General features: G+C 62.5%; 53 protein-coding genes and 2 pseudogenes (1 of these 55 only partly in view). 19 read left to right on the top strand and 36 right to left on the bottom strand.

Going from position 1 to position 56409, the window contains the following annotated elements:
* Nucleotides 1-397 carry the 3' portion of a caspase family protein gene (locus AU465_RS25660; protein ID WP_192254474.1) on the top strand. 1220 nt of this gene lie to the left of the window's left edge, so 397 of the gene's 1617 nt are visible here — the last part of the coding sequence; its start codon lies off the left edge, out of view; its stop codon occupies nt 395-397.
* Nucleotides 398-472: 75 nt separating this feature from the next.
* Here AU465_RS25660 and AU465_RS25655 read toward each other — a convergent pair whose 3' ends face one another.
* The gene (locus tag AU465_RS25655) at nt 473-1006 is read right to left on the bottom strand and encodes an OmpA family protein (RefSeq protein WP_192254472.1); all 534 of its coding nucleotides are present in this window, start codon (nt 1004-1006) and stop codon (nt 473-475) included.
* Nucleotides 1007-1362: 356 nt separating this feature from the next.
* Between AU465_RS25655 and AU465_RS25650 the strand changes: the two genes are divergently transcribed.
* Entirely contained in the window at nt 1363-1929 is a 567-nt protein-coding gene (locus tag AU465_RS25650) for a DUF6931 family protein (RefSeq protein WP_192254470.1), read from the top strand.
* Between the two features lie 25 nt (nt 1930-1954).
* Here the strand turns inward: AU465_RS25650 and AU465_RS25645 are convergent, their stop codons facing one another.
* From AU465_RS25645 to AU465_RS25630, 4 genes are all read right to left on the bottom strand, one after another.
* Entirely contained in the window at nt 1955-3193 is a 1239-nt protein-coding gene (locus AU465_RS25645) for a caspase family protein (protein ID WP_312891313.1), read from the bottom strand.
* 8 nt (nt 3194-3201) lie between these two features.
* Complete coding sequence (locus AU465_RS25640; RefSeq protein ID WP_192254468.1) at nt 3202-4305, bottom strand: OmpA family protein; 1104 nt, start codon at nt 4303-4305, stop codon at nt 3202-3204.
* 207 nt (nt 4306-4512) lie between these two features.
* Nucleotides 4513-4803: a hypothetical protein gene (locus tag AU465_RS25635; protein ID WP_312891312.1), complete on the bottom strand. Its 291-nt coding sequence runs from the start codon at nt 4801-4803 to the stop codon at nt 4513-4515.
* A 19-nt stretch (nt 4804-4822) separates the two neighbouring features.
* Nucleotides 4823-7372: a caspase family protein gene (locus AU465_RS25630; RefSeq protein WP_192254464.1), complete on the bottom strand. Its 2550-nt coding sequence runs from the start codon at nt 7370-7372 to the stop codon at nt 4823-4825.
* A 285-nt stretch (nt 7373-7657) separates the two neighbouring features.
* Between AU465_RS25630 and AU465_RS25625 the strand changes: the two genes are divergently transcribed.
* On the top strand, nt 7658-9154 hold the full coding sequence (locus tag AU465_RS25625; RefSeq protein WP_192254462.1) for an HAL/PAL/TAL family ammonia-lyase: 1497 nt from the start codon (nt 7658-7660) through the stop codon (nt 9152-9154).
* A 34-nt stretch (nt 9155-9188) separates the two neighbouring features.
* Here AU465_RS25625 and fghA read toward each other — a convergent pair whose 3' ends face one another.
* Both fghA and AU465_RS25615 read right to left on the bottom strand, forming a co-directional pair.
* Nucleotides 9189-10025 carry an S-formylglutathione hydrolase gene (fghA, locus tag AU465_RS25620; protein ID WP_192254460.1) on the bottom strand — a complete coding sequence of 279 codons (837 nt, stop codon included), beginning with the start codon at nt 10023-10025 and terminating at the stop codon, nt 9189-9191.
* Between the two features lie 107 nt (nt 10026-10132).
* Nucleotides 10133-12202 (bottom strand): oxidoreductase, encoded by a 2070-nt coding sequence (locus AU465_RS25615; RefSeq protein ID WP_192254458.1) that lies wholly within the window; start codon nt 12200-12202, stop codon nt 10133-10135.
* A gap of 307 nt (nt 12203-12509) precedes the next feature.
* On the opposite strand from AU465_RS25615, the gene argE reads away from it, so the two are divergent.
* Nucleotides 12510-13667 carry an acetylornithine deacetylase gene (gene argE, locus AU465_RS25610; protein WP_192254457.1) on the top strand — a complete coding sequence of 386 codons (1158 nt, stop codon included), beginning with the start codon at nt 12510-12512 and terminating at the stop codon, nt 13665-13667.
* A gap of 6 nt (nt 13668-13673) precedes the next feature.
* On the opposite strand, the gene AU465_RS25605 is transcribed toward argE, so the two are convergent.
* From AU465_RS25605 to AU465_RS25585, 5 genes are read right to left on the bottom strand one after another with little or no spacing between them, the layout of a single operon-like run.
* Nucleotides 13674-14609 (bottom strand): LysR family transcriptional regulator, encoded by a 936-nt coding sequence (locus tag AU465_RS25605; RefSeq protein WP_192254455.1) that lies wholly within the window; start codon nt 14607-14609, stop codon nt 13674-13676.
* A gap of 48 nt (nt 14610-14657) precedes the next feature.
* Nucleotides 14658-16148 carry an aldehyde dehydrogenase gene (locus AU465_RS25600; protein WP_192254453.1) on the bottom strand — a complete coding sequence of 497 codons (1491 nt, stop codon included), beginning with the start codon at nt 16146-16148 and terminating at the stop codon, nt 14658-14660.
* Between the two features lie 21 nt (nt 16149-16169).
* Nucleotides 16170-16844 (bottom strand): DUF1028 domain-containing protein, encoded by a 675-nt coding sequence (locus AU465_RS25595; protein ID WP_192254451.1) that lies wholly within the window; start codon nt 16842-16844, stop codon nt 16170-16172.
* A gap of 5 nt (nt 16845-16849) precedes the next feature.
* Nucleotides 16850-17266, bottom strand: coding sequence for a RidA family protein (locus AU465_RS25590; RefSeq protein ID WP_192254449.1), 417 nt, complete (start codon nt 17264-17266; stop codon nt 16850-16852).
* 44 nt (nt 17267-17310) lie between these two features.
* Nucleotides 17311-18585 carry a flavin-containing monooxygenase gene (locus tag AU465_RS25585; protein WP_192254447.1) on the bottom strand — a complete coding sequence of 425 codons (1275 nt, stop codon included), beginning with the start codon at nt 18583-18585 and terminating at the stop codon, nt 17311-17313.
* Nucleotides 18586-18975: 390 nt separating this feature from the next.
* On the opposite strand from AU465_RS25585, the gene AU465_RS25580 reads away from it, so the two are divergent.
* The gene (locus tag AU465_RS25580; protein WP_192254684.1) at nt 18976-20595 is read left to right on the top strand and encodes a GMC family oxidoreductase; all 1620 of its coding nucleotides are present in this window, start codon (nt 18976-18978) and stop codon (nt 20593-20595) included.
* Between the two features lie 72 nt (nt 20596-20667).
* On the opposite strand, the gene AU465_RS25575 is transcribed toward AU465_RS25580, so the two are convergent.
* The 3 genes from AU465_RS25575 to AU465_RS25565 all read right to left on the bottom strand — a co-directional run bounded on the left by AU465_RS25575 (nt 20668) and on the right by AU465_RS25565 (nt 23430).
* Nucleotides 20668-21426, bottom strand: a complete 759-nt coding sequence (locus AU465_RS25575; RefSeq protein ID WP_210325251.1) for an ABC transporter ATP-binding protein — start codon at nt 21424-21426, stop codon at nt 20668-20670.
* A gap of 122 nt (nt 21427-21548) precedes the next feature.
* Nucleotides 21549-22352, bottom strand: a complete 804-nt coding sequence (locus AU465_RS25570; protein WP_192254443.1) for an ABC transporter permease — start codon at nt 22350-22352, stop codon at nt 21549-21551.
* Between the two features lie 94 nt (nt 22353-22446).
* Complete coding sequence (locus AU465_RS25565; RefSeq protein ID WP_192254441.1) at nt 22447-23430, bottom strand: ABC transporter substrate-binding protein; 984 nt, start codon at nt 23428-23430, stop codon at nt 22447-22449.
* A 697-nt stretch (nt 23431-24127) separates the two neighbouring features.
* On the opposite strand from AU465_RS25565, the gene AU465_RS25560 reads away from it, so the two are divergent.
* Entirely contained in the window at nt 24128-24571 is a 444-nt protein-coding gene (locus AU465_RS25560; RefSeq protein ID WP_192254439.1) for a PPC domain-containing DNA-binding protein, read from the top strand.
* A gap of 252 nt (nt 24572-24823) precedes the next feature.
* Here the strand turns inward: AU465_RS25560 and AU465_RS25555 are convergent, their stop codons facing one another.
* Nucleotides 24824-25432, bottom strand: coding sequence for a cysteine hydrolase family protein (locus AU465_RS25555; RefSeq protein ID WP_192254437.1), 609 nt, complete (start codon nt 25430-25432; stop codon nt 24824-24826).
* Between the two features lie 143 nt (nt 25433-25575).
* On the opposite strand from AU465_RS25555, the gene AU465_RS25550 reads away from it, so the two are divergent.
* Entirely contained in the window at nt 25576-26634 is a 1059-nt protein-coding gene (locus AU465_RS25550; RefSeq protein WP_192254435.1) for an ATP-dependent DNA ligase, read from the top strand.
* A gap of 90 nt (nt 26635-26724) precedes the next feature.
* Nucleotides 26725-27084 (top strand): hypothetical protein, encoded by a 360-nt coding sequence (locus AU465_RS25545; RefSeq protein ID WP_246506391.1) that lies wholly within the window; start codon nt 26725-26727, stop codon nt 27082-27084.
* A gap of 9 nt (nt 27085-27093) precedes the next feature.
* Here AU465_RS25545 and AU465_RS37860 read toward each other — a convergent pair whose 3' ends face one another.
* Nucleotides 27094-27216, bottom strand: a complete 123-nt coding sequence (locus AU465_RS37860; protein WP_246506407.1) for a KTSC domain-containing protein — start codon at nt 27214-27216, stop codon at nt 27094-27096.
* A 205-nt stretch (nt 27217-27421) separates the two neighbouring features.
* Here AU465_RS37860 and AU465_RS25535 point away from each other — a divergent pair, with 205 nt between their 5' ends.
* The gene (locus tag AU465_RS25535) at nt 27422-28027 is read left to right on the top strand and encodes an alpha-ketoglutarate-dependent dioxygenase AlkB (protein ID WP_192254433.1); all 606 of its coding nucleotides are present in this window, start codon (nt 27422-27424) and stop codon (nt 28025-28027) included.
* 44 nt (nt 28028-28071) lie between these two features.
* Here AU465_RS25535 and AU465_RS25530 read toward each other — a convergent pair whose 3' ends face one another.
* From AU465_RS25530 to AU465_RS25515, 4 genes are all read right to left on the bottom strand, one after another.
* The gene (locus AU465_RS25530) at nt 28072-28440 is read right to left on the bottom strand and encodes a hypothetical protein (protein WP_192254431.1); all 369 of its coding nucleotides are present in this window, start codon (nt 28438-28440) and stop codon (nt 28072-28074) included.
* Nucleotide 28441: 1 nt separating this feature from the next.
* Nucleotides 28442-29359, bottom strand: a complete 918-nt coding sequence (locus AU465_RS25525) for a dihydrodipicolinate synthase family protein (protein WP_192254429.1) — start codon at nt 29357-29359, stop codon at nt 28442-28444.
* Nucleotides 29356-29874, bottom strand: coding sequence for an MmgE/PrpD family protein (locus AU465_RS25520; protein ID WP_192254427.1), 519 nt, complete (start codon nt 29872-29874; stop codon nt 29356-29358). Before AU465_RS25520 ends, AU465_RS25525 begins: the two co-directional genes overlap by 4 nt.
* Before the next feature lie 225 nt (nt 29875-30099).
* Nucleotides 30100-30264: a hypothetical protein gene (locus AU465_RS25515; protein WP_246506390.1), complete on the bottom strand. Its 165-nt coding sequence runs from the start codon at nt 30262-30264 to the stop codon at nt 30100-30102.
* A gap of 18 nt (nt 30265-30282) precedes the next feature.
* Between AU465_RS25515 and AU465_RS25510 the strand changes: the two are divergent.
* A pseudogene (locus AU465_RS25510) lies at nt 30283-30780 on the top strand (NADPH-dependent F420 reductase); the annotation flags it as partial.
* Nucleotides 30781-31126: 346 nt separating this feature from the next.
* Here AU465_RS25510 and AU465_RS25505 read toward each other — a convergent pair.
* The 8 genes from AU465_RS25505 to AU465_RS25470 form a co-directional block, all read right to left on the bottom strand.
* Nucleotides 31127-31411 carry a hypothetical protein gene (locus tag AU465_RS25505; RefSeq protein WP_192254425.1) on the bottom strand — a complete coding sequence of 95 codons (285 nt, stop codon included), beginning with the start codon at nt 31409-31411 and terminating at the stop codon, nt 31127-31129.
* Nucleotides 31412-31419: 8 nt separating this feature from the next.
* A complete protein-coding gene (locus AU465_RS25500) occupies nt 31420-32118 on the bottom strand; it encodes a hypothetical protein (RefSeq protein ID WP_192254423.1) in 699 nt (232 codons plus the stop codon).
* 53 nt (nt 32119-32171) lie between these two features.
* Nucleotides 32172-33569, bottom strand: coding sequence for an APC family permease (locus AU465_RS25495; RefSeq protein WP_192254421.1), 1398 nt, complete (start codon nt 33567-33569; stop codon nt 32172-32174).
* 10 nt (nt 33570-33579) lie between these two features.
* Nucleotides 33580-33747, bottom strand: coding sequence for a hypothetical protein (locus AU465_RS25490; protein ID WP_168247624.1), 168 nt, complete (start codon nt 33745-33747; stop codon nt 33580-33582).
* Between the two features lie 10 nt (nt 33748-33757).
* Complete coding sequence (locus tag AU465_RS25485; protein ID WP_192254419.1) at nt 33758-34141, bottom strand: hypothetical protein; 384 nt, start codon at nt 34139-34141, stop codon at nt 33758-33760.
* An 11-nt stretch (nt 34142-34152) separates the two neighbouring features.
* The gene (locus AU465_RS25480) at nt 34153-34470 is read right to left on the bottom strand and encodes a hypothetical protein (RefSeq protein ID WP_192254417.1); all 318 of its coding nucleotides are present in this window, start codon (nt 34468-34470) and stop codon (nt 34153-34155) included.
* Between the two features lie 659 nt (nt 34471-35129).
* The gene (glyA, locus tag AU465_RS25475) at nt 35130-36434 is read right to left on the bottom strand and encodes a serine hydroxymethyltransferase (RefSeq protein ID WP_192254415.1); all 1305 of its coding nucleotides are present in this window, start codon (nt 36432-36434) and stop codon (nt 35130-35132) included.
* 44 nt (nt 36435-36478) lie between these two features.
* Nucleotides 36479-39079 (bottom strand): phosphoenolpyruvate carboxylase, encoded by a 2601-nt coding sequence (locus tag AU465_RS25470; protein ID WP_246506389.1) that lies wholly within the window; start codon nt 39077-39079, stop codon nt 36479-36481.
* 467 nt (nt 39080-39546) lie between these two features.
* Between AU465_RS25470 and AU465_RS25465 the strand changes: the two genes are divergently transcribed.
* On the top strand, nt 39547-39891 hold the full coding sequence (locus AU465_RS25465) for a BRA0787 family protein (RefSeq protein ID WP_192254413.1): 345 nt from the start codon (nt 39547-39549) through the stop codon (nt 39889-39891).
* A 176-nt stretch (nt 39892-40067) separates the two neighbouring features.
* On the opposite strand, the gene AU465_RS25460 is transcribed toward AU465_RS25465, so the two are convergent.
* From AU465_RS25460 to AU465_RS25435, 6 genes and pseudogenes are all read right to left on the bottom strand, one after another.
* Complete coding sequence (locus tag AU465_RS25460) at nt 40068-40703, bottom strand: response regulator transcription factor (RefSeq protein WP_192254411.1); 636 nt, start codon at nt 40701-40703, stop codon at nt 40068-40070.
* A gap of 296 nt (nt 40704-40999) precedes the next feature.
* Nucleotides 41000-41197: pseudogene (locus AU465_RS25455) on the bottom strand (NAD(P)-dependent oxidoreductase); the annotation flags it as partial.
* A gap of 291 nt (nt 41198-41488) precedes the next feature.
* Nucleotides 41489-42529, bottom strand: coding sequence for a heme-dependent oxidative N-demethylase family protein (locus tag AU465_RS25450; RefSeq protein WP_192254409.1), 1041 nt, complete (start codon nt 42527-42529; stop codon nt 41489-41491).
* A gap of 16 nt (nt 42530-42545) precedes the next feature.
* A complete protein-coding gene (locus AU465_RS25445; protein WP_192254407.1) occupies nt 42546-43511 on the bottom strand; it encodes a PDR/VanB family oxidoreductase in 966 nt (321 codons plus the stop codon).
* Nucleotides 43508-44107 (bottom strand): dimethylamine monooxygenase subunit DmmA family protein, encoded by a 600-nt coding sequence (locus AU465_RS25440; RefSeq protein ID WP_192254405.1) that lies wholly within the window; start codon nt 44105-44107, stop codon nt 43508-43510. Before AU465_RS25440 ends, AU465_RS25445 begins: the two co-directional genes overlap by 4 nt.
* A gap of 56 nt (nt 44108-44163) precedes the next feature.
* On the bottom strand, nt 44164-45297 hold the full coding sequence (locus AU465_RS25435; protein WP_192254680.1) for an aminomethyl transferase family protein: 1134 nt from the start codon (nt 45295-45297) through the stop codon (nt 44164-44166).
* A gap of 330 nt (nt 45298-45627) precedes the next feature.
* Here AU465_RS25435 and AU465_RS25430 point away from each other — a divergent pair, with 330 nt between their 5' ends.
* Nucleotides 45628-46323: a FadR/GntR family transcriptional regulator gene (locus tag AU465_RS25430; RefSeq protein WP_210325246.1), complete on the top strand. Its 696-nt coding sequence runs from the start codon at nt 45628-45630 to the stop codon at nt 46321-46323.
* 7 nt (nt 46324-46330) lie between these two features.
* On the opposite strand, the gene AU465_RS25425 is transcribed toward AU465_RS25430, so the two are convergent.
* Nucleotides 46331-47626 (bottom strand): ABC transporter substrate-binding protein, encoded by a 1296-nt coding sequence (locus AU465_RS25425; protein WP_192254403.1) that lies wholly within the window; start codon nt 47624-47626, stop codon nt 46331-46333.
* A 163-nt stretch (nt 47627-47789) separates the two neighbouring features.
* Between AU465_RS25425 and AU465_RS25420 the strand changes: the two genes are divergently transcribed.
* From AU465_RS25420 to AU465_RS25390, 7 genes are all read left to right on the top strand, one after another.
* Entirely contained in the window at nt 47790-49133 is a 1344-nt protein-coding gene (locus tag AU465_RS25420; RefSeq protein ID WP_192254676.1) for a trimethylamine monooxygenase, read from the top strand.
* Between the two features lie 142 nt (nt 49134-49275).
* Entirely contained in the window at nt 49276-50343 is a 1068-nt protein-coding gene (locus AU465_RS25415; RefSeq protein WP_192254401.1) for a GlxA family transcriptional regulator, read from the top strand.
* A 42-nt stretch (nt 50344-50385) separates the two neighbouring features.
* On the top strand, nt 50386-52758 hold the full coding sequence (locus AU465_RS25410) for a trimethylamine N-oxide demethylase (protein ID WP_192254399.1): 2373 nt from the start codon (nt 50386-50388) through the stop codon (nt 52756-52758).
* 5 nt (nt 52759-52763) lie between these two features.
* Nucleotides 52764-53186, top strand: a complete 423-nt coding sequence (locus AU465_RS25405; protein WP_192254397.1) for a group II truncated hemoglobin — start codon at nt 52764-52766, stop codon at nt 53184-53186.
* A gap of 127 nt (nt 53187-53313) precedes the next feature.
* Nucleotides 53314-55023 carry a trimethylamine N-oxide permease gene (locus AU465_RS25400; protein ID WP_192254395.1) on the top strand — a complete coding sequence of 570 codons (1710 nt, stop codon included), beginning with the start codon at nt 53314-53316 and terminating at the stop codon, nt 55021-55023.
* A gap of 301 nt (nt 55024-55324) precedes the next feature.
* Entirely contained in the window at nt 55325-56224 is a 900-nt protein-coding gene (folD, locus tag AU465_RS25395; RefSeq protein WP_192254393.1) for a bifunctional methylenetetrahydrofolate dehydrogenase/methenyltetrahydrofolate cyclohydrolase FolD, read from the top strand.
* A 46-nt stretch (nt 56225-56270) separates the two neighbouring features.
* The coding region (locus AU465_RS25390; protein WP_192254392.1) for a formate--tetrahydrofolate ligase at nt 56271-56409 on the top strand (139 nt) is incomplete at its 3' end.

Below are 56409 nucleotides of genomic sequence, written 5' to 3'. Positions count from 1 at the left end.
TGGCCAGGTCGACGGCAATATCGGCCCAAAGACGCGCCAGGCAATCGGCGTCTGGCAGGGCAAGAACGGCCTGCCACAGACCACTTTTCTGACCCGCGAGCAGCTGGCGTTCCTGGCGATCCAGACCGACCCGATGATGGACGCGATCCGCGCCAACCAAGCCGCCGACCAGGCCCGCACGGCGCAGCCCAAGAAGCCGGTGGTGCAGAAGACCCGCACGCTCAAGCCCGTGGCGGAAAAGCCGCGCAGGAAGCAGCAGCAAGTTGTCAGGAGACGCAACACCGACACCATGGTTGGCGAGGAAGCCCCACCGCCCAACGACAACAACGACTTCCTGACCAAGGCGCTGATCTTCGGCACCGGTATCGCGGTGGGTGGCGCGCTCCACAAGCCCTGATAAAAACGGGAGCCGGCCGTTTTGCCGGGCTCCCGTTGATCGCCGTTGCGGCGCGAATGACTTTCTGCCGGCGGCTTATTCCGTCCTGATCCGCATCTCAACCCGGCGGTTGACCGGATCATAAGGGTTGGCAACGCGTGGGTGCGATTTGCCCAGGCCGATCGCTTCGAGCCGGTCGGGGTGAACGCCGTTCGCGGTCAGGAAGGCGGCTACCGACTTCGCCCTGCGCTGCGACAGATTTTGATTGTAGCGATCCGGGCCGGAAGCGTCGGTATGCCCTTCGACCACGAAGCTGAACGTGCTCAGCCGGTTGTCCTTCAGCGCCTTGGCGAACTCGTCGAGTTCGGCGCGCGCGGTCTGATCGAGCTGAGCGGAATCCAGCCCGAAATTGATCATCATATCGAGCCCGGTTTTGTCGGGGGCCGCGTTCTTGTCGTTCTTGCTCTTGCACTCTTCCTCGGTGCCGACGCAGATCCCGCGCGACGCGCCGAGATTGCCCTGGCCGGTGAAGAACTTCACGATGTCTTCGGATTTCTGAAGCGGATCAGCGGAAACGTGCGTCGAGAAAAGCACGGCCGCCAATGCAAAGGCTGAGCTCGCCCACCGCATGACCGTTACTCCTGTTTGAGCGGATCTCGTCAAAGCGCGGCGCCGCGCTTTGAGTCTTCATTTCATGCGTATCGTTTCCCCAAAACCGCTGCACAGTTTTGGGCGACATGCATCAGCCGAACGATACCAAATTTCACGGCGATTGTCTGTGAACAAACACACGCTGCGAGCGGCCGTCATTTGCTAGGCTGAGGCTTGACCAACGCCCCCGCCGGGGTTTCAGTAGCTCTATTCCTAAAGCGCGTCGCGCTGAAACGGATCCAGGCGACGCGCTTTAGGACTTTTGTTTTTGCATGTCGTTTTTCCCAAAACCGCTGCGCACTTTGGGCGACATGCACAAGTGAGGGCGGGCGGCCATGGCCAACGGGCTCCGGTTCAGGACGGCGCGGGATCTGTTCAGCGCTTGCCCTGCCGTCGCCCGGGATATGAAGGCGGCCCCGACCGACCAGCCTTCGATCGAGTTTTGCCGCACGCTGCTGGCCGGGCGCGTGCCCGAGGAGGCAATCACCTTCTGCGCCTATCTGCTGCCCGAGCGGGCCGCGGTCTGGTGGGCGCATGAGTGCCTGAGCAACCTTGCCGAACTCCTCGGCGACAGGGATCTCGAATTGCTGGCGCTCGTCGGCGACTGGGTCGGCGAACCCGGCAATCCCGACCATCGCGCGGCGGTAGCCCAGGCCGTGGAGGTGCCGCCGGTGACGCCCGCTTCGTGGATCGCCCTGGCGGCGGGCTGGCGCGACAGCGGTTCGACCATCGATCAAGCAGCGGCCGGATTTCCGACCGCCCATGCCGTCAGCGCAGGGATTCTGGCAGGCCTTGCGCGGGTGTCGCTCGCGGATCGGTTTGCCGTGCTTTCGGCTTTCGTCGAGATGGGCATCCAGATGGCGGAGATGGAGGCGCAGCAGCAATCGGCCGACGCCTATTAGGCCCGAGGCAGTCAGACACCCGCTCTCACTTGCAGCCGCCTTGCGCCCATCTGGCCAGCGCCACCTTGAAGCGGGTTCCCAGAGGGTGCTGCAGGCGCAGCACCGAGACATCGTTGGCGGCGAAATTCTTCGCCTGATCGCACAGACGGGCCTCGTTCCATTCGTGGCAGCCGTCGCAGTGCTTGTCCTCCCAAACCGACTTGTCGAGACCCTCCACCGGGCTGAACAGCGGCTTGCCCTTGATCAGTTGGGCGATGCTCTTGCCGTCGATGGCCGGATCGCCGAACTTGACCGGGTGATCGAAAAGGATCGGCTCGTCGGTCGCCAGTTTCGGGATCTTCTGACGCAACAGGTTGAGCGCAAGCTGGTCGTCGCCCAGGCCCGATGCTGCTCCGGTGTTGCGCGTGTCGGAGCCCGCTTCGGCCTGCGGAACACTCGCCTCGCCAACGATCAGCGGCGCGTTGAGATCGACCCTGTGCAGGACGACCTCGGTGGTCAGCGAGACATTGATCCAGGGGCGCTGCTTGCCGGCCGTCGCCTTGAAGACGTCGCTGGTGACCCTGTTCATAGCCTCGGTGATGGAGATGTTGGATTCGCCTATGTGCTGGATCAGTGCCGCGGTGAACGGCGAGTGCTCGCCCGATCCATCGAAGGCAAGCTGGTTCGGGCTGGCGGCGAAGGCGACGAGCGTGCCGGCGCCGCCATTCTCGATCGGTATTTCGGCAAGGCCGCTGCTTGCACCCTTGACGCCAGCGGTCCTGGCCAGCACCTCGGCAAGCGGGTTGTCCCGGCAGGCATCGAGGAACACCAGCCTGATGCTGGTCTCGCGCGACATCTGGCGCAGGACGAAATCGACCGACACTGCCTCGAAATCGAGCGAGGTTTCGTCCTCGAGCGCGGCATCGACTGGAAGCAGGTAATTCTTGCCCGCGACCTGCAGGCCGTGGCCGGCGTAGAAGAACAGCGCGATGTCGGCACCGCGCACCTGCTTGGCGAATTGGGCGACCGTGGTCTGCGTCTGCTGCTTGGTGAGATCGAAACCGGAGACCACCTCGAAGCCCAGGTTCTGCAGGCGCTCCGCCATGGCCTCAGCGTCACGCGCCGGGTTGGTAAGCGGCGCCGCATGCTGGTATTGCGAGTTGCCCAGCACGAGCGCGACGCGGCGCTCGGCGCTGGCGGCGGTCAAAGTCAGGAACACGGCAAGCACCGCAAGGCCAGCGGCCCGAAGCAGGCGGCCGCAACGGGCGATCGAGTCGGGGCCCACCCGCGACCTCAGTTCGCAAGCTTGGTGGCGGAGAATTCGATCCGCCGGTTAAGTGCCTTGTTCCTGGGCGTGTCGTTGGCGGCCACCGGCCGTTCCTCGCCATAGCCGGCGGCGCTGACCTGGTTGTGCGGCACGCCGTCGGCGACCAGCGCGTCGGCAACCGCCTGGGCCCGCCGCTCGGACAGCGCCTTGTTCGCCTCGGGCGATCCGTCGGAGTCGGTGTGGCCGGACACCTCGACCTTGAGGGCCGGGCATTTGCCGACGACGCCTTCGACCTCCGCCAGCAGCGGGCGGCTCTTGGCATCTAGCCTTGCGCTCGCCTGCCGGAAGTAGATGGCGCCGGTGCGCGAGAGCACGGCAAACCTGTTGAGACACTCCTCGTCGCTGAAATTCGCTTTCGCCGCATCGGTGGCGACCGGCCCGACGTCGGCAGCACTTGCCGCCACGGTCTGAACAGCGGCCGGCTTGCTGCCATCGGCGGTGAAGACGAAATCGAAGGACACCGAGGCGGTCGGCACGATGTTGGTGACATTGGCCGCCTGCTGCAGCTTGTCGATGTTGGGCAGCAGGCCGAAGTCCTCGACATGGACCGCGACGGGCGCTTCCGAAGCGACGGAGACCTGGGTGTCGCTGATCATGGTGATGACGATGCTGGCCTCGAGGTCCTTGTCGACGCCGTGCAGGCGGAGGCGGAACGGCAGGGTCGCCTTGATCCTGCGTTTTGTCGGCAGGTCGGCGAATGCGGCCGGGTCCACCTTGGCCGTCAATTCGGCCGTCGGGTACTTGAAGGTCTCGAAAAACAGGAAGCGCATGCGGACGTTGCGGAGGTCGACGCCGGTGTCGACAGAATTGAGGTCGAAACTGATCTTTGCGTCACCGGCCGCGCTCAGCGTGCCGGTGATGTTGCGGATCTTGTTGGTCTCGACGATCGTGTTCTTCTTGACCGACTGATAGGTCAGTACCGAGGCGGAAGGATCGAGCGTCCAGTTCGGCGCGGCCTTGGCGGCTTGCGGCTCGAACAGCAGCAAAGCGACCAGCGCGGCGACGATGAGACCCGCGGCCCGCGCGGCGGCGCTCGCCCGCTTCGGCCAGAATGCAACGACTTCGACCATGGAACGCCCCCCAAGGACAACCCGATCTCGATACCGGCACGAGATGGGAGCATAGAGTACCCGCGCTTGCTTGGCGAGCGGCTGCGGCCACGCTCCATGCCTAAAGTCGAGATCGCAGAAATGGTGCCAGGACAGAAGCGGAGTGCGACGATAGCAAGTCAAAGAACGAAGAAAACCCCAGCGACCGACTCGCCTGCTGTCGAACCCTCATCCGCCCCAGCCGCCACCTCCACCGCCGCCACCTCCACCGCTGCCACCTCCCAAAACAGGTTTGACGACGACGGGTGTGGTTTCTTCCTGAACGGGCTTGATCAGTTTCTTAGCGGTGACCTTCTTCTGCTTGACGACCTTTGGCGCGGTAGTCGTGCGAACGACCTTGGTCTTGTGCTTCACCGTCGGGGTCGGCTCGACCCTGGGCATCACGGTCGTGCACCCCGTGACAGCCAGAGCACCGGATAGGATTGTTGCGACGATTGCCTGTTTCGATGCCCAGCCCACCACATTGCCTCCTTGTTGATCAGAACAAGTCCCGGCGCGGATTGGCTTGTTCCCAGACCGCCCTGGCCGTCTTGACCAGTTGGTCGTCCAACGAGCCGTCCGCCGAAATCTTCGATTTGAGTTCCCCACGCAGCTGCTTCAAGGCCACCGTTTTCGCCTTGGCTCCGAACTTCGCCAGCGTGGCTTTTGCGTCGGGAATTTCGTTGTGAAGGTCGAGCGCGGCCGCGAAAGCAAGGTAGCGCACCGCCACCGCCTGGTCGGCCTTGTCGCCCCGCAGCATCTCCAGAGCCGCGCGATCATACGCAGCCGACTGATCGCCGCGATCGGTCGCCAGCTCGAACAGCCTTTGCGCTTCGGCAAGATCCTGCGGCACGCCGACACCGTCCCTGTACATGCGCGCAAGGCTGCCGGGAGCGTAGGGCTGGCCGAGATCCATGGACTTTTGGAAGAGCGAGAGTGCCGTCTTGGGGTCCTTCTCGACCCCGGTGCCGGCGAGATAGTTGCGGCCGAGCAGGTTCATCGAATACATGTCCTGCCGCTCGACGCCAGCCTTGAGGAAGGCCACGGCGCGAGCCGGATCGGCGGGCACGCCGTTACGACCTTCCGTGAAGATTGCGGCGAGATCGTTCATGGCATAGGTGTGCCCCATCGCCGCCGCCTTGAGCAGCAGGTCCAGCCCCTTGGTGGTGTTACGCTCGACGCCATAGCCGTTGAACAAGGCGCGACCCCACGAGGTCATCCCATAGGGATCGCCCTTGTCGGACGCCGCCGCGTAGAAGGTGTTGGCCTGCTTGCGGTTGGCGGGCATCCCCGTTCCCGTCGCGTTTAGGTAGCCGAGCTCGAACACGGCGCGGACGTGCCCCTTGTCGGCGGCCTGCTGGATCGCCTTCTTGGCCTCGTCGACCTTGCCGACCGCAAGCAGCGCCCGTCCGAGCTCGTAGCGGAAGCGAGCGACGTCCGGATAGGCTTTCACCGCCGCCCGGCAGACATCCACGGCGTTGCTGCTGATTTCGTTCGGCAGCAGGCCCGGGACGACGCCCTGCAGGTCGAGAGGCTCGCCGGCCTCCCTGTCGCATGGCTCAACGCTTGGCGACAGCTTCATCGTCGCCGGCTTTGACGACGCGTTGTCGGCCCTGATTTCGAAGCCGACTATCAGTGGCTTGACGGCGCCTATCTGGGGTTCGTAGCGCAAGTGGTCGACTTCATCGGCCATCAGGCTGGAATCGGGAGACAGCGTCCGATCCGGCAAGGACAACGTTCCCGTAGCCGGATAACTCGCGAGCTTCAGGCTGACGGCGGGATCCTTGGTCGGGAAATCGAGCTTCAGCGGCACCGGGCCGACACCGACCGGGACGCTGATGTCGCGGTTCTCGATCGCCTCGGCCGCGCCGGTGATGTGGATGCCGCGCTCCAGCACCTGCTGCTTCTGCTCGGCCTCGAGCGAGGCCACGAGCTGCTTACCTTCGGCGGCGTCCCCGTTCTTGACGCGGAACACCAGGATGCCCTTGGATTCGCCGCCCCAGTTGTCGCGCGTGGCATAGGCCAGCATATCGACCTCTTCCTGCGCGCCGGAACTCTTCGGCACGTCCATCGCAAGGCGCGGCAGGTCCTTGCCGGCGATCGGCTCGCCGGTCGCGACAGGCTTGCCGTCGAGCATCAGACGTCCAAGCGCCGGCGGCCTTTCGATGCTGACGGTGATCGCGCCGCCGTCGACATCGACCGGCTCCGGCAGGTCGAGCGCGACGGGGCCGACGCCCGACGGCACGACTTTCTCCAGCACCGGCGGCAGCGCCGGGCGGCTGGCGCGGCGCATCAGCACCACCTCGTCGATCAGCGAGGAGTTTTCCCAGGGAACCTGCTTGCCGTCGGTGGCTTGAACCACGTCGCGGCGAACGGCGGCCATCACCGTGCGGATCTCCTGGTTCGGCGCCAACGCTCGGCGGGAAAAGGCGGATGAGAAGGGGCTGAGGTCACCGGAGCCGTCGAAAGCGACCGCGCCAGGCTCGGTGGCAAAGGCGATGAGCGTGTTCAGCGAGCTCTTCACCTGCGCAAGGCCGGTGCCGCCCGCGGCGATCAATTGGTCCCTCAGCCAATAGTCCTTGCGCGGAAACGGATTGTTGCGGCAGGCATCGAGGATGATCACCTGGATCTTCGACTTCGAGCGCAATTGCTGCAGCACGTCGTCGAGCTTGATAGCCTGGACCTCGATGTCGGCCGCGGCCTTCAGCGAAGCGTCGACCGGGATCAGGAAGTTCTCGCCGCCGATCTGGAAGCCGTGGCCGGAATAGTAGACAACGGCAAGATCGGCGCCGTCGGCCGCGGCGAGATAGTTGCGGAACTGCTCCTCGAACTGAAGCTTGGTGAGATCCTTGGCGACGAACACGTCGAAGCCGGCCAGGCGGAATGTGTTCGACACATCCTCGGCATCCTTGTCCGGGTTCTTGAGGGCCGGGATGTCGCGGTATTCGGAATTGCCGATCACAAACGCAACCCTGCGATCGGCGTGAGCTTCGAACGCCGTGAAGCCCATGAGGACCAAGGCTGCAAGGAACGCGCAGCATCGCAGCATGGCAAATCCTTAACTGCTATGACCTGTCGGCCACAGGAATGCAGCTAGCGGCGCCGAGGTCTGTTAAAGAGTTCACAATCTGCCGAGACCGGAGCAGACCGCATGCATAACGACAGCGAGCATGCGTCTCATCCAATCAAAAGCTAAACTACTCCAGACGCATGAGCGCTGCAATGATCGGACGTTCGCGGCTGCATCATCTGCCCCGGCCAGCGGACGCTGCGCAGTGCAGAGGGATGGCGTGGCACATTTGCGCGACGCCGATCATGAGATAGATGCAAGGACATGACAGCCAGAGTGATAGTCCTCGACGCCAGGCCGCTCAACGCGGTGGATGTCGCCGAGATCGCGCGGCGCAACGCCCGTCTTGTGCTTGGCGAGGAGGCCATGCGCCGCATCCGCGCCAGCCGCGCGCTCATCGAGCGCCTCACGCAGCTCGGCAAGCCGCTCTACGGCGTGACCACCGGCCTTGGCGCCTGTGTCGACACGCCGCTTGCGGAGGCCGATCTGGTCGCCTTCCAGCACAGCGTGCCGCTCAGCCACAGCATGGGCGCCGGACCGTCCCTGCCGACCGAAGCCGTTCGTGCGCTCTTAACGGCGCGCATTTCCGGCATGGCCGCCGGCGGCACCGGCACCTCCGAGCCTGTGGTTCTCGGCCTGTTGGCGGCGCTGAATGCCGGCGTCCATCCGGTGATCCCTAGCTGGGGTTCGATCGGGGCAGCCGACCTCGCGCCGCTCGGCCACATGGCAAGGGCGCTGCGCGGCGACGGCGAGGCCGAGTTCCAGGGCAGGGTCATGCCGGCGGCCGAGGCGCTCGCCCTTGCCGGGCTCGAGCCGCTCGACCTGCGCGAAAAGGACGGCCACGCCATCATCGTCGCAAACAGCCTTTCGACCGGAACGGCGTGCCTTGCCCTCGAAGACGTCGCTTGCCTCACCGACTGGTCGCTGGCGGCCGTGGCTCTCAACTATGAGGCGTTCCGCTCCTCCCTCAAGGCCATTGACGAGGACGCCTTGGCGGCGCGGCCGGCATTCGGCCAGTGCGAGATCGGCGCGCGGCTCAGGGCGGAGCTAGCCGGAAGCGGGCTTTGGTACGAGAACGCCGCGCGGCGCCTGCAGGACCCACTGAGCTTCCGCTGCGTGCCGCAGGTGTGGGGCGGCCTGCTCAATGCGTTCGAGCAGGCCAGGCTGGCGACGGAGATCGAGCTTGGCCATTCGGGCGACAACCCGGTGATCCTGCCGGCCGCCGAACGCGTCGTCTCAAACGGCAATTTCGACCTCACGGCCTTCACGCTGGCGTGGGAACAGCTCGGCCAGGCGCTCGCGCATTGCGCGGTCGCCACCGCCAACCGCTCGATGAAGCTGATGTCGCCGACAGTGGCGGAAATGCCGCGCTTCCTGTCGGCCAGGGGCGGCAGCCGCCAGGGCTACGCGGAACTGCAGAAGCCGGTGGCGGCACTGGAGGCCGAGATCCGGCACCTCGCCAATCCGATGTCGCTCAGCCCGCTGGCCGTCTCGGACGGCATCGAGGACCAGTCGTCGATGGCGCCGCGGGTGGTGGCAAAGACCGCCGGGATCATCGAGCGGCTGCGCTTTCTCGTCGCCATGGAACTGATCTTTGCGGCGACAGGCGTGGAATTGCGCGGTGTGGTCGACAGCATGGGCGAAGGGCCGCAACGCAGCTATGCCGCCGTGCGCGCGCTGGTCGCCCCGCTCGACGACGATCGCGAAATGAGCGCGGACATGGCGCGGGTCGCGCGGATGGTGGCAGGGCCGCGTCTCTGATCCGAACTTGCCGCCCGTCCCCGCCTCGCTTCCCCTACTTCGCCAGCCGCGCTGCATGCCACTTCAAATGGTCGTCCATGAAGGTCGAGATGAAATTGTAGGAATGATCGTAGCCTTCCTGCATCCGCAGCGTCAGCGCGATGCCTGCCTTCCCGCAGGCATCCTCGAGCAGCCATGGGCGCAGACCATCCTGGAGGAATCCGTCGGCGGTGCCCTGGTCGACGAGCAGTTCGCCGTAACGATGGCCGTCCTCGATCAGCAGCGTGGCGTCATAGGCGCGCCAGCTCTTCTCGTCTGATCCCAGATATTTCTCGAGCGCCGGCCGCGACCAGCCCGCCGTCGTCGGCTGCACGATCGGCGCGAAGGCCGAGCAGCTCTTGAACCTGTCCGGGTTCCTCAGCGCGATCGTCAGCGCGCCATGCCCGCCCATCGAATGACCGAAGATCGACTGGCGTGACATGTCGACCGGAAAATTGGCGGCGACCAGCGCCGGCAGTTCCTCGGTGAGGTAGGAGTACATGCGGTAGTTCCTGACATAAGGCTCTTGCGTGGCGTCGACGTAGAAGCTGGCGCCGCAGCCGAACTGCCAATTGTCCTTTTCGTCAGGCACATCAGGGCCGCGCGGGCTCGTGTCGGGGCAGACGATGACGAGCCCTAGCTCGGAAGCCATGCGGCGGTACTCCCCTTTGTCCATGACATTGGCGTGGGTGCAGGTCAGGCCGGACAGATACCAGAGCACCGGCACATGGCCTTCCGCGGCCTGGGGCGGCGCGAAGACGGCAAAGGTCATGTCACAGGCGCAGACCTCGGAGGCATGCGAGTAGACGCCCTGGACGCCGCCATGCGATTTGGACGTGGAAAGAACTTTCATCGGCTCCGCCTTCCTGTCAGCTATCTCGGGCCCGGCATAGCCGCCGAACCTCGCGCTCGCAACCTTGCGCCTCGCAAAACGCGCAGAAGGGGCGATCGAGTTCCACGTCAATCGACCGCCAGCGCCGTAACTTCCCGCCGGAAAGGCAACGCGTCGCCGATGTCGCGTTCGTCCAGCTCGCGGGCGAAGCGGTGGCCGGCATAGGTTGCCCAGGCGATCGGCCCCGGTGCTTCGGCATCGCCGATGACCTTGACCGAACGGATGCCGTTGCCGGCCCACTCGTTTTCCCGGGTCTTGAGCTCGCGCCAAACGGCGTCGTCCTGATTGCGCGACGTGACCAGGACGACCGCGTCGGCCGTCAGCTCATGGCGCGCGCCGGTATAGACGCAGGCCGTGACGACGCCGCCTGAAGCGATATTCGTGACGATCCTGTTGAGGACGATATCTATTCCCAGCTCCGCCAGGCGGCGGTGGATGGCCCCCTGCTCCAGCGTGTTGCGGGTCCAGTCCGAGACATAGGCCGACGGGGTCACCAAGGTCACCTTTGCACCCTGGCGCGCCATCAGCTCGGCGAGCACGCCGCCCATGTAATAGTGATCGTCGTCGAACAGCACGACATTGCCGCCCGGCACCTGGCCGTCCATCAGATCGTCCGGCGTGTAGACCGGCATGGCGGGATTGATCGGCATCGGCACGACATGGGCGCGCGCGACGCCGTCCCGCCGCCAGGTCGATCCGGTCGCAATCGCGACGTTTTGGAAGCCGAAGGACAGGATGTCGTCCGCCGTCAGCCGGCTTTCGAAATAGATGTCGACATTTGACATCTGGCTGAGCTGGTACCGGCGGTAGTCGCGCACCCGGCCCCAGGCCGACAGGCCCGGAAGCAGGCTTTCGCGCGCCACGCGTCCGCCGAGCTCGGTGCCCGCTTCCGCGATCGCCACCTGATAGCCGCGCAGGCCGAGCGCGCGGGCGGCCTCCAGTCCGGCGGGCCCGGCGCCGACGATCAGCACACTGTCGCTGTTGCCCTTGGGCTGGATGCGCTCGGGATGCCAGCCCTTGCGCCACTCCTCCATGAAGGTCGGGTTCTGCGTGCAGCGCGAGATCGACATGGTCATGTCGCCGGTGATGCAGATGTTGCAGCCGATGCATTCGCGGATGTCCTCGATGCGCCCCTCCTCGACCTTCCTCGGCAGGAAGGGATCGGCGATCGACGGGCGGGCGCAGCCGATGAAGTCGAGCGTGCCCGACCTGATCATCCTGACCATCACGTCGGGCGAGGTGAAGCGGCCGACGCCGACGACCGGCCTTGAGGTCAGCTTCTTGATGCCGGAGACCAGGCTTTCCTGCGCCGCCTCGTCCTTGAAGCGCGATGGCCCCGAGCAATCCTCCCAGGCGCCGTGGGCGAGGTCCCAAAGATCGGGCAGGTCGGCATGCATCTCGATCATGTCGCGAACCTCGGAATTGGCGAAGCCAAGCTCGCCGATCATCTCGTCCAGCGACAGCCTGAGCGTCAGGCCGCACGTGTCGCCGATCGCGTCACGCCCTTCCTCGATCAATTCGCGCATCAACCGCGAGCGGTTTTCCAGCGAGCCGCCATATTCGTCGCTGCGCTGGTTGGTGGCGGTCGACAGGAAATGCTGGATGATGCCGAAGCCATGCGCGCCATAGAGGCACACCAGATCGAAACCCGCCTGCTTGGCGCGTTTGAAGGCGTTGCGATGCCAGCGGCGTAGGTCGCTAATATCCTGCTTGTCCATGGCGCGCGCCTGCACCGGATCGTTGGTGAAGGTGCGGATCGGCAGGGCCGACGGCCCGCGCGGGACTTCCTTGGTGTAAAGGTTGGGACCGTTGATGCCGGAATAGGCAAGCTGTATGCCGGCGAGCGCCCCGTGCTCGTGCATGGCTCTCGCCATCTTGGCCAAGGCCGGAATGTCGGCGTCGTCCCATAGCCTGAGCTCGATGAAGGGCGTGATTTCGGAGGTGTGGTGCATCTCCGTCTGCTCGGTGAAGATGACGCCCCATCCGCCTTCGGATTTTATGCGGCGCATCTCGGCAGCGGCCGATGGATCGCGATAGCCGCCGCCATTGCAATGGGGAACCTGATAGAAGCGGTTCTTGGCGGTCACCGGACCGATCTTCATCGGTTCGAACAGAATGTCGTAGCGTGGGTCGCGCATGTAGCTTCCTTCCTGCCGGCTTGGCGCTGCCCTTGAGCATGATTCCGAAAAGTGGGAACCGGTTTTCGGAATCATGCTCCAACAAAGAGTTAGATCAGGATGACGATTCAACGAAATCCCGATCTAGGGACTACTCATAAGTTGGCGCCGGCGCGGGAAAACTACGGATTTCTTCTGTGCGGATTAGGACGCGCCTAATCGCGCTTGCGTGGATTAGCCTGCGATGAACCGGGGCTGAGCCAAATGCGACTTCAGGACCGCCGCCGCACGATGTTACAGAGCCGGTAACGGCAACGAGGCAAGGGAAATGGACAGCATCAGGATACTCGAACGGCTGATCGCCTTCCCGACGGTGAGCCGCGACTCGAACCTCGATCTCATCGGCTATACTGCGGACCTGCTCGGCGCGAACGGCATTGCCTGCGAGATCCTCCACAGCGCGGACGGCCATAAGGCCAATCTCATTGCCACCATCGGACCGGCCGACAGGCCCGGCATCATGCTGTCCGGCCATACCGACGTCGTTCCGGTCGACGGCCAGAACTGGACGCTGCCGCCATTCGCGATGACCGAGCGCGACGGCAAGCTCTATGGGCGCGGCGCGGCGGACATGAAGGGTTTTGTGGCCTGTGCGCTCGCGACCTGCCTCAAGGCCTCGAAGATGGCGCTTCAGACGCCCTTGCATCTGGCGCTCTCCTACGACGAAGAGGTCGGCTGTCTCGGCGTGCGCGACCTGATCGAAATGCTGGGCACTGCGCCGCAACGCCCGCTGCTGTGCATCATCGGCGAGCCGACCAACATGCAGGTGGCGACGGGACACAAGGGCAAGCTCGCGGCACGCGCCGTCTGCAGGGGACGCGAAGGCCATTCGGCGCTCGCTCCGCTGGCGCTCAATGCCATCCATCTCGGCTGCGATTTCGTGCGCGCCTTACGCGATGAGCAGGACCGGCTGGCCCGCGAAGGCGCTCGCGACGGCGACTACGACATTCCCTACACGACGGTCCATGTAGGCAAGATCAACGCCGGCGTCGCGCTCAACATCGTGCCCAACCTTTGCGAGATCGATTTCGAGATCCGCAACGTCGCCGCCGACGATGCCGCCGGGATCCTCGACAGGCTTCGCGCCGCCGCTGCCCGCATTGCCGCCGACGCCGCTTCGATCGCGGCCGAGGCCGCAATCGACATCGACATCACCAACACCTATCCGGGCCTCGACACGCCGGCCGCTTCGGAAGCAGTCGCTTTCGTCAAATCGCTGACCGGCGCCAACGACACCATGAAAGTCGCGTTCGGCACGGAAGGCGGATTGTTCAGCCGCGATCTCGGCACGCCGGCCGTCGTCTGCGGTCCCGGCTCCATGGCGCAGGGGCACAAGCCGGACGAATTTGTCAGCATCGAACAGTTGCGGCGTTGCGACGAGATGCTGGAGAGGCTGCTGTCGCGGCTCGCCGACGGCTGGCCGTGATATCGCTCATTTGACGATGCGTTCGGTGCCGAAGACGCCTTGCTCGACGACAAAGCGGCGACAGTGGTCGATGAAGGCCTGCACCGTGAGTGTGCGGTGCTCGGCGTTCGGCAGCGCAATTCCCATGGTCAACGGCCTGAGATCGCCCAGCAGGGGCACGAAGACCAGCAGCTTGCCGTCCGGCGACATGGTGTTGAGCGGCCGCATATTGGCGATGCCGTAGCCGAAGCCATTGGCGACCATCGAACGCATCACGGCGATGTCGCCGGTGCGCTCGGCGATTTTGGGACGCAGTCCCCTGGGCTGAAAAGCCGACAGGAAATATTCGCGGCTGTAAGGCAGATCGAGCAGCACCATCGGCTCATCGACCAGTTCCTCGGGCGTGATGCCGGCTCTTGTCGCCAGGCGATGCGCGGCCGGCAGCATCACATAGGCCGGCAACTGCATCAGCGGCTCGAAGGTCATGTCCTGCGACAGCTCGAGATCGTAGGTCAGCGCGGCGTCTATCTCGCCACGCTGCAGCATCTCGAACAATTGCCCCTGGTTGCGCTCGAACTGCCTGACGCGCACATCCGGATAGGCATCCTCGAATTTCCGGCGCAACGCCGGCAGCACGATCTGCGCGAAAGTGAGCAGGCAGCCGATCGCCAGCGGTCCGCGCACCTTTTCCGCGATATCGCCGGCAATGTCGTGCAGCGCGTCCGCATCGTTGAGCAGCCGCGCGGCTTCCTTGAGGAAGAGGCGCCCGCCCGCGGTCAGCGCAAGCGCATGCGAGTGCTTGCGAACGAAAAGCTGGACGCCGAACTCCGCTTCGAGCTGGGCGATCGACGCCGAGATCGACGGCGGCGAGACGTTCACCTGCTCGGCCGCCTTGGCGATCGAACCGGCTTCGCCGACGGCGACGAAGTATTCGAGTTGTCTGAGCGTGAAGCGGAGCGGCATGGTTCTATGTTGCCGGTTTGCACCCGGTGATCAAGTCGCGGTCGCTCCTCAGTACTTGATCCAGGTGGTCTTCAGCGCGGTGTATTTGTCGAGCGCATGCAGCGACAGGTCGCGTCCGAAGCCGGACTGCTTGAAGCCGCCGAAGGGCGTCATCGGACTCAGCGCATCGACGGTGTTCACCGAAACCGTGCCCACGCGCAGTTTCTCCGCGATGCGATGCGCCCGCGACAGGCTGTCGGTCCACAGCGATGCAGCCAGGCCGTAGACGCTGTCGTTGGCAATCCGAAGCGCCTCGTCTTCGGTGTCGAAGGCGATGACCGACAACACCGGACCGAATATCTCGTCGCGGGCAAGCGCGTCGTCGGGCGCGACATTGTCGAAGATCGTGGGCTGCACGAAGCTGCCTCGCCCATCGACGGCGACCCGACCGCCGCCGGTTACCAGCCGGGCCGACTTCTTGCCGGCATCGATGAAACGCATGACGGTCGCGGCGTGGCGCGCGTCCACCATCGCGCCCATCCTGGATGCCGGGTCGAGGGGGTCGCCGGGCTGGGTCGCCGCCGCCCGCTCAGCCAGCTTCTCGACCAGCGCATCCCTGATACAGCGCTCCACCAGAAGCCGGGAATTGGCAGAGCATACCTGGCCCTGGTTGAAGAAGATGCCGAAGGCCGCCATGTCGGCCGCCGCGTCCAGATCGGCGCAATCCGCGAACACCAGGTTGGGGCTCTTGCCGCCGGTCTCCAGCCAGACCTGCTTCATGTTCGACTGGCCGGAATACTGTAGGAACATCTTGCCGACGGCGGTCGAGCCGGTGAAGGCAAGGCAATCGACATCCATATGGCGGCCAAGCGCCTGGCCGGCCGTCTCGCCGAGACCGGGCACGACATTGAGCACGCCGGCGGGCAGGCCCGCCTTCATCGCGAGCTCCGCCAGCCTGAGCGCAGAGAAAGGCGACTGCTCGGCCGGTTTCAGCACCACCGAATTGCCCGCCGCCAGCGCCGGCGCGCATTTCCAGGTCGCCATATCGAGCGGGAAATTCCACGGCACGACGGCGCCCACCACCCCGAGCGGCTCGCGCCGCACCAGCGCGAGGTCGCCCTGGCCCGTCGGCGCCACCTCGTCATAGACCTTGTCGATCGCTTCGCCGTACCATTGGAAGATCGCCGCCGAACCCGGCACGTCGATGGTGGCGGCATCCTTGACCAGCTTGCCCATGTCCAGCGATTCCAAGAGCGCGAGCTCCTGCAGGTTCTCGCGCAGCAACTCCGCCAGCCGCAACAGGACCGCCTTGCGGTGCGCCGGGCTCGTTCGCGACCAGACGCCGGCTTCGAAGCTGCGTCGCGCGACGGCAACGGCAAGGTCGATGTCCTCTTCCCCGCAGGAGGCGACCTCGGCGAGCGTCGCTCCCGTGGCCGGATTGATGCTGGCGAACGTCCGGCCGGAGCGCGCGGGCACCGGCTTGCCGTCGATGAACGCCTTGTCGCGAAAACGGATCGCGGACGCCTTGCCGACCCATTCCTTATGGCTGAGTTCGCTCATGCTGGCTCCGGATTGTCGGGACTACTCGTCACCGGGAACGCCGTAGCTCGGCGCATCGGACGGGTTGAGGGCGCGGATGACGTAGGCATCGAGCTGGGGCTTGTAGATCTCCCACAGCCTCGCCAGTTGCTCGATCGGACAGTCCTCGGTCCAGTCGCAACGCAGGTCGGCGACGGGCCAGGAGACATCGCGCACCAGCCTCATGCCGGCGGAGCGGACAGGTCCCGCCTCCCCGCCGGCCTCGAGCGCGGCCCGCATCGTGACGATCAGCCGGTCGCCGAGATCGCCCTCCGAGGCGAGGAAGGCATCAACCATCGCACGCGGGATGCCGTCGTTTGCCAACAGGTTGCCGCCGCAGGCAACGTCCTCGCCGCGCGCCTCGGCCCAGATGCCGAGCGCTTTCGGCCCCGAATGAATTGCGCTGCCGCCGGCCGCATCGACTGCCAGGACCTGCCGGTATTCGCTGAAGGCGGCCGTGCGCTTCAGGATCGCGACGGCTTCGGCAGCGGAAGCGCCGCGCGCCATCAGCTCCAATGCCCGGGACCCAAGCGTCGGGTCGGTGACGTTCTGGCTGGCGACAGCGCCGACGCCGGCCTGCGCATAGGCGCAACGGGCCGCAACGGCAGGAGACGACGAGGACACCGCCACGCCGAACATGCCCGTGCGCCTGCAGCGCGCGACGATGGAGAAGGTCATGGCGCTCAGTCCGGAATGACGGCCGTGCCGTCGATCTCGACCAGCCACTCCGGCCGCGCCAAGGCCGACACGACCACGCCGGTCGAAACCGGATGGACGCCCTTGATGTATTCGCCCATCGTCCGGTAGACGGCTTCGCGATGGCGGACGTCGGTCAAGTAGACCACCACCTTCACCAGATGCTCCATCGTGCCGCCGCATTCCTCGATGAGCTGCCTGATGTTCTGCATGACCTTGTGGGTCTGCTCGACCGGATCGTGACTGTCGATGTTCCTGGCGGTGTCGAGATCCTGCGGGCATTGCCCGCGCAGATAGACGGTGCGGCCGCCGCGCGTGACGACCGCCTGGCAGAGATCATTGTCGAGCTTCTGCTCGGGATAGGTATCCTTGGTGTTGAAGGTGCGAATTCGCGTATGCGCCATCTTGGTCTCCATCAGGTCGGGCTCGCCGCTGTCGTCAGCTTTGATCAGGCGTCCACGGGCTCGCGCTTCGCGGCGGCATGGTAGGCGATATATTTGCGCTGCGTCGAAATGCGGTCGGCCACGTGTTTGGCGTCATGCCATACGCCCCAGATGAAGCTCGACCCTCTTCGCGACTGCCAAGGCAGCCCCAGGAAATAGATCCCGGGCTCCGTCGAGACGCCGCGGTGGTGCCTTGGCCGGCCCTTTTCGTCGAAGGCGTCGACCTTCAACCAGCTGTAATCGACGGCAAAGCCCGTCGCCCAGATGATCGCCGCTATCCCGGCCTCGGCCAGATCGAGCTCGCGGATCGGGTTGGTCACGCACTCCGGATCCGGGTCGATCCGGCGAGCGGCGAGCTCTTCCGGGAGGTCGAGACCGTTGCGCGCGACATAGGCATCGGCTTCGTCCAGCAGTGCCGTCAGGCTGGCGTCGCCGCGGGCAATGTTTTTGGCAAGATCAGGCGCGAAGATCATCACACCGTCCTGATACGACTTGGTCATGCCGACCAAGGTAAGCCCCTGCGCGGCCAGCCGGCGGAAATCGATCGTCTCGCCGCCGCGCGCGCCGCTCACCGCGATCGTGACATGCTCCGTGCCGGGTCCTGGGGTTTCGGCGTCCCATTTGCCGAGGACTCCCAGCCACCAGCAGAAGTCGCGCCCGCGATAGGCCCGCGGCGGGCGGTCGTGCGGGCCGACCGAGAGGTAGACGCGCTTGCCGGCGCGCTGGAGCTCGTCGGCAATCTGCACGCCCGAGGACCCCGCTCCGACCACCAGCACAGCGCCTTTTGGCAGCTGCTCAGGGTTTCGGTAGGCGCTGGAATGGATTTGCAGGATGCCCGCATCCGCGGGAACGACGGGCGGAATGACGGGCACCTGGAAAGGTCCGGTCGCGGCGACGACGCTGTTGGCTTCGATCACGCCGGCCGACGTCTCGACGCGGAATCCGGGCCGGCCGACATTTCTTTGTACGAGCTTGACCTCCACGCCGCAGCGGATCGGTGCATTGATCTGCTTTGCGTAGGCGACGAAATAGTCGGCGACCTCCTCCTTGGAGGGAAAGCCGTCGCGACCCGTAACAGGAAACTCCATGCCCGGGAACCGGTCATGCCAGGCCGGGCCATTGGCAACCAGGGAATCCCACCGTTGCGAGCGCCAGCGCTCGGCAATCCGGTCGCGTTCGAGAACGAGATGGGGCACCCCGCATTTGGCGAGGTGCTCGCTCATAGCCACCCCCGCCTGGCCGCCGCCAACGACAAGCGTGTCTATCGTCTCAACCGACATGCTCAGTCCCTTTTCTGACCATCCGGCGGCTTTCGCCGCGCGGCATGACAACCGATCCCGGGCAGGTGGTGGATGCAGCCAGGAGCGACCCATTTCGCCGTGTCCCGGACAAGCCGTTGCGCCATCCGACCGCCTCTCTACTGGCGCTCACAAGTAGCAGCACGTGCCGGTGGGCGCCCATAACGAATCTCCGAAGTCACGCGTAACCATTTCCGAATTTCTCGCACCGATAGAAGCACCTAGAGTTCCAGCGATCGGATCGGGGCCGCCGCATGAGGCGGCGGTGAAGCGGACACATGTCGGCACGGAACTGGTTCCGGAACAGGGATGCGCTTGCACGGCGACCCGTTCCGCCCTGCCTCGAGCGCCGGCATTCTCGAGGGGCTGGGCATGAAGCCAGAAAGCTATGACTACATCGTCGTCGGCGCTGGTTCGGCCGGCTGCGTGGTGGCCAATCGGCTAAGCGCCGATCCGTCGGTCAGAGTGTGCCTGATCGAGGCTGGCGGCAGCGACAACAGCCTGCGGGTCAAGGTGCCGGCAGGCATCCTGTCGCTCTATGGCAACCCGAACTACGACTATTGCTTTGTCGGCGTGCCGCAGCCCCATCTCAACAACCGCAGCATTCCGGTCAACCGCGGCAAGGCGCTGGGCGGATCGAGCTCGATCAACTCGATGGTCTATATTCGCGGCGCCGCCGAAGACTACGACGAGTGGGCCGGGCTCGGCTGCGCCGGCTGGGCCTACAGCGACGTGCTGCCCGTGTTCAGAAAGCTGGAGCGCAATCTGATCGGCCAGGACCCGCGCTACCACGGCACCGACGGCGAGCTGCTGGTCGACAATCCGCGCGATCCGAACGTGCTCTCCGCCATGTTCGTCAGGGCCGGGACAAGCGCCGGCCTGCCCGCCAATACGGACTTCAACGCCGAAAGCCAGTTCGGCGTCGGGATCTACAACGTCACGCAGAACCGGGGCCAGCGCTTCAGCAGCTTCAGCGCCTTCATGCGTCCCGTGCTCGATCGCAAGAACCTGACGCTGCTCAGCGAATGCGAGGTGATCGACCTTGTCATTGCCGAAGGACGTGCGGCGGGAATGCGCGTGCGGCATGAGCGCCAGCAAAAGCTGCTCGCCGCAAACCGCGAAATCGTGCTTTCGGCCGGCGCCATCAACTCGCCCAAGATCCTGATGGCCTCCGGCATCGGACCGGCAGCCGAGCTCAAGCAGATCGGCATCACGCCGGTTTTCGACTTGCCGGGCGTCGGCAAGAACCTGCAAGACCATGTCGACGGCATGATCACCGTGCGCTCCAGGAGCACCAGGACGCTCGGCCTGTCGCTTGCCAACCTGCCTCGTATCGCCGCCGCCCCCTTCCAGTATTTCGCGCGCCGCAAGGGCATGCTCACCACCAACTATGTCGAGGCCGGCGGTTTTGCGAAGACCAGGCACGCGAACGGCCTTCCCGACATTCAGTTCCACTTCGTGCCGGGCTATCGCAGCCATCGCGGCAAGCTGATCGAATATGGCCATGGCTACGCCGTTCACACCTGCGTGCTCCGACCGAAGAGCGTGGGGGAGATCATGCTGTCACGGGACAGTTCCCGCCGCGACGTCCTCATCGACCATCGCTTCTTTGCAAATGAAGACGATGCAATGGTGCTTGTCGAAGGTATCAAGATCGCACGCAAGATCCTTGCCGCATCCGAGTTCGACGAGGTTCGAGGCAAGGAGATGCTGCCGGGCAAGGGTGTCCGCAGCGACGACGAGATCCTCGCCTATCTGCGCGCCGAAGCGCTGACGGTCTATCATCCGGTCGGAACCTGCAAGATGGGAACGGACGCAATGGCGGTCGTCGATCCGGCGACGCTGAAGGTGCGCGGCGTGGAGGGGCTCCGGGTCGCGGATGCCTCGGTCATGCCGAAGCTGATCGGCGGCAACACGAACGCGCCCAGCATGATGATCGGGCAGAAGGCTTCGGAGATGATCCTTGGCTCGGCGCGCTATGGCGACAAGTAAAGATCGCTCCCGCCTTTCGAGATTGAGGCAGTTCAGCATTTGGTATCGCTGAATTGCCCCGACTATCTGTTCTTAGTGATCCTCGTCGATCTCGTCGTGCAAAAGGCCGAGGATGCGGCGCTTGAGCGCGATGAAATCAGGCTCGAGGATCACGTCCATCGAGCGCGGGCGGGGAATGTCCACCTCGATCTCGGCCTTGATCTTGCCGGGCCTGGCCGTCATCACCAGGACGCGATCGCCCAGGACGAGCGCCTCGTCGATGTCGTGGGTGACGAAGAGCACCGTCTTCTGCTGCCGCTCCCAGACGCGCAAGAGCAGCTTCTGCATGGTGCCGCGCGTCTGACTGTCGAGGGCGCCGAAAGGCTCGTCCATCAACAGGACGGCCGGGTCGTTGGCGAGGGCGCGCGCGATCGCCACGCGCTGCTTCATGCCGCCCGAGAGCTGGGCGGGGTAATGGTCGGCAAAGGGCGTGAGGCCGACCTCGTTGAGATACTGGTTGACGATCTGCCTGCGCCGCTCCGCGGGCAGACCCTTGCGCTTCGGTCCATACTCGATGTTGGCGCGCACCGTCAGCCAGGGAAACAAGGTGTAGCTCTGGAACACCATGCCCCTGTCGGGGCCGGGTTCGATCACTTCCCGGCCATCGACCTTGATGCTGCCAGAGGTCGCGTCGTTGAGGCCGGCGGCGAGGTAGAGCAGGCTGGATTTGCCGCATCCCGAAGGGCCGACGATGACGCAGAATTCGTTCCTGGCCACCTTCAGCGACACATCGTCCAGCGCCAGCACGCCGTTGGCGTCGCCGTAACGCAATGTCACGTCTTCGATGGCCATCGTGGTGCCGGCCGAACGCGGATCGCCGCTTGCATAGGCCGCGCCGGCCAGGTTGTTCGCCTTGATGGATTCGGTCATTGCTACCCTTGATCCGACTGCGGTTTGCGAGGATGCCTTCAAAATCAAGGTGCCCATGGCGCGACCCTTGCCCGGATGATGCGGAATGCCGTGTCGGTGATGAGGCCCAGAAGCCCGATCGCGGCGATCGCCATGAAGATCACATCGACCTGGAAGCCGCGCATCGCCTTCAGGCTGATGTAGCCAAGCCCGCTTGATGCTGCGACGAGTTCCGCCACCACCAGATAGGTCCAGGCCCAGCCCATGGTGACGCGTAGCGTATCGAGGATCGCGGGAAGAGCGGCCGGGAAAATCACGTGCCACACCGCTTCGCTGCGCTTGGTGCCCAGAGTGTAGGAGGCGTTGACCAGGTCCCTGGATACGCTGCGCGCGCAATCGGAAATCATCACGAGCTGCTGGAAGAAGGTGCCGAAGAAGATGACCGCTATGCGCTGCTCGATGCCGATGCCGATCCAAAGGATGAACAGGGGCACGAAGGAGGTCACCGGCAGATAGCGGATGAAATTGACCAGCGGCTCCAGCGGCGCCTGGACAGCCCGGTAAGTGCCCATCCACAGCCCCAGCGGCACCGCGATCAGCGAGGATACGATGAAGCCCAGAAGCACCACCTTGGCGCTGGTCAAGGTATGGTAGAAAAGGCTGCCGTCCAGAGACATGCGATAGGTCGTCTGCAGCACCGTTCCGGGCGTCGGCAGGAACATGTTCGGCACGACGCGGCCATAGGACAGTAAAGCCCAGCCGCCGATCACGACCACCCACATCGCCAGCGCCAGCGTTGTTGCGGTGCCGGCGGGAATGTTGGCGAATGGGGTCGTCAGGCGTGTCCACGCCGTCCGCCTCTGTGCCATAAGATGGCCTCCGTTGATCTTCTGAAGCGCGAAACTCTGGTCTTTCGAGAAACGGGGTCGGCCCGGGCGGGCCGACCCCGGCGGTCTCGAAGGCTCACTCGTCCTTGATGAAATCGGTGTCGAGGATGGTTTTCGCGTCGATCGTCATCTTGAGCTTGCCGGCCTTGCCCCAGATGTCCTGCGCGAAGTTCACCAGATCGGACGCCTCGCTCTTTTCCGGAGTGCCGAAGAATTCCAGGTTGCGGGCATGGTCGTAATAGCGCACGCCCTTGGCGCCGGCGGCGAAATCCTCGGGCTTTTCGAGATAGCCGCCAATGCCCTTGGCCATGATCTCATAAGCCTTTTCCGGGTTGGCCTTGATGTACTCGACCGCCTTGTAATAGCCCTTGACCAGGGCCTTCACGTCCTCGGGATGCTTTTCAATCAGATCGCATTTGAGGGCGATCACATCGACGATCAGGCCGGGGGTCGTCGTGGAATCGATCAGCACCTTTCCCTTTCCGCCCTTGCGGACCTCGGTGAGGTGCGGCTCCCAGGTCACGGCGGCGGGAACCTGACCGGCGATGAAGGCGGTCGCCGCGTCATCGGCGGTCATGTTGGTGATGGTGACGTCGTCCTCGGTCATGCCCTCCTTCTTCAGGAGCACGTTGAACCAGAACTCCGAAATCGAGCCCTCGTTCAAGGCCACCTGCTGGCCCTTCAGATCCTTCAGCGATTTGGCGTCGGCCTGCGTGACGACGCCGTCGCCGCCGTGGCTGTCGTCGATCGCCAGGACGTATTTGAAGCAAAGCTCGTCCGAGCGATATTTCATCAGTTCGTCGACCGTCGAGGCGGCGCCGTCGAGGTCGCCGCCAGCGACTGCCGCCATGTAAAGCGCTGATTCCTCGATGATCTTCAGGTCCACATCGACGCCGGCTTCCTTGAAGTAGCCGAGGTCTCGGGCAAGAAACAGCGGCCCGTAGCCCACCCAGGTGGTCATGCCGAGACGAATGGCGCCGGCGTCAGCGGGAGCGGAAAGCCCCAGGCTAAGCAGGCCCGCGCCGACCGCGGTCATCAGGCGATTTCGGTATGTCTTCATTGTCGTGGTTCCCCTATGGCAGTTGCCGGCACCGGCCTCATTCAAGTGGCGTATGCCAAGCTGTGTTTCGGCAGCCGCTCTCTTGTTATGCGTCGCCTCCCAGGCGGGCCTAGCGTGTTCTAGGCTCAGCAAGAGAGCATCCGGGCCGGATCGCAAAAAGAAGTCTTTTTCTGTCCTTTGCTTCGTCGAAACCGAAGCAGAGGCTGGCAAGCGAGGCAGGGAAACCTCTCAAGCACTCAAGGTCGCCGCCCTCGCCTTGCCCGCGATCGGGGCTCCCCGCATTGCAACGGCGACTCGGCAATCGGATTGGCGGCTTAGACCAGGGGCAGGTAGCAGCGAGCTGTCCGTTGCTGCGGCTAGAAAAGGGCTTCTTGCCGATCGGTTCCACCTTCGGCTCATTGATCCGGCGGAACTGGACCGGGTCCATGCCGAGCCTGTTTCACCGCCCAAGGCTCCCCTGCCGTCGAGGCCAAGGCGCAAGCAATCAGCTGGGTGGCGCAGCTCATCGGCCGCCAGGCGACGCTGCTCGCCTATGTCGACGTCTTCCGCTACTCGGCGATCGCCACGGCGTTGCTGGTGCCGCTGGCGCTTCTGTTGCGGTCGCCCAAGCCGTCCCGGCCGGCGAATAGCACGCTCCTGAGGGAACATGCGTGGCAGGTTGCGAGTTGCACCCAAGGCAATGACCGGTGCGAACGACATGAAATCGAAGCTGGTCTCAGAAACTTCCGGACAAAGAACCTTCGTGGTCGTGCTGGACCCAGGCGAGGAAGCGGTCGCCGCGTTGACGAATTTTGCCGGGCAGAAAGGGATCAGCGGCGCTTCGTTGACGGCAATCGGCGCATTCGAGAAGGCGACAGTCGGCTGGTTCGACATCAAGTCGAAATCCTACCGCAAGATACCTGTCGACGAGCAGTGCGAAGTGCTGAGCGCTATCGGGGACATCGCCGTCGACGACAATGGCAAGCAAAGTCTGCACATTCATGCGGTGCTCGGCCTGAGCGACGGAAGGACACGCGGCGGACATCTGCTGGAAGGCACTGTACAGCCCACACTCGAAATCACGGTTGTGGAGTCACCTGGCCATCTGCGCCGCACCAAGCGCCCTAGGCTCGGCATCGCCTTGATCGACCTGGATGCCTGAGCACTGACGACCCAGCTGCGCCCTTTCGAGTTCTGCCAGGCGCTGACGCGCCTCGATCCGAATTTCGTGGTCTTCTGCACGTCCGGCACCTCGAAGCGAGAGGTCTGCGGGTTACGCCATACTCCATTCCAACCGGCAATTGCGCCGGCTATTATCCCGAGCTCAACTCTTTGATATCGCTCTGGCATCGCGCCCGTAACGCGCACATGCTGGCGGCGAAATCGGTGCCCGTGAGGGATCGTCGCATAACGTTCAGGTCCAGGCCGAGAGAACCGTCTCCATCTCGACGGTCTCGACCTGTTGCGCGAAGCGCTGATGATAGACGGTCATCAGCGCGTCATGCGTGGCGTCTGAGGAACTGCAAAGCGCGTCGGTGACCAGCACGACGCGATAGCCGATGTCGATCGCTCCCAACACGGTGGCAAGCACACAGACATCGGTCTCTCCGCCGGTGACGACGAGCGTATCGATCCGGCGAGCGGCAAGGGTTGTCTGCAGTCTGCCTTCCGGCCAGGGCGAATAGACATGCTTGTCGATTACCTGCGCCGGCGGACAGAACGACGACAGCGGCGGCAGCAATTCGATCATCTCCGGACCGGCATTCTCGATCGTCATCGAGGCCCAGCGCTCATAGTAGCGTCTCCAGGTACCGACCCCCCTTCCAGGCCTTTCGGCCGGCAAGAAGCGCGTGAAAATCGTCTGCTCGGCTTTCCTCTCGACGAGGTTCACGATCCTGGGAAGGACACGGGTAATCCAGGGCGTTGCCCATTCCGAAGGTTCGGCGAATAATCTCTGCATGTCCACGCAGACATGCGCGCAACGATCGCCGAGAGGACCATAACTCAAGCCGGAAACCGACATCAGGATTCCTGACGGGAGTTCATGTTGATGCGATGGCGCAAAGTGGCCGGACTGGATGGTCGAAGCTCAACATTTCGTTCCTGATTTGTGGTGAAGCAACGCCCCGCCGTGCAACTCGTTCCTGTTGGCCGGAAACCACAGCTATGGTCGAAAGTTTAAGTGGGATGGAGACTTCCCAGATTTCCGTCCAAACTGCGTCGAACAAGGAGTTTCCCCTGCCCCTGGACACGCAGCCGATGGAGGCGCGCGCCGCCGAAGAGCTGCCCGAGGATCGCGGTGCCTGGGAATACGAGCCGAAATGGGATGGGTTTCGCTGTCTCGCCTTCAAGGGCCATGACACCGTTGACCTCAGGGCGAAATCCGGGAAGCCGCTCGGCCGTTATTTCCCCGAGCTTACGGCCATGCTGCGCGGTCTCGATGCGAAAGATTTCGTTGTCGACGGAGAGATCGTAATCGAGATCGAGGGCCGCGCCTCCTTCGACGCGCTGCAGATGCGACTTCACCCGGCCGAGAGCCGGATCCAAAAACTGAGCGTGACGACGCCGGCGCAATTGATCCTGTTCGACATGCTCGTCGCGCCGGGTGGCAAGTTGCTCCTCGAAAAGGCCCTGCAAGAGCGGCGAGCAGCAGTCGAGAATTTCGTGGCGAAGGCCGATACGGCTTCCTTGCGGCTCTCGCCCTCCACCACGAGCCTCGCCACCGCCAGACAATGGCTGCAAGGCGCAGGTCATGGCTCGACCGACGGGGTTGTCGCCAAGGCGCTGGGCGGATCCTACCGGCCGGGCGAGCGCGCGATGATCAAGATCAAGCGGCTGCGCACAGCCGATTGCGTGGTCGGTGGATTCCGCTACCTGAATGGCAAGCCTCAGGTCGGGTCGTTGCTGCTCGGGCTATATAACGAGCAGGGCCAACTCGACCATGTCGGCTTCACATCGACCATCGGCAATGAGGAGCGGGCGGGGCTCACCAAGAAGCTCGAGAGTTTGCGCGGCGGGCCCGGCTTCACCGGCAAAGCGCCGGGCGGCCCGAGCCGCTGGAGCACCGAGCGCAGCGGAAAATGGGAGCCGGTACAGCCGGAACTGGTCGTAGAGGTTCGCTTCGACCACGTCACCGCTGGCCGCTTCCGGCACGGAACAAGATTGGTGCGCTGGCGGCCCGACAAGGCTCCGCGTCAATGCACATTCGAGCAGATCGAACGTTGAGCCGCGTGCCGCGCCAGCGGAACAACCGGTCACTCCAGCGGTTCTTCAATGGAGCGAACCGGACGCCGGTTCACAATATTGGAGAGCGACATGGACCCCCGCAACAAGCAGCGATCCAAACAGCAAGACGAGGCCGAGGCCCCAGCCATCGAGCAGCAGGACTGGGAGTCCTTTGAGGGCGACAAGGTGCTTCCGGACAGCGTGGTCGTGGAAGAAGGCGTTCCCGACGCCGGGGAGACGGAAGAAACGCCCTCCGAAGAGGACGATGACAACCCCAGCCAGAACAGCGACGAGGCCTTGCCCGACGACGAGGAGGAGGAGGTTTGTCGAAGGATCCTTCCAAGGAGGGCAGCCGGTTCGACGAGGTCTAGCGGACCACGCGCTTGCCGAGCCGATGAAGGGTGGAATGGTCCGATCGGCGCCGGTTGCGAAGGAACACCCGTCCTGTAATCGGTGCGTTCAATGCCGCGGTCCGCGCTTCACCAAGCGGAAGCTGTATCGGTCGCGTACGAATTCGTTGAAAAACCGACCCTTGGAGGGAGCGGCCGCGAACGCAGCGTAGGTTTCAGTCAACCTCCTCATAGTCATAGCGGTCGCCTCTCGGGACGAACCATACCGAAAGGATCTTCGTCGCCGGATCGTAATGCTGTTCCGGATGGCAGTGGAGGGCATGACGGACGTCCTGTTTGCCATGCGTAATTCCTGCAGCTGTCGTGAGGTTCCGCCGTACCGTGCGTTGGCAGGACAAGGTCTTGCGAGGCCAGCCGAATTGCCTATCTGAGGGCTTATGCCATCAGCGAAATCCAGGACCGCGGCTCAGGTCCGTCAGGGCGATCTTTTCGGCGCCCCAAACAGCTTACCGCAAGGATTACACTACCGGCCGGGGCTGATCACGCGCGATGAAGAAAGCGAGTTGGTCCGCCACATCAAAGGCCTGCCGTTCAAGCCCTTCGACTTTCATGGCCATCTTGCCAACAGGCAGGTTGTCGGCTTCGGACTGCGTTACGACTACGACCGCCGCGAGGTCGTGGAAGCACCGGCCATACCCGACTTCCTGCTGCCGCTTCGCGACAAGGTCGCCGGCTTCGCCGGCCGGCCCACGTCCGAGTTCACGCAGGTGCTGATCAACGAATACCGGCCAGGCGCCGGCATCGGCTGGCATCGCGACAAGCCCCATTTCGAGCTCGTCGCGGGTGTCTCCCTGCTGGCGTCCTGCAGCTTCCGGCTACGCCGCAGGAACGGCGCGACATGGGACCGGGAGACGATCGAGGTCGAGCCAAGATCCGTCTATCTCATGGCCGGTCCGGCGCGCAACGAATGGGAGCATAGCATTCCGCCGCTCGCGGAACACCGCTACTCCGTCACATTTCGGACGTTGCGGCCAAAGCTGTAGGTGGCGACGTGCCCGGAGCCGATTTCCGATACGCCCCCGCGGTCTCACCGGTTCTGGTGGAGGACCGTCTCGGCGGCGATGAAGCCCCAGGTCATGTTGGGGCCGAGGGTCGTTCCGGCGCACTCGGCGCGCGTGCCGATCGGATTGGACATGGCAAGCCCGGCGGCGTAAAGCCCGCCGACCGAGACCCAGCGCACGGTCGGACTCTCGACCAGCGCCGCGCGCGGATAGCGCAATCCCCGGTCGAACTTGATGGTGAACACCACCTCGGCGCCGGTGTCCGAGATCATCCCGGGAAGCGCCTTATAGCTGTCGCAGCCGAGCACCGTGAGGTCGGGATGGGTTTCCGCCAGCACGGCCATCGGCCCGTCCGGCGCATCGGTGGTTACGATGATTGTTGGCCGCGCGGACATTTCAGCCTCGCCTCGGACCGGGGATGTGATCGGCGAGAGGACCCAGCGCCTCAAGCAAGGCCTTGCCTGCCTGCGTGGTGGTGTTCTCATGCGGCGCGCGCAGATTGAGCCAGCGATGATCGCCGGAACGCACGGCAAGTGCCGCCTTCATGCCGCCGATCAGCCCGGCGTCCTGCACCGCCTTGCGAAACGCCTTGATGGCGGCATCGGCGGTGGACACGTCGCGGCCTGCGCGCGCGCCGTCATACACCGCCCGGATCGCCTTGGCATTGAGGTTGACGGAGGCGGAAATGCAGCCGGCCGCGCCTGCGGCCAGGCCTTGCGTGAGCTGGCCCTCGGAACTCGGAAAGACGGAGACGTTGGGCGCGGCTGCGATCACGGCGGCGGTGTTGTCCCAGCTTCCGGCGCTGTCCTTGTAGGCGACGACCGTCTCCGGGAAGGCCGTATTGAGCCGCGCCGTCAGCGCCGGCGACACCGGCACGCCGGAGTTCTGCGGAATGTGATAGAGGATCAGCTTGAGCTTCGGGCTGGCGACTTTCTCGATCAGCTCCGAATAGTAGCGCGCCTGCCCGTTATCGCCCGCCGCCGTGTAGAAAAATGACGGCAGCACCATGACGCCGACGCAGCCGAGCTCCAGGGCATGCCTGCTGAGCTCAATTGTGTCCGGCAGCGCGGTGACGCCCGTGCCGGGCATCATCTTGTCCGCCGGGATGCCGGCCTCGGCCAGCCACTGCAGCGCCTGCATGCGCTCGCGCGGCGACAGCGACAACGCCTCGCCGGTCGTTCCAAAAGGCGAAAGGTAATGAGCCCCTTGGGCAAGCACCCATTTCGCATGGCTCACCCACAGGTCGCGGGCGACGCTGCCGTCTTTTTCGAAGGGCGTCAGGATAGGCGCGATGACGCCTTGCACACTGTTCATCGATGGTTCTCCCGGATCGTCGCGTCGCCGGCGGCAAGAGTCGCTGCCGCGGCGACTGTTCTGATGAAGAAGGCGGTCGAGGCGATGTCGAAGAAGACGTCGAAGCCTCCCTCGCTCCGCACCAGCACGGCTTCGACGCGCGTCTGCGCGACCAGAAGCGCCGGCACGACCGCCACGCCGATGTGCTCGTTGGTCGGCGGATAGCCGTCGTGACCGTCGAGATTGTCGGTCTGGGTCGCCGCGGCGAAGGCGGCACCTGCCACGCTGACGCGCCCACCGTCGAAGATCATCCTTGCCGCGTGCCGGTCCGCGCCGGAACCGTAGAGCAGGACGGCGGCGGCGCGCGCGATGCGTCCCGCCTGCATCGGCCCGCCGGTGATGGCAATGCCCATCGTGTCGAGGAACCGCAGCGCTGACGACTTCAGAACTTCGCGCGGGAACGCGTTGGCCGACCTGCGCAACACGAAGTCGGCGACACGGGCAAATACGGTGGAAGCAGACTCACCTTCCGCCATCCGCCGGTCCATGCCGCCACCTTTCGCGTTCCTGATCGGTCCAAGATAACTACGAATAATTTGGTCTCATGGGCCAGGCACGTGATTAGTTTGGCGCCATCGCACAAAAAAATCGGGGGTCAAGGCGATTGCTGAGCCCGACGGCGCCGGTCTAACTTTTCGCTTTGCCACGGAGCGGCGGCTCAAGCCAGCGACGCGAGCGGATTGTAGCCGCACTTCACCGACCTACGATCCCGCCGCGCTCTGCGTAATGCGTTCCAGTCCGAGCAAAAGGACCAGGGTCGCTACCAGCAGGATCATGGTGAGCGCCGCGCCCGCGAAGATGTCGCCGCGATCGGTCAGCGAGAAGATCGAAACCGGAAGCGTGACCCAGCCCGGTGGATAGACCATCACTGTCGCGCCGAGTTCGAGGCGTTGGCGCCGCAGGCTCGGGCGATTGGACCCACGGTCGTCGCCAAGTCGCTGCGGGATGCACTCGAGGCCGACACAATCATCTTGGCGGTCCCGTTCGGGGAGCATCGCGAGGTTGCGAAGGCCCTGCCGAGCTGGAAAGGCAAGACAGTCATCGACGCGATGAACGCGTTAGTTCCCGTTGAGGAGCTGGACGGTCTCCCGTCCTCCGCCTTCGTTGCGAATTCGTTCACCAGCGCCAAGTTCGTGAAAGGTTTCAATCACCTGGTTGCGGCCACCCTGGCTGCCGATCCGGTCGTCGAGGGCGGCCACCGGGTCGTCTTTCTGTCGAGCGACGACGAGGACGCGATCGCTCCCGTGGCGGCCTTGGCCAAACAACTCGGGTTCGCACCCGTCAAGCTGGGAAAGCTCAACGAGGGTGGCGCGCTGGTGCACGCACGCGGCCGCACTTGGGGCCAGCTCATCTTCCAGGATTTGTTCAAGAAGGAGCAGTAATCGATCTACGACCGCGTGATTTGGCCCGAGAAGTGCGATCCCAAAACGTCGGCCATCTATGCGCTCAACGACATCGACGTGAAGGTAATCGCCGCAAAAATATTTTGAGGTCTCAGGACCTATCGGTATCGGCCGGGACGAATTTCGGTTATTCGGCCGAGCAATAACGCTTCGGAGGCGTCGCCGAAAAGTACCGTCGCCAATGCACAACAAGCATCGCTGGGCGGCCCCACCCGGCAGCACGCCGCCGAGAAATACTGACAAGAAGAAGCATCGTTGCGGCTTGGGGTTGCCCGGCGACCGCCGGCGCGAGCACGAGCCGGCAAGAATCTCGCAGTCTCTTCGCTCAAGCGAGACGGCTTTGATGCCTCCCGCTTGCTGCCGCCGTCACCAGGATCCGGGCGCGACGATAGGCATCCGGGATCGATAGTGCCCACACGAACAACCCGAACGCATGTCGCCCGACGAACGATTGGTCCGGGGTTGTCGTCATGTAGCTGATCACCGAAAAGAAAAGCACGAAGAAAGCAAACGCCAGCCCGCGCTTTGGGTCGCGTACGGCAAAATGACCGGCCCCAGGGCAGAGGGCCGCCATAGCGAGGACCAGGTAAGGATTGATTGGCTTGGCCATCGGCGACCTCAGGCGGCTTCGTGGACAGCGGTGATAGCGCCGCCCGCGCTCAGCGCCTCGCTCAGGGACTCCGCCTCCGCGACTGCCTTGCTGACGAGATCGGCGGAAATCGTCGTGACGGCAAAGCGGATCTGCCGCAGCAATAGATGTGCTCCGCGCTCGCCCTGAGCGGCCTGACGGATCACCCGGGTACCGCGCGGCGAAATGACGGCTTCCTTAACGGCGGGATCGGAAAAGAGTTTTTGGAAGATCGCTACGGCGCGCTCAACCTGCCACGCAGAGGCGTGACCATCGCCCCGCATCAATAGTGAAGTTTCCATCTCCGGCGGCGCCATCCATTCAGGCAAGTCATGGACGAGCGAATAATATTCAGCACCGGTCGGGCGGGCGAGAGCGCCAATCGCTGGCCGGCCACGTTCGCTAACTTCGCTGAGTGTCACCCGGAGCCAGAGCTGCGGCAGTCGACGCGTCACCATCGTATCGGCAAGGAGTTCGATCCGGACCTGCCTGCCGTCCTCAAGGCGACTGACGAGAATGGGGAAATGGTCGGGGGCGAAGCTCATCCGCGCGTCGGGAAAGAGCCTCGCCGCCTCATCCAGAAGCCCCCTGCGTTTCGCGAGGGAGGCACGATGGTCGCTGATCGCGCGCTTGCCTATCCAAGCGCAGGAGGCGACGACAAAGGCCGAAAACGCAAGTGTGGTGATCATTGAGATCGCCTTGCAAGGACGGGCGGCACAGCAGCGCCGCCCGTCTGGTTGACTTAATAACCGAGCGGCTTCGGCCAGGGCATGGTGAACTGGTCACCACGGCGGACGAACCGGTAGCGCCGGAAGTGGAACCAAAGCGATGCCACGATGTAGAAGCACATCATCGCGCTAAGCTGCGTGCCGTAGCCCAGGAACACGGCGAAGTAGGCAGCAGCGCACAGCGTCAAAAGGACGATCACCGGCAGTGGGTGAAGGGGATGCACATAGCCACGCTTGATCGTGTCGAGCGGCCATTTGCGCCGGAACATGACCATGTTGAACGTCATGAAGGTGTACCCGAGCAAGCCTGAGAGGATCGAGAAGGTCACGACCTGATCGAGCGGTGCACCAAGCGCGAAAATGAGCGCGATGGGTACCAGAAATACGATCGACCGGTACGGCGTGCGGTAGACCGGGTGCACTGCGCCGAACCAACTCGGCAGGTAGCGGTCGCGGCCCATCGAGAACCAAGCTCGCGAGGCATCGTTGATGCATCCGTTAGCCGAAGCGAGAGTCGAAAACATCGTGCCGACGAAGAGAAGCACCATCAATCCGGTGTTGCCCGTGACGCGCGCAGCGTCGAAGAGCGGTGTTCCGGCTTGGCCGAGATATTCCCAAGGCAGGAGGCCAGAGCAGACATACCAGGTCATGGTCGCGGCGATCAGCAGCGTCATGATGCCGGCCATGGTGCCATAGGGCAGCGAACGCGCTGGCGATCGCACTTCTTCGGCGGCCTGGCAGGTTCCCTCGATGCCGAGATAATACCACAAGCCGAAGTGCAGGGCCGCGACGATGCCGATCCAGCCATAGGGCAGCGGAGACGTCGTGATCGCCGAAAAGTCCATCGGCACGGCAGAGGCGCCGAGTTGCACCGAGACAAACAGGGCAATGATCGCCAGGAAGGCAATGGCCGTGATGACCAGATTGAAGGTCAGTGTAGCCAAAACGCCGCGGAAATTGAGCCACGCCAGGAACATGATGGAAAGGATGATGAACGGCTTCTGGTTGAGGCCGGTATGGCCCATCATCCCCGCGACCGTGTCGAGCAGATAGCCGACGGTAATCGCGTTGGCCGCCTCGAGCATGGTGTAGGCCATGACAAGAAACAGGCCGACATTGAAGGCCATCAACGGCCCGACGATGTGCTTGGCCTGAGCGTACTGGCCGCCAGCGGCGGCGATGGTCGACGTCACTTCGGAGTCGATCATCGCCACGCAGGTGTAGAGCAGACCAGCCACCCAGCAGGCGGCGAGCCCGGCGATCATGCCGCCTTTGCCGACAGAGAAGTTCCAGCCCATATACTCGCCGACGAGCACGATGCCGACGCCGAGAGCCCAGATATGGGCGGGGCCGAGCACGCGCAGGAGCTGAAGTCGCTCGGTTGCGGGTGCGGTTGCAGTCACATTTGCCATGTCCGTCCCCTCAGATTTGGTGGCGCTCGGCCGTCACCTCGATCTCGCCTTCGCGTGATGAGGTCAGCAGCTCGTTATCGTAGGTGGTGTCTATGCGAATGAGGTTGATGAGCATCAGCGCACCGAACATGGCTGACAGGGCCCAGGCCACGTATTCGAGAATGTTCCAGATATCCATGGTCGCCTCCCTATCGCCGCTTTGGATCGAAGCGTTCTTCGATCACTTCGCGGTATTCCCTGTCGGAAAGCCGCACAACCAGGACAAAATAGCCAATCACCAGCACCGCCATGACGATCAGCGGGGCCCAGCTGAAACTGTAATCGAAGCGGGCGGTGATGATGTCGTTCGCGGCAGCCGGGTCGGTAATTCCAATCGCCGCCCATTGCTTGGCCTCGGTCGCGTTCTGACCGAGCGCTTCCCAGGTCGGGTTGGCGATCGGGTTAGGCGTTTTAGCGGCGCCGGCAAAGCCCAGGTAAAGCGGCAAATAGAGGGCGCCCACTGTCAGGACGAGCAGGGTAATAACGTCGAAGACCTGACCGGCGAGGCCCTGTTTGGGAGGTTGATATGCCATTTGCTAGCTCCTTAGCCCCGGCGCCCGCGCATCTCGTCGAGATGCTTGATGTCAAGGCCGTAGATGAAATGCTTGTCTTCAGCGTAGTGGCGCAGCATGGCGACTATGGCCGCCGTGTTGAAGGCCAACACCAACGCGCATGCGACCGACAGGATAATGCGCATGGCGGGGATCGAGATGTAAGGCCAGACGCTGAACAGCGCGAACAGAAGTGTGCCCCACAGCACGACAACGAAGGCCAACAGGCCTGCGCGATCGCGAGCGTGCATTTTGTCGATGCGCTGGTTGAGGTCGAGTTCGCCAGTTCGACTACTGATTGTTGCTTCCATTTGTTCTCCTCCAGACGGCCATTTTCGGCTTCGTTGCGCTTTTGCGGTAGGGAAAATTAATTTCCCAACAGGAATATCCGGCAAAGTTAATTTCCTGTCAAGTGACGCGATGCAGATAGTGGATGGCGTCGGTAAGGCAGAGATGCTCCTAAACAGATTTGAACTTGGATAAGGATTTGCCTTCGCGCGCCACGGGTTCGTAACGCCTCAAACCAGGTGGCTGGCGAGCGCATCTTTGGATTGCGGAGCGCGACCACCGGAAGCCTTGCCACACGGGTTGCCTGGGTGGAAATTCAAGCCGTCGTCACGATCGATGATCGCTCGCTAGCCGGCATCTCCGGCGAACTTGCACGCCTGACAATCAGTCTTTCCTACGCGTTCCGCCAATCAGGAGCGATCGAACGTTTGGCAATTCCATGAAATTGTTTGACGACTTCCGTCCGGAATTGCGCAAAATAAATAGTTGGGGCGAATCAGCGATTCTACCAAACACTTTAACTTCACTAGGCTAGGCTAAATCCGGACCGTCTTGCGGGATTACTTCTTGTGCAAAGAAATACCGCTTCACCCGGCTAGGAAAGGGGAGCGGCTTTCGCCTGGAATTACTTTGCAGCAATTTCTTTACTACCAGTTCTATCAAAGCTGAATCGTTCCAGGGATCAGTCGTAGATCGGGAATTGGCTAACCAAATCGTGCACCTCCTCGCGCACCGCCGCCTCGATTGCTGCGTTGCCGGCCTCGTCATTGGCAGCCAACCCATCGATCACGCTCATCGTCAGGCGTCCGACCTGACGGAATTCTTCCACGAGCAAGCCGCGTGTGGTGCAGGCCGGGCTGCCTAGGCGGATGCCCGACGTCACCATCGGGCCCTGCGGGTCGAATGGGATGCCATTCTTGTTGCAGGTGATGTGGGCGCGACCGAGTGCGGCCTCAACAGACTTGCCAGTCAGTCGTTTGCGCCGCAAGTCGACCAACATCAAATGCGTGTCGGTACCGCCCGAGACGATATCAACGCCCCCCTCGGCGAGGGTCTCGGAAAGGACCTTGGCATTGGCCACAACGTTTGCCGCATAAACCTTGAATTCGGGCGCCAGCGCCTCGCCGAAAGCGACTGCTTTTGCGGCGATTACGTGCATTAGCGGTCCCCCTTGGAGGCCGGGGAACACTGCCGAGTTGATCTTCTTGCCGATCTCGTCATCGTTGGACAGCACCATGCCGCCACGCGGGCCGCGCAGGGTCTTATGGGTGGTTGTAGTCACCACGTGGGCGTGCTCAAGGGGGTTGGGGTGGACGCCACCAGCAACCAGGCCGGCAAAATGCGCCATGTCCACGAACAGCTTGGCGCCGACCTCGTCGGCTATCGCGCGAAAGGCCTTGAAATCGATAATGCGCGGATAGGCGGAACCGCCGGCGAGGATCACCTTGGGCCGGTGCTTGCGTGCCAGATCGCGCACCTCATCGAGGTCGATGCGATGAGTATCGGGGCGAACTCCGTAGGAAACGACATTGAACCACTTGCCGGATTGGTTGACCGGCGCGCCGTGGGTGAGATGTCCGCCGGCGGCGAGGTTGAGACCCAGAAAGGTATCCCCCGGCTGCATCAGCGCCATGAAAACCGATTGGTTGGCCTGGCTGCCGGAGTTCGGCTGGACGTTGGCGAACGAGCAGCCAAACAATGTCTTGGCGCGCTCGCGCGCCAGATCTTCGACCTCGTCCACGAATTGGCAGCCGCCATAGTACCGGCGGCCCGGATAGCCCTCTGCATATTTGTTGGTCAGCACCGAACCTTGTGCCTCGAGCACCGCCTTGGAGACGATATTTTCGGAAGCGATCAGCTCGATCTCGTCGCGCTGGCGTGTGAGTTCGCGCTTCATGGCGTCGCTGACGGCATGATCTGTAATGGCCACGCCGGCGCGGAAGAAACGATCTGCGGCACCGGTACCAAGCTTGGTCGATATGTTCATTAGGCTCCTCCCTTGCGACGCGACGCTTGCGTCAAGATTGCCAATCACCCAGTCCAGCCAAGACCGGTTGAAATGCAGTTGATCGAAAGCAAAAGCGCGTTGACCGCCCGCTTGGGTTTTGCGGTGGAGCCGTCCTGTGCGCGGACCTCGCGCAAGAGCTGCACCTGCAGTCGGTGTATGCTGTCCATCTGCGGCCTAATGCGATCGAAGTGCTGCTTGAAGGTGGGGAAGCGCTGCGAGACTTTCAGGCCGCCATTGACCTCGGCGATCATCTTTCGGGTCAGCAGATATTCGGCGGCGATCTTGCGGTAGATCCGTTCACCCACCTCGCTATCTTGCACCAGACCGGCATAGAGCCGGCCGATTTCCATGTCGGTCTGGTAAATTCCCTTGTCGACCTCGTCGACGATGAGACGGAAGAAGCGCGAGCGCTCGAACATCTGTCTGAGCAGATCCAATCCGGCGTTGCCGCGAACATTGAGGAAGGAATTGAGCGCGCTGCCGATGCCATACCAATTGGTCAGCAGATGCCGGTTTTGGCTCCAGGCGAAAACCCAAGGAATGGCGCGCAGGTCGGATATGTCGCGGGCCCCGAAGCGGCGTGCCGGACGCGATCCGATCTTGAGCAGCGACAGCTCCTCCACAGGACTCGCCTGATGGAAATAGTCGATAAAACCCGGCTCGTTGATAAGGCTCGAATAGGACGCCTGCGACATGCCGGTCAACGCCTCCAGAGCCTCGTTGAACTCGGGAATGTCCCTCAGTTCGGGCTCGTTGGCCGACTTGACGCTGTGGGCGAAAACGCTCGCGGCGAAGATTTCGAGCTGGTAACGCCCTGTGCCACGGTTGGCGAATTTCGACGACACCACCTCGCCCTGCTCCGTCACGCGCATGGCTCCGCCGACTGTGCCGGCGGGCTGGGCGGCGATCGCACGGCCCGTTGGCGCACCGCCCCGGCTGACCGAACCGCCACGGCCATGGAAAAAGCTGATCTTGATCTTCCGCTTCTGGCCAAGGGCGTGGATACGTCTTTGCGTCTTGTTCAACTCCCAGTTCGAAGCGAGGAACCCGCCATCCTTGTTCGAGTCGGAATATCCCAGCATGACTTCCTGCCGGTTGGAGAAGTCGCTCAACGAGCGGCGCACGATCGAGACGGCCAGCAGCCGATCTAAAATGTCGGGGGCGGCACGCAGATCGGCAATGGTCTCGAAAAGTGGCACGACACGCAGTCCGATTGTGCCGCTGCCGTCGAGCGCGGTGGCCATGCCGCAAAACTGGCCGAGCAGGTAGACGGCAAGCAAGTCATCGCAAGAGCGTGTCATACTCAGGATGAAGGCGCCCACAGCACCGCCGTTCAGTCCAGACGCGGCCCCGCGAATGACGTCGAACAGGTCAAGGAGCTCGCGCGCCTCCGCGGAGAGAGCGCCTCGGTCGATCCCAAGCTGCTCGCCAGTACTGAGCGCTTTACGAATGCGCAGGCTCCATTGTGGCGTATCGGGCGCGGGCGCCTGATCCCCGTCAGTAAGTCTGAAAAGCTCGGCCAGCACTCGATTGACGACCGTCGAGTTCTGGCGAATGTCCAATGCGACGGTGCGGAAGCCGAAGGTTTCGACCTGCCGGCGCAAGGGGCGAACGAAGCGCCGCGCGACGAGATTGCCACCCAGGTTGGCAAGCACCGTTTCGAGGTGGCGCAGGTCGGTCTTGAACAACTCCGAGCGGGCATACGGCTTGGCCGCGGTCTCACCGAGCATGGCCCGCAAGCGATCCAGCATCGCAGCCGCGAACTGCCGCAGCGGCTCTCCCGGATTGCGCGCCGCAATCTCCCGGGCCGCACCGCTCCGATGCAGCGCCTGGGCCAGCGCCTTGTTGAAGTCTTCCGGGATGTCGACGACATTGGCGCTGACGCTAAGCACCGTGACCAGTCGGCGAACCTGCTGGATGTACCAGCCGATAATCGCCTGGCGCGATTCCTTGAGTGCACAAGCGGTAATGCTTGCAGTCACATTCGGATTGCCGTCACGGTCCCCGCCGATCCACGACGCGTAGCGCATGAAGGATGGCACTTTGAGATCGTATTTCGGGTAGTGACAGGCGAGCGCTTCCTCGACGGCATCATAGATCTTCGGAGTCGCCTCGAAGATCACCTCGCGGAAAAAATGCAGTCCCCAGGCAATCTCACTTTCAACCGAGGGGCGTTCAAGCCGCAACTCACCCGACATCCACAGCAACTCGATCTCGCTCCTGAGATCGTCGATCAATTGCTGATGCTCGCGCGGCGCCCAGCGCTGCTGTTCGAGCTCCGTGAGCTTGCGGTAGATGCGCCGGTGGATTTCGAGAACCGTGACTCGCTTTGCCTCGGTCGGGTGGGCGGTCATGGTTGGACCGACACTCAGTGTGTCGAGGGCGGTCTGGATCTCCTCGGCCGGGTAACCGGCGGCTTTTATTTCACCTATGACATTGGCGAAGGAACCGATCACCTCGTCTGCGCCGCCCATCTGCTCAAGCTCGCGGCGTGAACGCATTGCCAGTAATTCGTTCGCGATCGCGACAAGCTGGAACCATATCCCTGTCGCCTGCAGGGCCGGAATGCGCTGGGCGTCGGTGAGGGTGTCGAGGCTTGCGCGCCCGGTCAGAACATCCCCCATCCCGGGTTCCCGTTCGCTGACGACGGACGTCAGGAGCCTGAAAAGCAGGCCCCTGACGTCCTCATGACAGCTGAGTGGTCTGCTGTCGTTCAAAGCGGCACCCATTCTTCCAATGTTGTCCCGAACTTGCCCAACGAAGCGGACATCCCGGGATTCTCCATCTGGAAGCAGATAGACTTTCCGCCTCCTTGAAAACGCCCGGACGGGTAGATTTACCATTCGTTCGGGTGGGTTGGGACACCAACCGAGTGATGATCGGCAAGGCCAAACCGGGACTGCCGAACCAGGCATGAATCACGATCTTGCCAACATTGGTCCAGCGCGTTTTGGAGCTGGACGCCAGTTAACTGTTATGCAAACATGTTGCCTTATAGGAAAAAGGAAGCGAGATAATTTAGACTGAGGTTGATATTCCATAACCCGCTAGCTCAGCGCGTTTCATAGGGGACCTCGGGAGGGACTTGGACATGGATATGCACAAGGTGTTTCCAGATCTTTTTGAAGGGCATGCGCCGATCACCCTCCAGAACGCTTTTCACGAAGCGCTCGAGGCGCTCGAGGAATGGGGCGAGAAAGACGAAGAGCCACTCGTTCCGATCCACGGCGTTGCCATACCGATCAGCAGCGTTTTCGTCAGAATGAGCGACTGCACCGATCTGATGCCGCTCAGAACACAAGGTGTTCTGGAAGCGATCATCGGCAGGGATCTGGTTCGCGCCTCGGAACGGATGCTTTACGCTGACGCAGCAAGGCTTGCGATGCCCCTATTCGCTGCGCGGGTAGTCCCTGTCGCCCTTCCCGCTTATCCCTGACATGAACGGACGAACCGCAGTACCCGGACTTTCCTTGGAGAGGGCCAAGCTGTCACGGATTGCTTCAAAGCCACCCGGACAGCTGTGAGACCGAGCCACCAGGCCGTGACGACTGTCCCTCACGGAGGATTGCCAAGAGCAGCGATGCAGGCCATGGCAAAACTCTCACGGTGAGTTCAAACGCGCCCTCGGTTTTTCTCGCCGGCGTAGAGCGCCACAGCCATCGCCCGGTTGCGGACGTCAAGTTTGTCGTAGAGGTTCCTGAGGTGGTATTTGACTGTATTCTCGGAAATACCGGTGCGGGTCGCGATCTGCAGATTGGTCCAGCCGTCGGCCAGCACCGAAAGCAGTTCGCGTTCCCGTGTCGTCAGCCGCGACATCGGCGTGTCGTTGATTTTCGAGACGTCCAGGTAGGGAACGCAAATCCGGCCATGGGCGACCGCGACCAGGGTGTCGAAAAGGATCGCCGGGTCGTCGAACTGATAGCAGAACCCCTGAACGCCAAGGCGCACGCACTGCTTGAGGATAGCGATGTCGTGATCATTGGAAAAGATCACGAGGCGCGCATGCAGGCTGCGCCGCTGCATCTCTGTCATGACACCGCCGGCGTCCATATCCGACAATTTCCACCCGAGCACGGCGAGGTCGAACTGAGGAGTTGAGGCTGACGCCGCCCGGAGAAAAGCCTCCCCGGCCTGGACGCTACCAACGAGATCGAAGCGGTCATCTCGCGAGATCATATCCCCAAGGGCAGCGACCACGAGCGGATTGCGCTCTCCAATCAAGATCCTGAATCTGCTCTTTTCGGGCATTGACTCCACCTAAGTCCCGACACATTGGCGCTGATCCTAGACTCGGCGGCATTCATGCGCGTTCCCGGCCTTTGACTTTCCGCCTTCTCCCTTTGCAGTCCCCTACGCTGGCCGACCACTTTCCCGCTTCGACCACCTTTCGGCATTGATCCCAGATCGACGAGATCCGCCACGATCTCCATTCATAGCATGAATTTAATTTTCCTTCTAGTACAATCGGTCAGGTCGACGCACTGTTAGATTGGGGCCTTCGCGAGGCATGCCTTGCACGCGCTACGGCCGGCGCCGGCTCCGGCGTAGACGTCGAGCCCCGCTCCAGCAATCATCCCCTTGCCGAGCGCGTGGATAAGGGCGGTCTCGTCGATCACATCTCCGCGCGCCGTATTGATGAGGAAGGCGGTCGGCTTCGTGATTGAGAGCCTTGCTCCGTCAATCAGATGCTTGTTTTCGGCTCCGCCTGGGCAATGCGGCGAGACGAGGTCGGAATCCGCCAGCCTCGATGGATGGAAGTTGCCGCGCAGACATCGGCGCGAACAAAGTTGGCTGAGCGGTAGCCTCGCATCGTTCAAGTGATGGCGAAGGCCGGCGCACGCCACCGATCGGAAGCAACGTCCTGCAAGTCTTCGTCCCGGAGAGGCCGAAGCCGGCTCTGCCTAGCGTGACGCCCCACAGGGCCGGCCATTTCTAAGCAGCCATGGGACAACCAGAAGCCTGGGTGCCTGCGGTCGTCACGCGACCGGGCAATCACTCCCATGCCGCTGGCGCCGCCAGTGGACACGGCTTGCTCAGTCCGGCCAAATGCCCGGCGACGTCGCAGCGCCGTCGTCATATCGCGACAGCCATTCCACGATCTTGGGTCGATTGGTGATGAAGCCCTTGTAGGTCGCCAGTTCCGCCGGCAAGTCGCGGATGACACGATGGAAGCGCCTGGCCCATTTCGGCACCGTCACCAGTTCGTCTAGCTTGATGAGATAGCAGCGGATCGGAAACACCAGGGCATTCGAGCGAGGCAGACGGAAGAAGGTCTGAAGCTCGACGCGCAAATGCATCATTTGCCCCATGTTCTCCAGCGTCAGGTCTTTCTTCATCACGCCCCATTTGTGATAGTTTTCGGGGCTTGTATCGAGCAGGGGATTGACGGTCATCGTCCAGTTTAGACGGCGCGCCGGCGAGCCCTGCTGCACGTTCAGGAGGAATTTCAAGGCGCGCTGGAAGATACCCATCTCGTGCGCTTTCGGCACCGGGGCGTGCCATTCGAAGAAGTTCATGCCGATGTCGAAATCAAGGCTCCAATCGGCCTGTGTCGTCACCATGCCGGCGTCCATCCACAGGTTGTCGTCGCGTTGGTCAAGTACCGCAAAGTCGCCCTGGGTCTGCCGCGTGATGTACTCCATCGGGCCATAGGGCAGTGTGGTCTCATCGAGGAAGGTGAACTTCTGCTCGATGCCGAGCGGGCGGTTGATCCAGTGCCATTTGGCGCCGTCGCGGCGCAGCTCGAAAAGCTCTGGATACTCTTCTGCCTTCGAGGTCATGATCAGCTCGAGCAGATCCCAGCCGGCCAAGGTCATGTGCGGCAGCGACTGGCAGCGCAACGGGTCTTCGGCAAGGACGCGGGCACGGTCGCGCATCTCCGAGACGTAGTGCTCATCGACGTCGAAAGTCCGCTCGTAGACGCTGCCTGGACGGTATGATTTGTGCGGCTCCAGGTTCACTGAGTACATGTAGCTGTCCTCGGGGAACGGGAAAGGGAAGCGCTTGACCGCCTCCGGCGAGTTGCGGAAGGTGAAATCGTCGTGGAAGGTTTCTTCCTTGAAGATGATAGTCATCGCAGCGTCCTCCTCGCTATCGATCCAACACCAACGTTTTGCCTTCGAAGCGTGATACGCAAGGCATGATCTTGGTGCCGCTGGCGCATTGCGTCGGCGTCAGCCAATGGTCCTTGTGCAGGAACGTTCCCTCATACTCCAAAACGTCGGTCTCGCACTGACCGCAGGCTCCGCCGCGGCACAGATAGGGCGCCTCCACGCCGGCGGCTTCGATCGCTTCGAGCAGGCTTTGGTGTTCGCCGACCTGGATCATCTTGTTCGACTGCGCCAGCATAACCTCGAAGGGCTTGCCCGAGGCAGGTGCAAGGAATTCTTCGTGATGCACCGCCTCTCGCGGCCATCCGAGCGCGGTCGCGGTCTTGCGCACCCAGCCGATCATACCTTTGGGCCCGCAGACATAGACATGGGTGCCGAGCGGCTGCCCGTCGAGCAGCGCCGGCAGGTCAATCTGCTCGCTCCGGTCGTCATGGTAGAGATGGACGCGCGAGCGATAGTTGGCCACCAGCTCGCCCGCGTAGGAGCCAAGGGATGCCGTCCGCACGGAGTAGTGCAGCTCGAAGTTTCCATTCATGGCGGCGAGTTGCTTGATCTGCGCGAGGAACGGCGTGATGCCGATGCCTCCGGCAAGCAACAGGTGCTTTCTCGCCCGCAAATCCAGCGCGAAAAGATTGACTGGGTTGGAGATGATCATTTCCATCCCCGGCCTCACCTGCCGGTGCATGAACAACGAACCGCCTCTTCCATTGTCGTCGCGGCGGATCGAGATGGAATAGCCTTCCCGGTCGGCGGGATCGCTCATGATCGAGTAGGGATTACGGCGTACGCGATCCTTGTCGTTCATCTCCACGACCGTGTGCGCACCTCCCGAGAAAGTTGGCATCGGACCGCCGTCACGGCGTACGAACCTGAACCGGGTGACGAGCTCGTTGACTGGCGTGACCTCGGCCACAGTCACAGGTATTTTTGCGGCTCCTGCACTCATCTGAACCGCTCCACGGATTCGGGTATATTGCCGGGATCTTCCGCATCGATGCGCACGCCCTGGAAGGCCGCAATGCGGCGCGAGTAGTGATCGCGCACGAACAGATGCAACCCGCAATGGGCGCATCGGAAGGGATCGTGTGTCACATCTTCAGTGATACCCTTGCAATGCACGCACTGCACGCGGCGCACGGTGGAGCCGCGGTGCTCCGTCTGGATCGCGGAATGCGGGATGCCGGCCTGCGTAGCCTCGAACATCGCCTGCCCCATTAGCCCTTCGGTTCCCGCCAGATAGACCTGCAGGCCCATGTGCGCTCCTGCCAGGACCCGCCTTAGCCGTGGAAGCGCGGCCTCGTAGCTCGGCCCAACATAGAGTTGGGCAGGGGCAAGTCGCTCCAGCCTGGCGACGAACTTGTCTCCAGACTTCTTGGGGAGATAAATGATGTGGGCCCCGGCGAAGAAATCGGAGGGCGCAGAGGCGGCCAAATCGAGGATCGCCTGCGCACCTTCGGCGTCGGCGACCATCAAATGCAGTCGCCCCGGCCGTATCTCCAGCACGCCATAGACAGGGCGGCTTGGAATCGAGCCTTCTAACACTGACTTTGACCCTCGGCTCCGTTTTGGTTGATTTGCGGGCTTGAATCCACAGCGACCTATCCCTTGGCGGTGCGACGCTTCTTTTCCGCATCAAAGAATGGCATCGAATGGGCGACGCAACGGATTTCACCGGTCGAATTCTGAACGGTCATCTCAACACCGTCGACCGCGCAATCCACCGGCATACGGGTAATGCCGATATTGTGCTTGTTGAGGCCGGAGTACATGCCGATCGTCACCACGCCGACTTTCTTGCCGTCCTTGAGCAAAGGCGCGCCCTCCTCGGCCGGCGTCGTGCCCTCGAGCTTGACGCCGTAGATCTTGAAGCGCTCCTTGCCCTTCAGCCGATAGTGCTCCTCGGCGCCGCGGAAGCCCACCTTCCCAGGCGAGACGGTGAAGTCAAGTCCGAGCTCCCACAGCGTGTCGCCGGGGCCCTCGTTCTCAAAAGGATACTTCTCCGAGTTGTCGTACGGGAAGAACAGCAGATAGCTTTCGGCCCTCAGCAGATCGAGCGTCGTGAACCGACAGGGGATGATGCCCATACCCGCGCCCTCTTCGAGGATCCGGTCCCAGATCGCAGGAGCATCCTGGCCGCGGCAGAAAATCTCGTAGCCGCGCTCGCCCGTGTAGCCAGTGCGCGAGATCGTCACCGGCAGACCGAAAAGCGAGGTGTGCATATGGCTGAAGTAGTTCAGGTTCCGGATGCCTTCCACGTGCTTTTGCAGGTAGTCGACGGCAAGCGGCCCCTGCAGCGACAAGTCGTGGAGATTGTCATCAAATCGGATGGCGACGTCGCGCCCGGTAGCCGCCATGGTGAGCTGTTCGTGGGCGCCGCCCGAGCCGTGCACGACCATCCAGCTGTTCGGTCCCATCCGGTAGATCACGCAGTCGTCGATGAACTTGCCGGCGTCGTTCAGCATGGTCGCGTATACCGAACGACCGGGCATGATCTTCTCGGCATTGCGGGTCGTGGCGCGGTCGATGATGTGGCTCGCCGCGGGGCCGTTCAAATGGACCTTCTTCAAGCCGGAGACGTCCATTAGGCCGGCTTTGGTGCGGATTGCCAGATATTCGCGCTCCGGGTCGCCCGAATACTGCCAGGCGGTGCCCATACCGCTCCAGTCTTCAAGCTTCGAACCGAGCGCACGATGGCGATCGGCGAGCGTGGAGAATCTCCAGGAATTGGTCATTGCATTCCCCTTTTTTATACCAATTATTGGACCAGTTTGTGAGAACTGGTTCCCGAAATCAATACTCCTGTTAAAATTTTTTCCCTGAGAGCAAAAATGACTGATCGGAAATCCCGGCACGGAAGAGCCGAAGGCCAACCGAAATCGAGAGCGAGGCACGTGCGCGAAACAGACCGCGAAACGCCAAATTGGCGATCAGGATCAGCTGAACGCCCAAAGGGCGCGGTCATCGGTTCCGGCTTGCGCGGCCAACCAGAACCATCGCAAATGGATGCGAACTTTCGGATATCGAAAGGAACATCGTTGATGTCATCGAACCATGAGGCTGCCTTGGCACTCATCGCGGATCATTCAATCACTGCCACGGTTCGTGTCGTGGTGGACACGCTGCTGGCGCGAATAACCTCTCAGCAATACACCACCGACGAACGACTGCCCTCGGAACGAACATTGGCCGGTGAACTTGGCGTCGCCCGGAACACGGTTCGCGAAGCGCTGGACATACTTGAGAAACATGGCTTCATACGCCGGCGTGCCGGGAGCGGGAGCTTCGTGAAGGGTCAGGCAGCCCCGGATGACGCAACCGGAGGTGTTGCTGCCGAGACGAGCCCGCTCGACCTCTTGGTGATGCGCGGAATAATCGAACCCGACATGATGAGGCTCGCCATCATCAACATGTCGCCGCGTGCCATTGAAGGACTGAGCGAGACGTTGTCCGCCATGGAAGGGGTTCAAACCGACGCGGCGGAATTCGCCCGGCTCGAGGAAGAATTCCACCGTCAGGTAGCCCGCGGCGCGGGAAATCCGCTGCTGACATCATGCTACGATCTGTTGATCCAGGCTCGCCGCCAGAGCTTCCGCGCCGCCCTCAACCGGCGGCATCTGACACCCAGGCGAATACAGGACTACCAGCGCCGTTACAACACGCTGCTCAACGCGATCATCGCCCGGGATATCGAGAGTGCGGTCGAATTCACCAAGCTGCTGCTGATTGAGGAGCAAAAGCTGCTTCTACAAGAAGATTGAGCCTCGGTCAGTCCGATCCGGCGGCGATGCGCAGCTCTCCGGACACACTGGAATGGCGCTGGTCCCACATCAGCCCAAGCGCGCGCATTTCGTCGCGCAACCGGGCGCCGTGCCTCTGCAGCCAAGTCGGGACTGACCCAAAGGCTACGATACGCGCGTGGCCATTCGTAATGCGTACGACGGGCCAGTCGCCGATCAGAGCGTTGTCATTCCCGAACAGTTCCGAGCCCGCCCATTTCGCCATTCCGAACGCATGTTCGCCGAGCCCGCCATGCTTCATCGCTGCGAGAACGGAGACAGGCGCTGCCGTTCCAGCTTTCTCGACCGCCGCATGCCAAAGGTCGAGCGTGGCAACGTATTCCCAGGAAACCGCGCTCCAGCTGTCCGGGAAACGCCGATTGTACTCCGCGAAGAACTCGGCCGGGCGATTGAAGAAGAAGGCCTTGTCGCGGAGCTCTGGATCGTCGAAGTCCGGGAACTGGAACAAAAAGCCCTCCATGAAATCGATCGATGTCCGGTCGACCAGCCGCCGATAATAGTCGGCAGTACATGAAATGATCTGGCCCCGAAATCCCGACCGGAAAGCAGCCTCAGTCAGCGCGTGAACCATTGGCTCATAGCTCGTGCACCAACACAAAATGTCGGGACTGCCGGCCAGCATTGCGCGCAGTATTTCGTCGGCGTTCGTAGCCTCCGGCGCGTAGCGGATCTCGCCCACCGACGCGATCCCCTCGGCTGCAAAGGCAGCCCGATAGGTAGCCAGCGAAGGCAGGCCTAGCGCATCCGTCTGGCTGCACATCGCCACGCGGCGCAGGTCGGGGCGGTTGCGTGCAAGCCATTCGACTGCCGTGACGTTGTAGAGGGGATGGATCTCGCTCGGCGCGATCAGGTACGGTGTGTCGGGCGAAAGATCGCTCGGCAGCAGCGTCGAGGTCAGGATCTTGCGCGACATGAGATAGTCCTGGATCGGACGGAACGTGTCGCCTCCGTGCATCATCAGCAGCCCTACCCCGTGATCCTGCACGAGGCGCCGAGCCCCTTCCGCCGCCCGATCGGGAATATAGCCGCAGTCCTCGGCCAATAGTTGGACGTTGTGCCGCGTCCCTCCGATGAGCATTCCGCCCGTGCGATTAATCCAGTCCACCCAGATGCGGCAGCCGTTCAATCCCGGCAGCCCCCAAGAGCGGACAGGCCCGCTGAGCGGCCCTAGAAAGCCTACTTTGACCACACGTTGTGCACCGACTCCCAGCCGTTTGACCTGGGCGTTCACTGCAAGTCGTTGCACTAGGCTGGTGGCGTTCATGGCGGCTCCTTACCGACCGTTCATAAAGCGAGGCCGATTCTGGCGCAAATTGATTTTCCTTCCATGAATATTAGTTGACATGTTTGCCGTTTCGATCATAACTGGTTTGAACCAAAAGAACCAATCTATCACAAACCGGTTCAGACCAAATGGGAGAATCATGATGAAGAAACGGATTGCCGTCATCGGTGCCGGTCCGTCCGGCTTGGCTCAGCTGCGCGCCTTTGCGTCCGCGGCGCAGAAAGGCGCGGAGATCCCCGAAATCGTCTGCTTTGAAAAGCAAAGGAACTGGGGAGGGTTGTGGAATTACACATGGCGCACGGGCCTGGACGAATTTGGCGAGCCGGTGCATGGCTCGATGTATCGCTACCTATGGTCCAACGGCCCCAAGGAGGGTCTCGAATTCGCGGACTATTCCTTCGAGGAGCACTTCGGCAAGCAGATTGCCTCCTATCCGCCCCGGGCCGTGTTGTTTGATTACATCGAAGGTCGCGTGAAGAAGGCCGGCGTCCGCCCGTGGATCCGTTTTTCAACCGTTGTCAGGCATGTGACCTGGAGCGCTGAGACCCGCAAGTTCACCGTGCGTGTGCACGATCTTCCCAATGACCGATCCTACTCGGAAGAGTTCGACCACGTGATCGTCGCGTCGGGCCATTTCTCGACCCCAAACGTTCCGGAATTCCCCGGATTCGAGACATTCAATGGCCGTATCCTCCATGCTCACGACTTCCGCGACGCACGAGAATTTGTCGGTCAGGACATACTGATCATCGGAACCAGCTACTCGGCCGAGGATATCGGTTCTCAGTGCTGGAAGTACGGTTGCAAGTCGGTCACGGTCAGCCACCGCACGGAGGCCATGGGCTTCAAATGGCCGGCCAACTGGAAAGAGGTGCCTCTGCTGACCAAGGTCGAGGGTAACGTCGCAACCTTCAAGGATGGCTCGACGGCGACCGTCAACGCGATCATCCTCTGCACCGGCTACAAGCACCATTTCCCGTTCATGTCCGACGACTTGCGGCTTCGCACAGCGAACAGGTTGGCCACGGCTGACCTCTACAAGGGCGTCGTCTACGTCCACAATCCGGCGCTGTTTTATCTCGGCATGCAGGACCAGTGGTATACCTTCAACATGTTCGATGCGCAGGCTTGGTGGGCGCGCGATGTTGTCCTCGGCAGGATTAAGCTGCCTGCGTCCAAGAACGAGCTGATCGCCGACGTGGAAAAGCGGGTGGCGGCCGAGGATGCAGGAGACGACAGCTATGACGCGATCCGCTACCAGGGCAGCTATATCAAGGAGCTGATCGCCGAGACCGACTATCCAAGCTTCGACGTGGACGGCGCCGACGAGGCTTTCTTCCAATGGAAGAAGCACAAGATCAAGGACATCATGGGCTTCCGCGACAACAGCTACAAATCGGTTATGACCGGTACCATGGCGCCGCAGCATCACACGCCGTGGAAAGATGCGCTGGACGATACGATGCAGAGTTATCTGCGCAACTGAGCTTGCGTTGCCCAGCGACTTTTCCGGGAGCCCTACGGACCGTTCACTCCCCCTTGCCGCGTTCAGAACAGTTCCGGGCAGATGACGAGACTGGCCTTGTTCAGCCGTACGCTGAGCAGGGCAAAAATGAGGAGGAGCCAGGATGCCGACTGCACAGACCGCGCATAGGTCGTTTAGTTTCTACCTCTTGCCTGGCTTCTCGCTTCAGGCGTTCTCTTGCGCGGTGGAAGTACTGCGGTTAGCCAACGAAGCAATCGGGGAAAACGTCTACAGCTGGCGAGTCATATCTGAAGACGGGCAACCCGTGATGTCGAGTTGCCGAATGACGGTCGGCATCGACTCCACGTTGAGAGATGAACGCGAGAGAACCCAAAAATCAAATTTGACGTCGGCCGCGGTGATTTGCGGCGGCAGCGCCATCCCGCGCCAAAACAGGCAACTCGATGCCTGGCTAAGGGAATGCCGCATGCGCCGCATCCCCCTCGTTTGCATCGGCAGTGGCACCCTCGTTGTCGCGCGGGCTGGGTTGGCCGACGGGCGCCGGTGCGCCGTTCACTGGGAGCAGCTTCCGCTATTTTGCGAGCAGTTTCCGGGGATAGAGTCTACCCAGACGGCCTTTGAACATGATGGAGATCTGCATACCTGCTCGGGCGGGGATGCACCTTTCGACATGTTCCTGAACTTGGTTGAACGTGACCATGGTTCAGTCATCGTCAACCGCGTCTGCGAAAAAGCCATTGCATACCGTATGCGTTCAGCCGGGGAGCGACAGCGCCTGCCCCTCCATTCTCGTGTCAAGCTCAACCACAAGGCAGTGATGAAGGTCATCGGCCTGATGGAGGCAAGCTTGGATGATCCTATGCCGGTCGACGATCTTGTGGCGTTAAGCGGAATATCGCGCCGGCAGATCGAAAGGCTTTTCGACAGAGAGTTGGGGCGCTCACCGAACCGATACTACATGGAACTGCGTCTGGAGCGTGCCCAGCTGCTTCTTGTGAGCACAAACTTGCCGGTCGTGGAAGTTGCGGTGGCTTGCGGTTTCATCTCGCCATCGCACTTCTCCAAAGTCTATCGCGAAGCCTACGGATGCGCTCCGCATCAGACCCGATTGGCCGCCCGTGCGCACGGGCACGCCGACCTGATGGACCCGGCGCTGCTGGGACTGAACTGCACCGAGGTACCCCAACACAGGTTGTCGATGACGGCGTAGCCGCCGAAGCAGCTGAGCCCCAGCCTCAGCGAGGAGGTAACGATGCTGAACACGATCTACCCTCCCGTCCGCGGTGGACCGCCGCAGGCGAGCCGCATCGTCCGCCCCGCAGGATTGACCTTGCCGGCCGGCACCGAGCGCTACATCGTTGGCGGCGCCGGAGCGATGTTGATCGACATTGCGGCAGGCGACAGCATCACCGTAACGAATGATGAGGGCGGCCAAAGCTGCGAGGTCGTCGTGGCCGACGCGTCGGGCAGCATTGACGCCCGCATCGTCGGCCATGGTCCGAACTCGGATGCTGCGGGTTTGAAGGCGCTGCTGACCAGTCAGGACGGCAGCCTGCAACGGCTGCGCAAGGCGCTGGAGATCCGTGGTATCGACCTCGCCGCGGCGGGCGGGGTGCGCTTCTTCGACGGGACAACGCCACCGAAGACCAAAGTCGAGCTGACCGTCCAGCGCGGCGGCTGGCTCGTCATCGCCGCGCCAGGAACCGACATGGCGCCGGACGACCAGAAGACTGCGACGCCGCTGACCGTCCTTGTGCGGCGCGCGACGGTGCGCTTGCGTGAGACCTCCCGGGATTTGCCAGATCCGCTTGCCGATCCGGTTCTCGATCTTCGCGTGCACTCGTCGACGGCAGAGGCCTATTTCGTCAAAGCCGGGGACTACATTCAGATCATCGATGTCGACGGACGCCAATGCACCGATTTCCAGTGCTTCTCGGCGCGCAAATTGGACAATGGAAAGGAGCATGCGCTCGACGTCACCGCCACGCGCAGCGCGATGGGGCATGCCTATCCGTTGCCCGGCCTGCATTCGAAGTACTATGATCAGGACTTCTTGCCGCTGGTCGAGGTCGTGCAGGACACTTGCGGTCGCCACGACGCCTTCTCGCTGGCGTGCTATGCGAAATATTATGACGACATCGGCTATCCCGGCCACATCAACTGCACGGAAAACTTCAACAAGGCGCTCGGCTCATACGGCGTCGGTCCGCGCGGCGGCTGGATGGCGGCCAACTTCTTCTTCAATACCGGGGTCGACGCGCATGGCGTCATGTATGCCGACGAGCCGTGGTCGCGGCCGGGCGACTACGTGCTCTTGCGGGCGCTGACCGACCTCGTCTGCGTCAACTCCGCCTGCCCTGACGACACGACGGCGGCCAATGGCTGGAATCCGACCGACATCCATGTGCGCACCTATTCAGGAGCCGAGAAATTCCAACGCGCCGTGGCGATCCGCGCCACTCCCGATTCGGAGCCAAAGATGACCAAGGAAACTGGGTTTCACGACCGCCTGTCCAAGCTGACCCGCAACTTCGTGGAGTATCGCGGCTACTGGCTGGCCAACAGCTACGCAGAAGCCGGGCCGATCGACGAGTACTGGGCTTGCCGGCAGAAGTCGGTGCTGATGGACCTTTCCGCCCTGCGCAAGTTCGAGGTGACGGGACCGGACTCGGAAGCGCTGCTCCAGTACACGCTGACGCGCGACGTGAAGAAGCTGGCGGTCGGCCAGATCGTTTATACCGCCATGTGCTACGAGCATGGCGGAATGATTGACGACGGCACGTTGTTCCGTCTCGGTCAGGACAATTTCCGGTGGGTCGGCGGCGACGAGTATTCGGGCATATGGCTGCGCGAACAGGCGGAAAAGCTCGGCCTCAACGTCTTGGTCCGCAGTTCCACCGACCAATTGCACAACATTGCCGTGCAAGGGCCGGAGAGCCGCGAGCTACTGAAGAAGGTAATCTGGACGCCGCCGCATCAGCCATCGATCGCCGAACTCGGCTGGTTCCGTTTCACCGTTGGCCGCATCGGTGATGACCAGGGCCTACCTGTCGTGCTGTCGCGTACCGGCTACACGGGCGAGTTGGGCTACGAGGTCTGGTGCCACCCCAAGCACGCGGGCGAGGTCTTCGACGCGATCTGGGCCGAGGGGCCGGCACACGGATTGACGCCCATGGGCCTGGCCGCCCTCGACATGGTTCGTATCGAGGCCGGATTGATCTTCGCCGGCTATGACTTCTCTGATCAGACCGATCCGTTCGAGGCGGGCATCGGCTTCACCGTGCCGCTCAAGTCCAAGGCCGACGATTTCATCGGGCGCGACGCGCTGATCCGGCGCAAGGAGCATCCATCGCGCAAGATGGTCGGGCTTGACATCGAAGGAGCCGTCGCGGTCGGCCATGGCGACTGCATCCATCTCGGGCGCGCGCAGATCGGCGAGGTCACATCGTCAACGCGTTCGCCGATCCTCGGCAAGAATATTGCGTTGGCGCGCATCGACGTGGCCCATGCCGATGTCGGCACGCAGGTCGAGATCGGCAAGCTCGACGGCCACCAGAAGCGGCTGCCGGCCACGATCGTCCCGCTATCGCACTATGATCCCAAGAAAACCCGTCCGCAGTCCTGACGCATATGGAACCAATAGTAGCCAAGGAAACTCTTCTTGCGCAGATCGGCGGCGAAACGGTTTTGCGCGGTCTGGTCGACTGCTTCTACGACCTGATCGAGGCCGATCCTCGCGGAGAGCCGTTGCTGCGACTGCATTTTCGCGGACACGGCGTCGACCATGCCCGCGAGGAACAGTTCAACTTTCTGTGCGGCTTTCTCGGCGGGCGTCGTCACTATCTGGAAAAGCACGGGCACATGGACGTCCGTCTCATGCACGCGCATGTGCCGATCTCGGCGGGCGACGCCGAGGACTGGCTGGCTCTCATGGATCGTGCCATCGCCGAAATGCGGCTTTCAGGCCCGCAGGTAGACAAGATGCGCCAGGCATTCCGCCGTGTCGCACTGACGCTGGTCAACGATCTTGGGAAAGGGGTAGGAAGCGCTTGACGACATCGAGGATCGTTAACAATCTTTATTGAAGTGAAAAAAACAAGCCTGGTAGGAAACAAAATAACCGGCAAAGGGAAGCCGGATCGCAGGAACACTCAACCTCAAACAATGGGATGAAAAAGCCATGAGCGCTTTATCGGACACTTACGCGGAGGGAACCGCGGGGCAGTTGCATAGAAGCATTGACTGGCGAGGCGCCTTCTGGGTGGCAAGCGGCGTCCCCGCCCTCGTTCTGTTCTCGATCGGCGGCATTGCTGGAACGACTGGCAAGCTGGCCTTCCTGATCTGGACCGTGTCCATGATCATGGGTTTCCTGCAGTCGTTCACATACGCTGAAATCGCCGGTCTTTTTCCCAACAAATCTGGCGGCGCTTCGGTCTATGGCGCAACCGCCTGGCTGCGTTATTCGAAGTTCATCGCGCCATTGTCGGTGTGGTGCAACTGGTTCGCCTGGTCGCCGGTTCTGTCGCTCGGCTGTTCCATCGCCGCCGCCTACATCCTCAATGCGCTGGCGCCGATTCCGGTCTTCACAGAGACTTCTCCGCAGGTGGTCGCCTACATCGGGACGCACGCCGGCACGAGTGCGGCCGACGCTATCGCAGCGGTGACGGCCGCCGCAACGCCTGCTATCCGCAACTGGTCGCTCTTCAGCCACACGCTTGGGCCTGTCAGTTTCTCACTGAACGCGACCTTCTTCATCGGCGCGTTGCTGATGCTGATCATCTTCGCCATCCAGCATCGCGGCATCCTGGGCACCGCCAGCGTGCAGAAGTATATCGGCCTGCTCGTCATCATCCCGATGCTGATCGTCGGCGTCGTGCCGATCTTCACCGGCCAGATCGACTGGGCGAATTTCTCGCCTCTGGTCCCGCTGGCCACCGCCTACGCGCCCGACCCAGGCTCATGGAACATCGCCGGATGGACGCTGGCGCTCGGCGGCATGTTCATCGCGGCATGGTCGACTTATGGCTTCGAGACCGCCGTCTGCTACACGTCGGAGTTTAAGAACCCCGGCACCGACACCTTCAAGGCGATCTTCTATTCTGGCCTGCTCTGCATGCTTTTGTTCATTCTGGTGCCCTTCACCTTCCAGGGCGTGCTTGGCCTCAACGGCATGCTGGCAACACCAATCGTGGATGGCTCGGGCGTCGCCGACGCGTTGGCCGGCATGGTCGGCGGCGGCAATCTGATCCACAGCCTGCTGGTGATGCTGATGATCCTGGCGCTGGTGCTCTGCATCATGACGGCAATGGCCGGCTCCTCACGCACGCTCTACCAGGGCTCCGTCGATGGCTGGCTGCCGCGCTATCTGAGCCACGTCAACGAGCACGGCGCGCCTACCCGGGCGATGTGGACCGACCTTTGCTTCAACCTGATCGTGCTGGCCATCGCCTCGGCCGACGCGACCAGCTTCTTCTTCATCCTCGCGGTGTCGAACTGCGGCTATATCATCTTCAACTTCCTCAACCTCAACGCCGGCTGGATCCACCGGATCGACAACGGCCATATCGAGCGGCCCTGGAAGGCGCCGACCTGGCTGCTGGGGATCGGGGCGATATTCGCCTATGTCAACGCCATCTTCATGGGTGCCGGTGCCAAGGTTTGGAATCCGATGGCGCTGTGGGCCGGCCTGATAACCGCGGCACTGATCCTCCCGGTATTCTGCTTCCGGCACTACATTCAAGACGGCGGCAAGTTCCCCGATCACATGCTGGACGATCTCGGCATGAAATCCACCGATCTCAGAGCCAAGAAGGCCGGACTCTTGCCCTACGCGACGCTGGTGGCTGGCGTGATCGTGGTGCTGATCGCCAACCGGATCTTCGTACTGTGATCGGCGACAGCCTGACCATCTTTGAACCGGGAAACGTTCCCTCCTCCCGGCCGCGTTGAACCGCGGTTGCTTGGTCACCGCCTGCAAGGCCGGGCGGTGGCTTCTTTTTGGATCCGTGAAAGGCCTGGCGTAGCTGCCCGCCAACTGATTGAGCCAGACGAGGTCAAATCTTTTTCTTTATATGAATTTTTTTTTCCTGGTAGTTGACTTTTAGTCCAAATAATTGCAAGGTTTTGCAACTTGATTTTCGAAGTTCGACGGCAAAGCGACGCCGTATTCTTCTCAGGAGCGGAGAAAGGCAATGGCTGAAGTGATCGACGGCAAGGCGGTTGCCGCCGATGTGATCGCAAAGGTCACAAGCGCGAGCAGCGACCTGGCTGCTTCCAAGAATGTAACGCCTGGTCTTGCGGTCATCATCGTCGGGGAGGATCCGGCAAGCCAGGTTTATGTGGCCGCGAAGTCGCGTACGGCGAAGGAATGCGGTTTCAATTCGCTGCAACATACGTTGCCCGCCGATACCAGCGAAGCCTACCTTATCGATCTTATCGATATCTTGAATCGTGATCGTACGATCCATGGCATTCTGGTGCAGTTGCCACTTCCAAATCACATCGATGCGGGCAAGGTCATCCAGGCGATTGCGCCGGAGAAGGACGTCGACGGCTTCCACTTTGTCAATGTCGGCAAGCTTGGCACCGGTGAGCTCGAAACGGCTTTCGTACCCTGCACGCCTGCCGGCTCGATGCTGCTGATCGAGCGCGTGCATGGCAAGGATCTTTCCGGTCTCAATGCAGTCGTCGTCGGCCGCTCTAACATCGTTGGCAAGCCGATGGCCAACCTTCTGCTTGCCGCGAACGCCACCGTCACCGTTGCCCATAGCCGGACGAAGAATCTGCCCGAGCTTTGTCGTGGCGCTGACATCCTCGTGGCGGCGGTGGGCCGGCCGGAAATGATCAGGGGTGAGTGGGTGAAGCCAGGCACCACTGTGATCGACGTGGGCATCAACCGCATCGCCGCGCCGGAGAAGGGCAATGGCAAGAACCGCCTGGTAGGCGACGTCGCCTACGCAGAGGCGGCGGACCACGCCGGCGCGATAACACCCGTACCCGGCGGCGTAGGCCCGATGACGATCGCGTTGTTGATGGCCAACACGCTGACCTCAGCCTATCTCGCCAGCAACCTGCCGAGGCCTCAGTTCTAGCACCGCAGCATACATTCCCGACAACCCAATCTTCGAGGCAATACCCATGGCCGAATTCAAGACCGATATTGAAATAGCTCGAGCAGCCAAGAAGAAACCGATCCAGGAGATCGGCGCCAAGATCGGCATCCCGTACGAGCACCTTTTGCCCTATGGCCACGACAAGGCAAAGGTCTCGGCCGAGT

Source organism: Mesorhizobium silamurunense (assembly GCF_014843905.1).
In the GTDB taxonomy this organism is placed as follows: Bacteria; Pseudomonadota; Alphaproteobacteria; order Rhizobiales; family Rhizobiaceae; genus Mesorhizobium; species Mesorhizobium silamurunense.
This window is presented reverse-complemented; position numbering and strand designations above follow the sequence as displayed.

Excerpts from the sequence above, each read along its gene's own strand:
- AU465_RS25465 (WP_192254413.1), top strand. The coding sequence starts at position 39,547 with ATGGATATGCACAAGGTGTTTCCAGATCTTTTTGAAGGGCATGCGCCG.
- AU465_RS25525 (WP_192254429.1), bottom strand. The coding sequence starts at position 29,359 with ATGAACAGTGTGCAAGGCGTCATCGCGCCTATCCTGACGCCCTTCGAA.
- AU465_RS25575 (WP_210325251.1), bottom strand. The coding sequence starts at position 21,426 with ATGGCCATCGAAGACGTGACATTGCGTTACGGCGACGCCAACGGCGTG.
- AU465_RS25425 (WP_192254403.1), bottom strand. The coding sequence starts at position 47,626 with ATGAACGCCACCAGCCTAGTGCAACGACTTGCAGTGAACGCCCAGGTC.
- AU465_RS25535 (WP_192254433.1), top strand. The coding sequence starts at position 27,422 with ATGCCATCAGCGAAATCCAGGACCGCGGCTCAGGTCCGTCAGGGCGAT.
- glyA (WP_192254415.1), bottom strand. The coding sequence starts at position 36,434 with ATGAACATATCGACCAAGCTTGGTACCGGTGCCGCAGATCGTTTCTTC.
- argE (WP_192254457.1), top strand. The coding sequence starts at position 12,510 with ATGGACAGCATCAGGATACTCGAACGGCTGATCGCCTTCCCGACGGTG.
- AU465_RS25555 (WP_192254437.1), bottom strand. The coding sequence starts at position 25,432 with ATGTCGGTTTCCGGCTTGAGTTATGGTCCTCTCGGCGATCGTTGCGCG.
- AU465_RS25585 (WP_192254447.1), bottom strand. The coding sequence starts at position 18,585 with ATGTCGGTTGAGACGATAGACACGCTTGTCGTTGGCGGCGGCCAGGCG.
- AU465_RS25460 (WP_192254411.1), bottom strand. The coding sequence starts at position 40,703 with ATGCCCGAAAAGAGCAGATTCAGGATCTTGATTGGAGAGCGCAATCCG.
- AU465_RS37860 (WP_246506407.1), bottom strand. The coding sequence starts at position 27,216 with ATGAGGAGGTTGACTGAAACCTACGCTGCGTTCGCGGCCGCTCCCTCC.
- AU465_RS25470 (WP_246506389.1), bottom strand. The coding sequence starts at position 39,079 with ATGGGGGATGTTCTGACCGGGCGCGCAAGCCTCGACACCCTCACCGAC.
- AU465_RS25405 (WP_192254397.1), top strand. The coding sequence starts at position 52,764 with ATGGAACCAATAGTAGCCAAGGAAACTCTTCTTGCGCAGATCGGCGGC.
- AU465_RS25515 (WP_246506390.1), bottom strand. The coding sequence starts at position 30,264 with ATGGTCTATCCACCGGGCTGGGTCACGCTTCCGGTTTCGATCTTCTCG.
- AU465_RS25490 (WP_168247624.1), bottom strand. The coding sequence starts at position 33,747 with ATGGATATCTGGAACATTCTCGAATACGTGGCCTGGGCCCTGTCAGCC.
- AU465_RS25530 (WP_192254431.1), bottom strand. The coding sequence starts at position 28,440 with ATGTCCGCGCGGCCAACAATCATCGTAACCACCGATGCGCCGGACGGG.
- AU465_RS25450 (WP_192254409.1), bottom strand. The coding sequence starts at position 42,529 with ATGACTATCATCTTCAAGGAAGAAACCTTCCACGACGATTTCACCTTC.
- AU465_RS25640 (WP_192254468.1), bottom strand. The coding sequence starts at position 4,305 with ATGGTCGAAGTCGTTGCATTCTGGCCGAAGCGGGCGAGCGCCGCCGCG.
- AU465_RS25445 (WP_192254407.1), bottom strand. The coding sequence starts at position 43,511 with ATGAGTGCAGGAGCCGCAAAAATACCTGTGACTGTGGCCGAGGTCACG.
- AU465_RS25600 (WP_192254453.1), bottom strand. The coding sequence starts at position 16,148 with ATGAGCGAACTCAGCCATAAGGAATGGGTCGGCAAGGCGTCCGCGATC.
- AU465_RS25625 (WP_192254462.1), top strand. The coding sequence starts at position 7,658 with ATGACAGCCAGAGTGATAGTCCTCGACGCCAGGCCGCTCAACGCGGTG.
- AU465_RS25570 (WP_192254443.1), bottom strand. The coding sequence starts at position 22,352 with ATGGCACAGAGGCGGACGGCGTGGACACGCCTGACGACCCCATTCGCC.
- AU465_RS25650 (WP_192254470.1), top strand. The coding sequence starts at position 1,363 with ATGGCCAACGGGCTCCGGTTCAGGACGGCGCGGGATCTGTTCAGCGCT.
- AU465_RS25630 (WP_192254464.1), bottom strand. The coding sequence starts at position 7,372 with ATGCTGCGATGCTGCGCGTTCCTTGCAGCCTTGGTCCTCATGGGCTTC.
- AU465_RS25520 (WP_192254427.1), bottom strand. The coding sequence starts at position 29,874 with ATGGCGGAAGGTGAGTCTGCTTCCACCGTATTTGCCCGTGTCGCCGAC.
- AU465_RS25420 (WP_192254676.1), top strand. The coding sequence starts at position 47,790 with ATGAAGAAACGGATTGCCGTCATCGGTGCCGGTCCGTCCGGCTTGGCT.
- AU465_RS25560 (WP_192254439.1), top strand. The coding sequence starts at position 24,128 with ATGAAATCGAAGCTGGTCTCAGAAACTTCCGGACAAAGAACCTTCGTG.
- AU465_RS25595 (WP_192254451.1), bottom strand. The coding sequence starts at position 16,844 with ATGACCTTCTCCATCGTCGCGCGCTGCAGGCGCACGGGCATGTTCGGC.
- AU465_RS25485 (WP_192254419.1), bottom strand. The coding sequence starts at position 34,141 with ATGGCATATCAACCTCCCAAACAGGGCCTCGCCGGTCAGGTCTTCGAC.
- AU465_RS25615 (WP_192254458.1), bottom strand. The coding sequence starts at position 12,202 with ATGCGCGACCCACGCTACGACATTCTGTTCGAACCGATGAAGATCGGT.
- AU465_RS25495 (WP_192254421.1), bottom strand. The coding sequence starts at position 33,569 with ATGGCAAATGTGACTGCAACCGCACCCGCAACCGAGCGACTTCAGCTC.
- AU465_RS25550 (WP_192254435.1), top strand. The coding sequence starts at position 25,576 with ATGGTCGAAAGTTTAAGTGGGATGGAGACTTCCCAGATTTCCGTCCAA.
- AU465_RS25435 (WP_192254680.1), bottom strand. The coding sequence starts at position 45,297 with ATGACCAATTCCTGGAGATTCTCCACGCTCGCCGATCGCCATCGTGCG.
- AU465_RS25565 (WP_192254441.1), bottom strand. The coding sequence starts at position 23,430 with ATGAAGACATACCGAAATCGCCTGATGACCGCGGTCGGCGCGGGCCTG.
- AU465_RS25545 (WP_246506391.1), top strand. The coding sequence starts at position 26,725 with ATGGACCCCCGCAACAAGCAGCGATCCAAACAGCAAGACGAGGCCGAG.
- AU465_RS25590 (WP_192254449.1), bottom strand. The coding sequence starts at position 17,266 with ATGGCGCATACGCGAATTCGCACCTTCAACACCAAGGATACCTATCCC.
- AU465_RS25505 (WP_192254425.1), bottom strand. The coding sequence starts at position 31,411 with ATGGCCAAGCCAATCAATCCTTACCTGGTCCTCGCTATGGCGGCCCTC.
- AU465_RS25410 (WP_192254399.1), top strand. The coding sequence starts at position 50,386 with ATGCTGAACACGATCTACCCTCCCGTCCGCGGTGGACCGCCGCAGGCG.
- AU465_RS25580 (WP_192254684.1), top strand. The coding sequence starts at position 18,976 with ATGAAGCCAGAAAGCTATGACTACATCGTCGTCGGCGCTGGTTCGGCC.
- AU465_RS25500 (WP_192254423.1), bottom strand. The coding sequence starts at position 32,118 with ATGATCACCACACTTGCGTTTTCGGCCTTTGTCGTCGCCTCCTGCGCT.
- folD (WP_192254393.1), top strand. The coding sequence starts at position 55,325 with ATGGCTGAAGTGATCGACGGCAAGGCGGTTGCCGCCGATGTGATCGCA.
- AU465_RS25655 (WP_192254472.1), bottom strand. The coding sequence starts at position 1,006 with ATGCGGTGGGCGAGCTCAGCCTTTGCATTGGCGGCCGTGCTTTTCTCG.
- fghA (WP_192254460.1), bottom strand. The coding sequence starts at position 10,025 with ATGAAAGTTCTTTCCACGTCCAAATCGCATGGCGGCGTCCAGGGCGTC.
- AU465_RS25480 (WP_192254417.1), bottom strand. The coding sequence starts at position 34,470 with ATGGAAGCAACAATCAGTAGTCGAACTGGCGAACTCGACCTCAACCAG.
- AU465_RS25415 (WP_192254401.1), top strand. The coding sequence starts at position 49,276 with ATGCCGACTGCACAGACCGCGCATAGGTCGTTTAGTTTCTACCTCTTG.
- AU465_RS25400 (WP_192254395.1), top strand. The coding sequence starts at position 53,314 with ATGAGCGCTTTATCGGACACTTACGCGGAGGGAACCGCGGGGCAGTTG.
- AU465_RS25605 (WP_192254455.1), bottom strand. The coding sequence starts at position 14,609 with ATGCCGCTCCGCTTCACGCTCAGACAACTCGAATACTTCGTCGCCGTC.